Source organism: Thermoplasma sp., assembly GCF_008709555.1.
In the GTDB taxonomy this organism is placed as follows: Archaea; Thermoplasmatota; Thermoplasmata; order Thermoplasmatales; family Thermoplasmataceae; genus Thermoplasma.
The window spans coordinates 1-57671 of the sequence record NZ_VYIJ01000006.1 but is presented as its reverse complement, the minus strand read 5'-3'; the positions used below and the strand labels follow the sequence as shown (position 1 = coordinate 57671).

The following is a 57671-nucleotide window of genomic DNA, read 5'->3' as shown; positions in this document are numbered from 1 at the left end:
CGTCAGCATGTTATTATCTATTGTATCTGATAATATGCCTTTAACATTTATATCACTCTCGCCGTGCCTGATCAATATAGCGATCTTCATGAGGACTCATCGCCATCACATATTAGAAATTTTTATGCCTGATTGAAATATGCAAGCTTAGGCATTTCTGAATTGCATAACGCGCGCTTGCGGGGACTTGAAATTTACATGCGGATTATATTTCAATATATCAGCTGACTATTCTGTTTCCCTGAAGGTGAAGTTCTGGCCCGACATAGCCTCTCTCTATCACAATTATTCCATACTCATCGAATAGGATGCCGTATCCATGCATCAGATCGTATTCGATGAGAGACTGCATGGATATCCCCACTGCGGCCGTCTGGTAATAGAAAGTATTGTATTCATCACCAATCACATATGTGAAATTCTGCCTGAGCAGATCATTGAGATTGCCTATGAGGTTGTAAGAATACAGAAGATAGGCGTTCCTGAACTGGAAAAATGGAGGATAAACATCATTCTGTAGAAGTATGTATGAAGAATGATTCAGGTAGGAACGTACCGCAAAAATTGCCACAGAAGTGCTGTTACGATCGAAACTGGATATGGAGGTTATATTTCCTGCTGAAATATGTATTGGTTCTGGACTAACAGGGCTATAAATGAAGTTTAAGATTATCAAGAGGACTAATATCATCGCGATCCCGTATCTCATAGAATTGAACCTTCTTCCTTTGCTCACGCTCTTCGACAACATATCTGAAAGTGCCAGAGAGGCTCCTGCCAGTATTATGGGTATAAACATTGCGGTGTACTGGTAACCAACCGTGAAATATGCCGTATTGCCTGAAAAGAAAGCGAACACTATATATGGAACCAGAGGGAGCAGAAGAATAGGATAACGGATGGCAAATATAAGACCTCCAATGACAATGAACATTACCATTAACAGCTTCATCTGCAGACTCTGTTCCAGAGATGCGATGGAAAAAACTATGTTGTACCTAAGTTTAATGAAGGCCAGCAATGAATGCAGATTCACAAGATCGATACTTTGGCCCGAGATAATACCCTTTACATGTTCTGCGAGGATCAGATAAATTCCCAGCATTATTAAAAATGCAATCAATGATCTGGCTGACAGGGCACGCGAAAAGATTGTGGAACCATGACGCCTGCTCCAAACGCCCTGGAGATATATTGATATGAAAAGGAATGCAACTATCACTGAGAAGAAGGCATGGAGGGATACGGACAGGACAATAAAAACCGCAGCCTTATAAACGTTCCCTTTCAGCAGGTAGTAGAATGCAGTAAGATAGAAGACGGGAAAGAAAACCATGAGATGAAAATCGAAACTTATTGGGCCGATCAGTATTGGAGAAACCTCCAATAGTATCAGGAATAGTATAGCAATGGCCTTTTGTTCCTGGCTTTTTGCATTTGATTCGAATACGAGATATGCTGGCACCCCCGTCATACCGAGAGCAAAACCCTGAAGTACGAGGATCGTTGCATTATGAGGGTAAAGATAAAAAAATGGGACAAGAATGAACATGAATGGGGAGAAGTGGTTGCCTAGGAAACTTCCCCCGAGAAGATTCGTGTAGAAAAGGCCGCCATGTATCGCATTGTACAGCGCTGACGCATATATTCCCAGATCAAATCCGGTTGCGTCTCCGGAAAGATATCTCAGAATTGAATAATAGGAGAATATCGCTGAGAACGCAATTGAAAGCGATACTGCAAGTATGCGGTAGCCATCATGCGTACTGTTGTGATATTGTTGATCCTGCATTTTTGCAAATTATATCCCTGAAACATATCAATTTTTCCACGTAAACATTACATTGCCCGCATCAATGCTGATTCAGCATATCAAAACTCGGTATTATGGTGCGAACGGCTCAGGCAAACGCATAACTCATAGGACCCTTCCGATGAATATCCTGGTGGTGTACTTCAGTGTTATCTTACCGTTTTTCTGGTTTATGCTGAACAGATCCTGAAGCCTTGCCATCGCTTCCTTGTATTTTGGATCGTCTTCTTTCAGGCTGTATGAGTTGGACAGATACCTTCCTATCAGACCCTCAAGATCGAGTGCCTGGAAATTATCCATCTGATAGTAGTCGTAATCGTAGTTGAAGAAGCTGTATATACGCTCAACAGAGATTGCGGTGCTGCCTGTACCACGATATCCTCTGTTGAACTCGCGTATGACCTCTTCGTACTGCTCGGTGACCGGATCCCTCGTGTCCCTGTCGTTCCAGATGAGGACAACAAGGTTCGGGGCCTTAAGTATCCTTCTGAATTCCCTCTTGGCCTTATCCTCATCAAACCAGTGAAACGCCTGACCCGCTGTTACTACGTTGACAGAATGGTCGTTCAGATGTGTGGCCTCTGCCTTGCCGTTCACGAACGTCGCATTCCTGAACTGTGAAAGGTTCTTTTTGGCCACGGACAGCATGTCCTCATTAGGATCCACGCATACAACAGGATTCCCATTCTCGAGAAACATCGCCGCTAGAATTCCTGTTCCACAACCTATATCAGCAACAACCATTTCTCTTGTGAAACCATATTTATCGTTAAGAAGCCTGATTATCTCTGGCGGATACGAAGGTCTGTATTTCGAATAGGCCTCTGCCCTGCCTGTGAAATCTCCCTCTGCTGACGCCATAGGAATCTAACCCCACCAGACATATTTTTAAATCATCGTGTGGCTGACCTTAATACGGCAATCGGCGATAAAAAGGTTTCTGACTGCTGGAAATTCCTGAAAATAGAGGAATTGAAAAATTCACATACCATAACCGAACATCCGGATATGAAACATTCAATGGAGAAGCCACTGGAGGGCATCGATCCCCCGACCTGCTGATTACAAGTCAGCTGCTCTACCAACTGAGCTACAGTGGCTTACCTGTCAGGAAATTCAATTTTGTATATTATTTTTTATCTTTTCGAGTCTTCAGAAGAGTTTTGATGCGTCGCCGAACGCCAGTGGTATGGTCATCTCCTTCTCGGAAAGACCGCCGTGCATTCCTTTCATATGCGAATCCCGCATTCCAGGCAACCTGTACCAAACCATCTCATTGCCAGGCGGCACGATCAGCATGTTTCCGGCCCTCCGCAGAGCAAGATCTGCTGGTTTTCTCGGCCCAAAGAACTGCTGAAAAACGATATTCTCAACACGGTCTATGAATGCACCGCTGAACTCCTTCTGCGCGTATCTGATCACATCATCAAGGTATTCCTTCTTGATGAAGAGAAAGACGTCCCTGGGGCTGCCGACCGGCGGTATCTTGTACCTGCCGTCACTCTTCAGCGATCTGAATATCTTCTTCTTATCGTTGAGATATATCATCCTTGAGGAATCGACCTGGATGTGGCCATGGTCCGATGTCACCACGACAAGAGTGTTTTTCAGATTTTCCTTGGGTATCTGCCTGAACATGTCCACTATCATATTCGATATCATGGATGATTCTACCCTGTACATATCGCTCTCCGGCCCATAGACATGACCGATGTGGTCTATGTTATCCACATAGAAATAATAATAATCGTATGCACCACGCATTATCTCGTTCCTCAGCAGCAGAAGACCGTCAGTTATGTAAGAATAGCCTATGATGTCTGAACCGTCCTGGACAAGTTTTGTATACTCTCCATTCACAATGTTAGACTTCAGGAATGAAACGCTGCGTATTCCCTCCGATCTGAGTTTGTGGAATACGGTCTCTCCCCTGAACAGGTTTGCCGGCCTCATGTTTTCAAAGCGCTTCCTGTACCTTTTAACTATGGGCCTGTATGGCAGCGTCAGGGCAACTGTCCTCGCTTCGTCAAAGTAAAGTATCCACTCAAGCAGGCCATGGTCCGATGGGGGGAGCCCCGTATTTATCGTTGTGTTTGCCGCGGCTGTGGTCGAAGGAAAGACCGTTGTTATCGGGCACAGGTATCCGTTCTGCACAAAGGCCTCGTTAAGCCGAGAACCAAAGGCCGGATCCGTGAACTTATCGTAGCCGAAGCCATCAAGATAGAAGAATACGACCTTCTCGTACTGTCCACGAAAATATGTGAATATGCTGTCTGCAAGCCTTTCCTGGCCATCTATTCCGAAGACATCAAGTATGGAGTTTGGCACATTATACAGGTTGTAGCCATCGTAGTTCGGTTTTATCCTATCTTCATCGATCCTGTTTTTAGTGGCTTCCCCGTAGGTATCTATGATCATAACGGCCGATCGCCTGATCGGTTATAAATCTGAGGTGCGGCATGCAATTAATAGAAAATATATAGCAATCCAGGATAGTATGCATATTGCCCAACTTTATATATTTCTAAGGGATTTCTCACTTTCCCCGGTGAAACAATGAGCAGGATCGTTATAGCATTGGGAGGGAATGCCCTCCTTCAGAATGGTGAAAAGAGGGATTATGAGACGCAGTACGCCCACGCCTACCAGACATTTGAGAACCTGAGGTTTGTGACCGAGAACAACGAAACCGTCATAACGCACGGAAACGGGCCCCAGGTTGGCGACATACAGCAGAGTCATGATATCTCTGGCATAGCCGCACACCTGCACCAGAGTGTCGCGATGTCACAGGGATACATCGGAGAAATACTTGCAAATGCATACGGCAATATAAGGACGAAATACGGCTTGCGCAAGAATATATTCACCATAATAACGAGAGTTCTTGTGGACGAAAACGATGCTGCATTCAGCAACCCTGAAAAACCCATTGGCCGGTACTACAGTGATGAAGGACTTGAGGAAGCGAAAAGGAACGGATGGATCATGAAGAAGTTCAAAGATGGCTGGCGCAGAGTGGTACCGTCTCCTGAGCCCAGGGAGATCCTGGAAGAGCCCGTCATAGAATACCTTCTTCACAATGGAAATCTCCCAATTGCTGTCGGCGGTGGTGGGGTGCCTGTTGTCAGAAGGGGCGGATCAATCTATGGTATAGATGCAGTCATCGACAAGGATCTGGCCTCATCTGTCCTAGCAACCGCAATAAATGCCGATTTCCTGATGATACTCACCGATGTGGATCATGTATTCATCAACTACGGAAAACCGGATCAGAAAGCGCTTCATGAAGTACATGTCGATGAGATCGAAAAATACCTCAGGGAAGGACAGTTTGGGGAGGGAAGCATGAAGCCAAAAGTGATGGCCGCCATCAGGTTTGTAAAGAACGGCGGCAGGAAGGCGTTCATAACCTCCATAGAAAACAGCATGAACGCATTGTCTGGGAGATCAGGAACGATCATTGTACAATGACGAAGTCCCTTCCCTCCTTTTTCATTCTCCCGAATACAACGAAATCATTGAGTATCTCCTCCATGTTCAGAGAAGATACATCAAGATCGTAATCCTCCTTCAGAGCATCTACAACATCATCTACATTTATCTTATCGGTGAATGATTTCCTTATGAGATTGTTCAGATCCTCGTAGACGTTCCACGGAAAAATGAACCATGCCCAGTTCTTCTCGGTGATCAATTCAGAGTAATAGTCAGGTACGAACTTTGATCTGCTTATGTGCAGCATTGTGGCACTCCTTATCTGTCCCGGTTTCAGTGATTTCACATAATCGTAGGCGAGCCCCATGCTCTCTCCAGTATCAGTTATGTCATCAACGACGAGCACGTTCTTTCCAGAGAGATCCATGTTGAGCTTCGTTTTGAGTACAGCCTCACCATCCTTGGTTGCAGTGATCCCCCAGTGCTCCGTCTTTACACTCAGTAGATCCTTGACCCAGAGCCTGTCTGAAAGTATTCTGGCTGGAACCAGGCCTCCCCTTGCTATCCCTATGATCGTGTCGACATGGAAAGATGCCTGCACCTTTCTGCTGATGTTTCCGCACCACCTGTCTATGTCAGCCCAGCTGACGAGGGTGGCCTTGAACTTGTTGGCCATGCTATCGTGATTATGTGAATGTGTTTAATTCTTTTTGTCCGAAGGCTGCGATAGCGATGCACATGCGGAAGAGGCCACTATGTAAGATATCCTAATTGCATCCGCGTTCGTGTACCATCTGACCTTTCTAACAGCCTCATCCATGTTTACCCATTCATACCTGTCATGCTCATGATCCACATTTCTAGTGATGTCTATGGAGCATGAGTCTCTGATGCGCACAGCGTAAACATGTTCGGTGAAGTTCATGTCATGCGCCCTGAACCTGAATGCCGTCACGTCATCAGTCACATGATCTATGCAATCCTCCCCTATGCCAGCCTCCTCACGGATCTCACGCATCAGTGCCACCTTCAGATCTTCTCCCGGTTCAACATTTCCCGTCACATTCTGCCAGAAATCTCCGTGTTCGGTATTCCTGTGGAGTATCAGAAACTCAGGGCCATCGTTACACCTGTAAATAACCGCCTGAATTTTGAGGCCTGTCCTTGTGCTCACCATGGTTGCCTTAGCTGATACGCGTTAAAAAGCTTTGGTGATTTTCAGATGGAGAAAAGTTCGAAAGCAATAAATCATGTCTAACATTAACATGAGCGTGTCGATCGAAACTGTTGATATGGTTATACCTCAGGACGCAAACATAATAGTTGGGTACTCTCATTTCATAAAGACTGTCGAAGACCTCAATGAGATCATCAGAACACACGTGCCTGGATCGAGGTACGGGATAGGTTTCTCAGAGGCAAGTGGAGACCGGTTGATCCGCTACGATGGAAACGATGAGGAACTTGTGAGCGCATCGATAGAGAACATAAAAAGAATATCCGCAGGGCACACGTTCGTGATACTGATAAGAAATGCATATCCGATAAACATACTGAATGCAGTGAAGATGTGCCAGGAGGTCGGATCCATATTCGCCGCAACTGCCAACCCCCTGCAGATCATAATATATAAGGGTGAACGCGGTAACGGTGTGCTTGGGGTAATTGATGGGTATTCCCCTGTGGGCGTCGAATCAGCGTCCGACAAGGAGAAGAGGCGCGAGTTTCTCAGGCGCATAGGCTATAAGGAGTAGGGCCCGTAGTGTAAACGGATATCACAGGGGCCTCCGGAGCCCCTAATCCGGGTTCGATTCCCGGCGGGCCCGTTCCATTGTGGATCATGTTAGGAGCAGGAGTGTACATGGAGAAATACAGTGGAAGAATATTTGACAATCACTTCCATCTCAATCCCGGATCGGACTTCGTGAATGCTGTGAGGATCTTCAGGAGGTCTGGCGGTACATCGCTTAATATAACCAATCTCCCCATGCACGATACGATCGATGAATATTATCAGAGGCTGTACGATGAAACCGTAAGGATGGCCAAGATCGTGGAATCTGAGACCGGAGTGGAGACCCTAGTTACGATAGGGCCTTACCCCTTTGACTACTTCTTCTTCGAAAGTGCAGGTACAGATCCGGTGAGCATTATGCAGAAGGGCTTTGATCTAGCCGCAAGATACGTTGAGGACGGAAAAGCAGATGCGATCGGGGAGATAGGCTTCCCGCATGTGCCGCAGCAGGAGGCTGTCATGCAGAGATTCTGGGAGATGCTTGACTATGCGATGAATGTAGCGCATGATGCTGGATCGCCCATAGTGATTCACACGTTCGATCTGTCATGTAAAGACTATGAACGGATAGAAAAACTTGCAGATTCTCATGGATCAATAGCAGTGGTGAAGCATCATGCCAGGCCAGCGGATCTTTCCTGCATGACACGGATCGTTAGATCCGTACCCGCAAGCCGAAGCGCTGTGAGGGAATCGCTTGCCATATCCAGAGATTTCCTGCTGGAGACGGATTTCATAAATGACCCTGTGGATATGAACAAGTTTCTACCTCCAGACAGTGTTCCTAAAAGGGCACAGATGATAATTCAAGAAAATGAAGATGGACCAGAGATACTGAACAGGATATTCAACACCTTGCCGGAGTCGGTCTATGCCAGACTCAGGGAGAGGCGATTATGAATCACCAGTAGTCCTCATTAACATATTCATCGTAAAGATCCGCTAATTCGTTCTTGTTGATCTCCTCGTATTTCATTATGGATTTCAGCACCGGTTCGATCTTTGTACCACTGTATTCGGCGGTCATTATCTGCAGGGCCCTGTGCAGATCGTCCTCCTCTCTTATGGATTTCAGAAGCGCACTCCTTATGTCGGATATCTCTTCTATATCGGCATTTCTCACAATGTGCTCTATCATCTGATAGCTCTTCGATTCCGGCTTAACAGCGTCCAGATCACCGATTCTCAGCGCTTCTTCTATCTTCTTCCTGCTCTGCATCTCCAGATCCGCCACCTTCAGCAGCATGCTTCTCACATGATCGGGTAGACCTGAATTTGCAATCTTCCTGTACGATTTCTCCCTCTGCATCTTCAACTCGGCAATGCGCCTTAGCAGTATCTGAATGACCTCATCGTAACTATTTCCAGATATAGTTTTGTATTTATGTGTCATGACAACGAATATCATGAATTCATGGTTAATAAGCTTTGCTGTATGTTATCCTGCTTCTATCTGGAAAAGAAAATCATAGATCCTGAACGTGAAAAATGTTGCAAATTTTTTATTTGCTTTCGGAAAAACGGGAAATTCCTCATCATCGATCGGGCATAGAACTCTTCAGAGATACGAAGATTATGATGTTATGGAGGTGTTGCCCCGGCAGGATAAAGTTAATTCTAAATATTCGGTTTCAATAGCGTTAGGTCGATTTAATGGGCGCATGGCCTAGCCTGGATAGGGCAACAGCCTCCTAAGCTGTAGATCAGGGGTCCAAATCCCCTTGCGCCCGTTGGGCCTATACATATTCGGCGATAAAAATCAGAATATGGATGCTATGTAGTCTGCTATGCTTCCGAAGATTCTCTCACTGACCATCGATGGCTTTCTCCATGAGAATATAGACGGTTCAAGGTAGCATGAGAGAGAACACTTGTTGCAGGACTCGTATGGCTTCCAGTCATAGGTGTTCCAAAGTTCCCTGATATTAGTTTCCCACACCTTCTTCTCTCCGGCGTATTCATTCAGTACATAGCAGGGCATGACGATCCTGCCCTGCGGATCTATATTCACCGTAGACCAAGGCTTGCATGCCCATGGTATTCCATAATACCATGAGTTGACGAGAGTATCGAAATATTCCCTTGAATTTACTATTGGAGCTCCGTCTTCTTTCATCTTCTTGAGATCGAGCAGCAGATTGTACAGCTTCTGCCTGTCCGGAGATAACTTATCAGCCGTGCTGTAGTCGTAAGACACCTGTATATTCACCCCAATTCCGAGTTCCTCGGCTAGGTTGACAACGTATTTTATGTCGTCCATGTTGTTCGTGGTTATGGTTGTACTCATAGCCACCGGCACGTACTTCTTCGCCTCCTTTATGCCCTCTATTGCATGATCGAAGGAACCCGCTATGCCACGCTGCGCATCATGTGTTTCCCTGCGGCCATCTATAGAGACGAAGAGATAATCGAGATATTTTGATATGGATGATGCACGTCCTTTCAGAAGCCAGCCGTTTGTAACAAGCGAGGTGTGAAAACGCCTGTGCGACTCCCTAAGTATATCCTCGAGGTCGTTCCTGAGCAGCGGTTCACCCCCCTCAAAACCCATGAATGACACGCCGGCAGAGGCAAGAGAATCCATCATCTTTATTTCCTCATCCAGGGAGAGGAGCTTCTCGTCCTTTCTCCTCCAGAACGGGCACATATCGCACCTAAGATTGCATGTGTAGAGCAGCTTGTGCCCGGCTATGAACGGGAGCTTCTTTCCGGACATCGCTGACATCTTTCTCTTTATTGTTCTACCGATGACAGGTTCGATTATGGCCATTATATTATCAATCAAAATAGATATTTAAACTTACTTAATATTTGAAGAAACAAATTGCATGCACAATAAAATACAGATAAAACCAGATAAATTTATTTTTTTATTTGTTATTGTATAATATTTAACATATGCCTGGTTTCACCATCTCACCTTCAGATCCCTTGCAGCCTTAACCTCGTCTATCCTGGATACCGCGGTGTTCTTAGGTCTGGACTTCAGGTCATCCTCAGGCACCTTGAGTGCGGAAATAAGCACGTCTGCGTACCTGTCTAGATCATCCTTGCTCACTGTTTCGGTGGGCTCAATCATCATAGCCTCCTTCACTATGAGCGGGAAGTAGACCGTTGGCGAATGGATTCCAAAGTCCAGAAGGTATTTTCCGATGTCGAGTGCGCGCCTTCCAGTGTTCTCTGTCGATAGCACGAATTCATGCTTCTTGAGCGGATAGTAAGGTACCTCGTAGTGATCTTCGACCCTCTTCTTCAGGTAGTTCGAGTTTAGGACTGCCCTTATTGTGGCGTTTTTCAGGCCCTCGTCTCCGTTCCTGATGACATAGGACCAGGCGCGCAGGAGTATTGAGAAGGAGCCGTAGAACGATGAGACCTTGCCTATGCTCTTCTTCTTTCCATAATCCAAGAAGTACCTCTTTCCGTCGTAGCCAACGATCGGAATAGGAAGGAAATCTGAAAGAAAAGCCTTGACGGCAACCGGACCTGCACCCGGCCCACCCCCTCCATGCGGCGTTGCAAAGCTCTTGTGCAGATTGAAATGCACTATATCGAAGCCCATGAGGCCAGGGGATGTTATGCCAAATATTGCGTTAAGGTTCGCACCGTCGTAGTACAGAAGCGATCCGGCATCGTGCATGATCTTTGCTATCTCCGTTATATTCTGTTCGAATATGCCCAGCGTATTCGGGTTCGTTATCATCAGCCCAGCGGTCTTCTTTGAGACCGCAGCCTTCAAAGCTGCAAGATCAACCATGCCATCACTGTTTGATGGTATCTCGACGACATCGAAACCGCCCATGGTCGCGGATGCCGGATTCGTACCGTGAGCTGAGTCTGGAACGATTATCTCTGTCCTGTCCTCATGCCTGTCCTCGAAGTACTTCTTTATTATCAGTATGCCCGTGAACTCACCGTCTGCACCGGCCATTGGCTGAAGTGTGACTGCATCCATATCCGAGATCTTCTTCAGGAACTCCTGGAGCTCATACATGACCTGAAGTGTTCCCTGAACGGTAGACTCAGGCTGGAACGGATGGACATTTCTGAACTCCTCATAAGAAGCGATTCTGTCGGCGTACTTCGGGTTGTATTTCATGGTGCATGATCCCAGCGGATAGATGCCAACGTCCACTGTATAGTTCATCTGTGATAGCCTGGTGTAGTGTCTGACAACATCAACCTCTGAAACCTCGGGTAGCTTCAGGTTCGTTCTCTTCAGGTTCTGCGGCAGTATGTTTTCATCAACATCCTCGGATAACTTGAAACTGTTATCGGATCTTATATCCTTTATCAGCGGTTCATCATAGTAAGCCTGCCTGAATTCCATCAGATCACCTCCAGCGCACCCGCAAGCTTCTCTATAGCAGCCGCATCAGTTTTCTCTGTCACAGTGAAGAATGTTGCATCCTTCATTGGTGTATCTGCTATGAGCTGCCTCAATTTGATCCCGCCGAGTATTCCCTTAGAAGCCAGCCCATCCATGACGTCTCTGTCAAGCCTGAACATAACGTCTGAGAATGATTCAGTTGTGAAATACGGTTTTATTCCTATGGCGGAAAGCCTTTCCTTTATCATCCTAGCATGCTTTATTGTAAGGAGGGCAACCTTCTTGAGGCCAGAAGAACCCATTATCGAAAGGTATGCAGATGCAGCAAGCGTAAGGAGCGCCTGGTTGGAACATATGTTGCTTGTTGCCTTCGCGCGTCTGATGTGCTGCTCCCTTGTCTGCAGCGTCATAACGTATGCCCTTCTGCCATTGGAATCTACTGATTCTCCTATTATTCTTCCTGGTGAACGCCTTATGTGGTCCATCTTGAACGACATGAGGCCCAGGAGTGGCCCGCCAAAGTTCATTGGCATGCCTAGCTGCTGGCCCTCTGCAACTGCTATATCTGATCCGTACTCTCCCGGAGGCTTTACAGCTCCAAGCGATATCGGGTCCACATACGATATGAGGACGGCATCCTTCTTTATATCCTTGACTGCAAAGACGTTGCTGTCCAGGATCCCGTATCCATTCGGGTTCTCCACAACCACAGCTGAGGTGTCGCCGTCTATCTTCGATGATAGATCGTCCAGGTCGATCATGCCATCGTCGCCGATCCTGTATTTCACGATCTTCATGTCGAGCCCCCAGACGTAGTTCCGGAGAACGGAGATCTTGGAATCGTAGCTTGATTCTGGTACAAGAATCTTGCTGCGGCCATTTATCCTGTAAGCCATTCTGGCGGCCTCTCCGAGAGCAGAATATCCATCATACATGGAGGCATTTGTCACATCCATGGCCATGAGATCTGATATCAGGCTCTGATACTCGAAGAGGGACTGAAGCATTCCCTGAGATATTTCAGGCTGATACGGCGTGTATGAATCAAGGAACTCCGGTTTTGAGAGTATATAATTTACAGCTTCTGGTATCATCCTGTCGTAGATACCGTTTCCGAGGAAGTTGATCATCCCTGTTTTGTTCCTCCTGCCTATCTCGAGCGCGCGTTCGGTGACACGGTACTCGTCCAAGCCCCTTCCTATCCCTATACTCTCCTTCCTCACAGATTTCGGTATATCCGAGAAGAGTTCCTCCGTATCCTTCATGCCCAGAAAATTGAGCATAGATAGAAGTTCATCCATGATCCAATAAGCGCTTATGATGATTTATTTGTTTGCAAAAACAGGCATTTCCTGATATGGCATATCATTTCACACTCCTGGCACATCTCCGTATATGATCTTGTGGATCTGTGGCAGTACCCTGATGTTGTATCCAGTACCGACCACACGATCGGCTATTCTACGTATATCTGATCCCCATGCCGGCTGAAAAACGAAGCTTATCCCATCGCCATGTCTATCCACGAAATCCATGGCAAACTCAAGATCGGCATCGTCCTTAATCACGATCTTAAGATAGTCCTGTCTGCGGAGGTATCTCAGGTTGTCCATAAGGAAACCTTTTGTGACCTTCGCAGAGGGCGGCTTTACGTCCATATCTATGAATATGCGATCGGAGAACACAAAGTTCCTTATGCTTATGGTTCCGTTTGTTTCTATGAGAATATTTTTGCCCATGTCTACGACGCCTCTCACGAATTCCTGCGCCTCCCTCTGTACAAGAGGTTCTCCACCAGTGAAACAGACCCAATTTTCCTTTGCTTCCTTCACTATATTCAATATATCGGAAAGCGCCATATCCTTTCCGCCATAAAACGAATACTTTGTATCGCACCATTCGCATCTTATATTGCATACATTAGTTCTGACAAATATCATGGGCAGACCAGCATATGGCCCCTCACCCTGTATGCTGTGGAATATCTCTGTTATGAGCACGGTTGTCTATCGATAACGGACTAATATCATTATCGTCATCACTGCACCGTGGATGCAGGTATCACAGATGATATCGATACGCTGAAAAACACAAAATTTATTAACATTTTACAGTATTACAGTTTAGTGGTGAAAATTGTCAATAGCCTTCGTTCTGATTAGCACCGTTCCCGGAAAGGAACATGAAGTGTATAACAAGGTGCTCAAGATTAACGGTGTGGTTGAAGCCCACCCCCTGTTCGGGGAATACGATATAATAGTTAAGCTGGACATGAAGGATTTCACCGAGATAGGTGAGGTGGTCATCGAGAAGATCAGGACGATCGACGGGGTTATTGACACAAAGACACTGACAGGAATAAAACTGTGAGGTGGTATAGTGATTCCTTGGTCTCCATGGAACTGGGAGGTTTTCCTACTTGTGATTCTGGCCCTTCTGGCTCTGTCGCTGATAGTGCTCGGTATACTCACCGCGTACTTTGGAAGCGGAAAGAGCAGGATAGCCGGAGCAGCACTTCTGGTCATTGGTCTTGTGGTAGCGGTTATTGACATCGTCGGACCGAAATACATGTTCCACTTCGGTCTCGGTCAGTGGGCTGCATATGTTGCGCTCGGGACGATCTTCTATGTAATAGCTGCCATAATAGGCGTTGTGATCGGTCTCCTGGTCTTCCTCGGCTTCATAATGAAAACCTGAGGATCAGGATTAAACAAAATATTTATCCATATTTTTAATCGGCCATAATGAACAGCTCTTCTTACATTGATCAGGTTAAAAGTGAAATTTCTGAAAAGGTCAAGGGCCGTGCGATAATGGCTGTTTCTGGGGGACAGGACAGCTCGCTTCTTTCGGTTTTAGCCTCCCAGGTCCTTGGAGACAGGCTTCTTTGCGTCTTCGTTGATACGGGCCTTATCAGGATAGGAGAGGCAGATCGTGTAAGGAAATTCTTCGAAGATCATGGCATGAACTACAGGATCGTGGATGCTTCGGATCGCTTCATTGGTGCCCTGAAGGGGGTCACCGATCCCGAAGAGAAGCGCAAGATCATAGGTAAGACATTCATAGACGTCCTGAATGAAGAGGCAGAAAATTTTCAAGCTGAGTACCTGCTTCAGGGCACAATAGCTCCGGATTGGATAGAGAGCGGTGGCCAGAAGAGGGATACAATAAAGAGCCATCACAACGTGGGCGGGCTTCCCAAGGAGATGAAACTGAAGCTCGTCGAGCCGCTGCGTGATTTCTACAAGGATGAGATCAGATCCATGTCCAGAGAGCTTGGCCTGAGGACGGATCTCCAGCCTTTTCCTGGCCCTGGCCTTGCGGTGCGGATCATGGGCGAAGTCACACCGGAAAAGATCGATCTCCTGAGGAAGGCCACAAAGATCGTTGAGGATAAGATCGAGAACGCGCTCAAACCTGATCAGAGGCCATGGCAGTACTTCGCAGTTCTTCTTCCAGTGAGAACGACGGGTGTCCATGGAGACAGGAGGGCTTACGGATATACTGTGGCCGTAAGGATGATCGACAGCATAGATGCGATGACCGGTACCTTCACGAAACCATCATGGGATCTCCTTGAGGATATAGCGAATACCATAACGGATGAACTGCCGGAAATAAATCGTGTTGTATACGATATAACCAACAAGCCACCAGCAACAATAGAATGGGAATGAACGCAAGCGTAAGTTCCAAAAAGCCATATCCGAACGATTTCGTATGGATACGGATAGATTAAATTTAAATGAAGGCTTTCTATAAAATGTTAAAGGGGTCAGTGAACGATCGGCTTCGTGCTCACTGATTCCTGCTTCTCCTTTGCCTTACACTCAGGGCACACTCCCCTGACGAAGAGTGTTATGTTCTCGAAATCGGCATCTGAGTTTTCCCTGAGCAGGTCCAGCAGTTTTCCCTTGTCTATCTTGACATCAACTATGTTCCCACAGACCTTGCACATAAGATTCGCGTGGAGTTCTACCTCATTCTCAAACCAGGTCGTCCCATCCACATCGAATGAGTTTATGCATCTGACATCTGCAAAGGCCTTCAGTATGTTGTATACTGTGGCGAGGGTGATCGTTGGGATGCTCTTCTTGATCTCCTTATAAACATCGTTTGCAGTGAAGTGCCCTGGCCCCTTCTTCAGATACTCTATAACCGCCAGCCTCTGCGGGGTTATCTTGTACCCGGCCTCCTTGAGCATAGCGACATAGTCTTTAACCATATCTATCAGATATGATATTTCAAATGCATATTTAAATTATACTAATTAATATGTAAACATAATAAATCGAATATTAAAATTATTATCAAACTGAACTGACAATTCCGTGCATGGAGTCAAAATATGGCCTATATCTATTTAATAATTAAAATTAAACTTGGTCTTTATATTCCGTATGGAAATGCTTAAATATAGAATATCATAATAAGTGCTGTGGAAGATAAGAAGGATGCTCTGATATCAAAGACCATATCTATGCTTCTGGACAATGGCTTTGCGGTGGCCGATGTGGGCGGGCAGTTCTCAGCATCCTTTGATATAATCGCCAGGAGAGATATAGAGAGATACGTGCTCAAGGTTCTTTACAATATAGATACACTGAAACCGACCACGGCGTATCAACTAGCAAAGGTCGCAAAGTTCCTCAGATCGACGGCAGCCATCGTGGGAGAGAAGACGGGCGGTGGGCGCCTCGAAGACGGCGTGATATACTACAGGCACGGAATTCCAATATCATCCCTCGACACCTTAAGGGACTATATCAACGGGGAGAAACCATATATATACTCTGGCCCGGGCGGCTTCTATGTGAAGATAAATGGCGAGGCCCTCAGGGAGATGAGGGTCAAGATGAGTCTGTCCATAGGATACCTATCGCATTACCTGGGCGTATCCAGGAGATCCGTCTCGCTGTACGAAAACGGATCATCCGCGACCATAGACATATTCCTCAAGCTGCAGGAGATCATGAAGTCGGATCTGGTCGATCACACGGATCTTTTCAAGATCCTTCCAGAGAATTTCCAGCAGGAGGAAAAGGTTGATGACATATACATACAGATGCTCCTCGATATCTTCGAGAGAATAGGCCTAGACACAAAGCCAGCTTACAGGATGCCATTTGACATACTGGCCAGGGATGAGGAGGTTGTATCGATCATAGCCTCTCTTCTATCAGATGATGCAGACAGCACTAGAATAAAGATCATGAAGAGAATAAGCGATGTTCTGGAAGATGATGCTTTTCTCATAAGCAAGAACAACACAACAAAAGAGAACATAAGCGGATGCCCAGTGATCAGCATGGTGGATCTGGAGAGGATGACTGGCAAGGACGAACTCCTCAGGATGCTGGAGAAAAGGGCAAGATGATCGCCAGATTCCAGAATGGCGGGCATGACATAACACTGTTCGGTGGCATAAAGGGCCTTGTCAGGGACGGAGACGATCTCAGGAATGAGCTGAACCAGGATCATCCGGACGCCATCTATATCGTTCTGAGCAGGGAGCAGATCGATGGGCTGTCCGCTTTTCTTAAAGATCCATTTGAACTATCGATGTCGGATTACGAGATATCGTATGGTCTGCATTTATCGGTCTATGGCGAGGTCATGACTCCGCCTCCGATATACATCGAGGCGGTGAAGTATGCCGAGGAAAACGGCAAGGAACTGAAACCACTGGATGTTCCTGAGAAGGAATATTCTGACTTCTATGTGAAGAACGTGAAGATATTCGATCTTCTGCGGAATTCTCTCAGGAAAAGGCGCGTCACAAGGATGGAATTCGGAGATACAAGCCCAGAGGATTTCGTCAGGAGATGGGAGGAGACCATGAACAGGGTGAAGGGCCTCAAGAGGGTTGAGGATTACAGGCTTTCCTACATAGAGGGAAAGATCAGAGAATACCTATCCTCTGAAAGGGGAAGCACCGTATTCATAATAACAGAACTTGAATTCTATGATCAGCTTAAGAAATTCCTGTCGGATGGCATTTAAGCAAGATCCGATCCTGGGTCATGCATATTTTTATCAGTTGCCTCAGTTGCTAATCCGTAAAAGATTATGTATATCTCGCTGGATTCCTTTCTGGATGCAGGAGGTTTTGTTATCCTGTGATCCCTGAAATACTTTCCCCATCTCCTTATGAAATCTGCGGTCATGTCGCCCTGAAACTGCTTCACCACGGCATTACCTCCCTTCCGCAGCGTTTCAGTGGCGATCCTCATGACCGATTCTCCTATCATCACAGAGGCCGCATGGTCGGAGCTTCTTATCCCGCTGGTCTTCGCCATGGCGTCAGAAAGGACAGCATCGAATTTCTGTATCCCAGATCTGACCATCCCATCCTTTATCCGATCTAGCGCGTTCTCCCTGAGTATGTTGAGTTTGAGGAACGTCACGTCCGGGATCTCGTCCATGGGTTGCATATCCACTGCAAGCACCCGGCATGATCGATCGACAAGGACCTGAGTCCATCCACCTGGAGAAGAGCCTATCTCAAGTATAGTCTGCCCATCCTTCACTATGCCGTATCGATCGATCAGGAACTCCAGCTTGTATGCTGCCCTGCTCCTGAACTGGTCCTTCTTGGCCCGCCAGTAGTACTGGTCCCTGTGATCCTCGCTCATTGTATTAACTTCCTGTATTCAGAAGCAGATAGGTGTTCTCCCTCGCTTTCTATAGTCATCTTCACGAGCCAGCTGCCATAAGGATCCTTGTTTATGGATTCCGGATGCTTTACAACCTCATCGTTCACGGCCGTTACCGTGCCGGTTATGGGAGAATAGACGTCCTCCGCAGATTTAACGGACTCTATCGTTAGAAGGACATCGCCTGCCTTCTTTTTGTCGCCCACCTTCGGCAGATCCACATAGACTATGTCCGTCATCTGGGACTGCGCGTAATCCGTTATGCCGATGGTTGCGGTTTTTCCATCCTTCTTGTACCATTCATGCGTCTTCGTGTAGTTCAAACCCTCTGGTACCTCTGTCATGATCAATCTAAAGCGCTAAAGCCTATATTTTTTTGTCGTTTTAGGATCATCCATTCATTTTCACTTCTTCTCCCTGCTAAAGCAGGCATACAGCGCAAAGAAACCTTTTATCTTACCAGAATATAGTGTTAAGGTCTCTATGGTTGTACCTAATGGAGAGGGCGATAGGACTGCAGCGGTTGTTGGCCTGCAGTTTGGTGATGAGGGAAAGGGCAAGATAACCGATTATCTGAGCGGATCATACGATGTTGTTGTGAGATTCAACGGTGGAACGAACGCTGGACATACCGTGGTGACCGATGAAGGCACATTCAAGTTCCATCTTCTTCCATCAGGATCACTGCGAACCTCCTACGTTGTCCTGGGCAGCGGTATGGTGATCGATCCGGTTTCACTGATTCCTGAGATAGAGATAGTGAAGAAAATAAACCCGGCACTGAAGATAATGATAAGCAGGAATGCACACGTTGTGACGAAGATGCACAGGCAGATAGACGTCGAGGAGGAGAAGATCAGATCCAGCCTGATGATAGGAACGACGGCGCAGGGCATAGGCCCCACCTATGAGGACAAGTATGCACGCACAGGGATAAGGATGGCGGATATCTCCGACCTCAACGTGCTGAGGGAGAAGATCGAAACCATGTACAGGATGCACTCGAACCTCCTGTCCGGTACAGAATTTTCCGATCCATCGAAGAGAGAGGATATGGCCAAGGAGATCAATGGGGCCGCGCAGAAGCTGAATGGATACCTAGATTATACAGAACTAGCGATAGAAGGCCTGTATTCTCAGGGCAAGAGAATACTCTTTGAAGGAGCACAGGGTGTATTTCTAGACCCTGATTTCGGTTTCTATCCCTTCGTTACATCCTCAAACACAATAAGCGCATCGATTTATACCGGAACAGGCTTTTCTCTGAGAAAGGTTAACAGGATAATAGGAGTGGCAAAGGCCTACGTATCTAAGGTAGGGGAGGGACCTTTCCCAACGGAGGTCACCGGAGATCTGGCCAAGCAGCTCAGGGATCTCGGAGGTGAATACGGGACAACCACGGGAAGGCCAAGGCGCGTTGGATGGCTCGATCTGCCGATGCTGAAGTATGCTGTCAGGATAGATGATGTGGATGAGATAGCGATAACAAAAGTTGACACCCTTGGCATGCTGGACAAGGTTAAGGTGTGCAGGCAGTACGTCCTTGATGGAAAGCCCATAGATTACATTCCAAGGGATATGGATACCATAAAGAGAGTTCAGCCCGTGTATGATGAGTTCGATGGCTGGGGCCAGATATCGGACTCGATCAGTGGAAGGAAGATCTCCATAGAGCAACTGCCGCCAAGACTTGTCAGATACATAAAGTACGTTGAGGAACAGGTAGGAAAGCCGATAGGCATAATATCAATGGGCAAGGAGAGAAACAGAACTGTGAGGATAATAAAATAATTCCAGCTACAAAAGCTTAAATTAATTTACGTCGATGTCCATACATCCTCAGGCGATCCAGGAAATGTGCAGCATATGCATGAATATCCTGGCATAGCCCGAGATGGCCCATTACAGGTTTTTGGGCAAAACAGAGGTATGGTTATGGTAGTAAAAGTAGGTGACAAGGCTCCGGACTTCGAGGCTCCGGACACAAATCTGAAGATGAGAAAGCTCTCCGATTTCAAGGGTCAGAAGGTTGTTCTGGCCTTCTTCCCTGGTGCGTTCACCAGCGTGTGTACAAAGGAGATGTGCACGTTCAGGGATTCTATGGCGAACTTCAATAAGGTGAATGCCAAGGTCATAGGCATAAGCGTCGATTCTCCATTTTCTCTGGCTGAATTCGCAAAGAAGAACAATCTGACATTTGACCTCATCAGCGATTCGAACAGGGAGATATCGAAGAAGTATGGCGTATTACACGAAAACTTCGTGAACGTACCTGGCCTTACCGCATCAAAGAGGTCGGTCTTCGTCATAGACAGGGACGGTATAGTAAGGTATGCCTGGATAAGCGATGATCCTGGAAAGGAACCGAACTACAAGGAGATACAGGATTTCGTTGCCAAGCTGAACTGATTCAGAAAAATACTACAGATATCCAATAGATCTTTTAATGGCAGCACGCCATGAAAAATATATCTTTCTTTTTTTGTACTACAGGTTAGGTTTCAAACTCAAATGTTATAAAGATATAGTCATTGCTTGTCTTCAGAATACCACTGGCTCCTCTTTTTTGAATTCTTCTTCATCACTTACCGATGACAGCTTCGTTACACCCAAGACAAACATGACAACAGATATCGCAATGGCGATGATCCAGAACATCACACTTGCTTCAACATACATCGATCTGTCTACGATCACATAGAGATCTGTGTACACGACACCACCATCCAAGACTGTGTGCATCGATGAAGATATAATATAAGTGAATCTGCCTAAACCTCGCAGCTGCCCCCATTTCATGAACGTAGCCGTACCTGGATGAAACAGGATCGATGACACTACGTTGAGAGACACAAGAATCCACTCAAATCCAGATATGCTCATGGATCCGTGGATATCTATCAGAGGCTCGAAATACATTTCAAGTGAGAGTATCGCTATATCCACTGCGGAGAAACCGAGCCCGATGAAGAAGGCCATATATCTTGTTCTTGTGTCAACAGCAATGAATGTGAATCCCTCCTGTATGAAGCCGGCCGTGATCCCTATATAGAGAGAATACAAGATCGAATTTTTTAGTTCAAACGATGATAGCCGATCAACAAGGCCTGACACGGTGAAGTGATCCCTGGTCAGGAACAAGAGGGCAGGTATCTCCTGTACGATATCCTGCACAACCAGCGCGATTATCATGAAAAGTACACCAACACCGACCGCTGCCAATGCCTCCCTGCGATCGATGCTGTTGAACATTCTCGTCCAATCACCGTTTCAAGATAGACCTACACGCTGTACGTTATCCGTCACGTCTTCAACGACAACTGCCGTCCCGTAAGCTACTATCTCGGTCATGACCTGGCCTATGTCTGAGGAATCAAACCTGACGTTTATCACTGCGTTGGCACCAATCTGCTCTGCCGCGCTCTGAAGTCTTTCCATCGCCGTGTTCCTTGCATCGGAAAGCATCTTTGTGTATTCCTTTATCTCGCCACCGGCCAGCGATCGAATACCGGCCACTAGATTGCCGCCAAGCCCCCTACTCCTGACGGTTATGCCCCATATTGTTCCGAAGACCTTAACTATGCGCTTTCCCGGTATGTATTCCGTGTTTACCATAATGACATCAGACATAATCCTGCCTCTCCCTATTTTTTCTAATAAATATAGAACATATATATTTAAAAGTTTCCTGATAAAAAATGAAAAGCGATCTCTTGTTTTTAGTCTAAAAGAACACCAATATGCTTTTATCTCTGAAGCTTGGAATTTCTTGCATCGCCAGCATCCATCGGAGTTGCCCCTCTGGGGATGCCAGCGCTCCCTGCCTACAGCCCCATTTTCATACAATTGTCCACGCAAAAGCAATACAGAAACAGATCAATGACGGTGTATATTATGTTCGAAAATATTTCAATTAAAAAAACATAAGTAGTAAATATTATCAATAGAAATCTTCATGACTGATATGACCGATAGCGGAGTCCACCTCCCATCCTTATTTTTTCGTTTTCTGGCTTCAAGAACCCTATCAAGCATCCTTGTTATGGCATTCATAACATTCTACATGTGGGCGGTGGTGAACAGGTAACATTCGGTCTTTCTCTCTGGAATTCTGATAACAATCTATCTTGCTGTTGAGATCGCTCTTTCTTTCCCAATAGGGCATCTGATCGACCGGATGAACAATACGATCCTTAATGCCATTCCAAGCGTCTTGATGATCATTGGATTGATGTTCATCCTTGGCCATTATAACCTGTTGATGCTTTATTCTTCCACATTGTTGATAGTTTCTGGACTCACAGTAAAGGTCGATTCGTTTTCTGCCATTATGAAGAAACATCTTCATGAAAACTCGTTCAAAAAGGCCGTATCCGTAAACTATGCTACGGTCAGCGGATCATCCATCATGGGAACTCTGCTTGGCGGTATGTCAATCGTATATCTTACTGATTTCTTTAATTATATTCTTATAATTATAGCATCATTGTCCCTCATCTTGTCTATACCAGTGCATGAAACATTCAATAAAAATGAATCCAGCAAATCAAGCACCAGAAATGAAATCAGGTCGATCGGATCATTCCTCCTGAAGATCACCGGGTTTCTGATCTTGGCATTCTTCATAAATGGCCTCTTAATATCTATGGATACCTATTCTGCTGGTCTTTTCAATCTGGTTCTAAGAGCTTCACCCATATATCATACCCTATTTAATATGAGCTTTCCAATTGGCCAGATCGCAGGTACGCCAATGGCTTCTACTGGTTATTTCAAGGATGACAAACCAATTGTGATTGCTATGTTGATGTTTGTGTTCTGTCCGATGGTGGCAATTATTGCCATCGGCAGATCACCTTTGATGGATATTATCGACGCTTTCATAATGGGCTTCGTGCTGCCTATTATCAACATCCCGATAAATACAAAACTCATGCAGGCTATTCCACAGGCAATCTACGGCAGAGTGATGGCATTTATCAAAATATTCGCAAGTGGATCAACGCCAGCTCTAGGAGTCTTGTTTTCCGCTGTTTCTATATTCTTTAGCATACCAACAGTTCTGATCTGGGTTTCAATATTGACAGTACCCCTGGCCATATATGCGACCATAGCGATACCAAAATTTTTCAATATCGCTTCCAGAGACGTGCATGAGAAAGAAAGCGTATAACGGATATTGATAAGCAGATCCGATAGGTTTATTATCATATTTAATCAACAATAACACCATGCTGTTCTCAGTAACCTCATGTCATCATTTTGACATAAAAATGAGACCATATTTCGAATTATCTTATTCCAAAGAATAGATTTCAGCTATCCTATTTGAGGCGGCCTTACAAGCATATAGGCATGAAACTGACCCGGTAAAAACAACAGAAATCTCGTACGAAGATCCAAAGGATATGCCAGACTGGAGATGACTTAATATGGATTTAGGGGCTCTTATTTAACCCTATTAGATGGGTTTTAACTGCCAATTGAAATATTTACATATAGCCATGTATCATTGCCCGATATCCAGAGAAAGACAGACAAAGATGCACGTGATTGCAAAGCAGGTATTCCTGAAGGATTAAAGTCCTTGTCCGGAACAACCTTAAAATACGGTGACTTGCTCTCGCGGAATCACCAGAATGAGGAATGACTTTGAAACCGGCGCAAAAAGTGACGGCCCTCATTTATTTATAACTCAAAGTATATCAGAAGAGTTCCATTTTTTCCTCTTATCGATCAATCCGACTGCTGTTATATTGGAATGGTAACTAGTTGATTTAATCCTAGGCATCATTTCTATTCGGCTAGGTTGTGGTTTCCGCTAATCCTGTTAACAACCACCTTCTGGAGCTATCATCTTACTGACGCTTAAGCTCCACGGATGCAAACCAGAATCTTATATCCCGTCTGCAAGCACTTCGCAGTATCATTATATGCTGGCAGTCTGCCATGAATGAAAAACGCTATCTTAGAATGGAAGAGATCTGAGATAATTGTTTCTCTAATAAACTGCAAATCCTAGGTATTACATCGTTATCAAGGATGAATATCTTTTTCAATCCTCAGTAGTTTCATGACATGTCTCTATTGAACTGTTGTTTCTTCGGGAATACAGTTTCATTGATGACAAATAACTTGAACGTTAAGTGTTTCCTTTTTATGCCCGTAATGGATCAAATAACCTATCTGCCCTTATAGTTGATTGCGTAATAATACTGGTTATATAAATTATTATTTGAATTTAATTAAATATACTATATCCTCAACTAGCGCCATCATTTCCGTTAATATATCCTAAATCCAGACATAACTGAATCCGGACCAAGGAGTACCATAAACGCTGTTAAGTCTCTTTTGCCTAGCATTCTTCCAGTAACGGTATATGCGGGTCCGAGGGGATTTGGACCCCTGACCTATGGATTAAGAGTCCATCGCTCTACCTAGCTAAGCTACGGACCCACAGAGCAAAAGCGGATTAAATCGAGCGATAAAAACTTTCCCATATTTTCAGACCATTCATCTGGATCTGTCTGTGCTTCATACCCTGTTGCTGATGGAAAACTTCTCCGTGAGAAGTTTCCTGCACCTTTCATGGAAAGTTTCCAGCGTGTCATCGTTCACTATCATGTAGTCTGCTAGGGCGATAACGTTGCCTATTCCCCATGAGAGCTCTCTTGTATCGCGTTCTATGAGTTCCTCCATCGTCCTGATATCGTCTGGCCTGTCCCTCTTCACTATCCTGCTGAACCTGTCTTTCCTGCTGGCAAATATGGCAACAACATACGGATTCTCAGAAAACCTTGAGAAATACTGGAGTTCCTCATAGTTTCTCAGGCCATCTATCACGGTGCGCCCATCGTCGGTTATCTTCTCAGCGGTTCTGACCGCCCATATATCCATACCGTATTTCTTCCTCTCCGACGTGGCAAATGATCCTATCTCATGGTCTATCTCGGGAATACCCGCCCTCTTTGCAAATTCACGTACGGTGTTGCCCATATGCAGATCCATGAAGCCCAGGCTTCTCGCCACTTTGACGAATTCATCCTTCCCCGCGCCTGGCATACCGGTGACTACTATCATTTCTCTGCCGTATTATCAAGCATCATATGAAATTTCGTCTAGATGTTCTGATCAGCTGATAAGGCCCATACTTCGCATTTTTATTGAAAAATTGACCTCTAACCCAATGCCATTCACTGCACGATCATGGCCGCCCATACCTCGCTTGGCGTTCTGTTCTTTGCCTTAAGGTACCTCTGCCAGTAATTGTCTATGAACTGTACCGGTACCCTTATCTCGAGGTTCCTGCCTATCAAACCACGTTCAAACCTGTATTCAACATCATGAAGTATGATCTCTGTTATGGAATGCGTTGTGAACGGATAGTACGCGTGGTTATCCTTATCCACCAGTATCCAGATGGAGTTCCTCCTCTTCATCTCGAAGCTTATCATGTTGAGTATTTCGTTTCTTATCCTGGGCCCAAAGGTTTCACTTGACATGATCATGCCATAGAGCGTTTCTGATCCTATCTTCCTGTCTCCTATTGGTAGATCCATTATGTGAAACTCTCCATTCTGGGAACCTATGACCTTGATGTATCTATAGTCGTTTTTCCTGTTCTTTATCTTCAGATCTATGTCCTCGTTTTCGTAAGCCTTAACGAATACTATCCTGTCACCGAACTGATAAAGTATATGTGCGGCAACTGATATCCTCCCATCATTTCCATCGATCTCGCCACTTTCTTTGAGAAGCCTTCGTACATCGCCCTTCTTAACAATTATCGGTTTCATCTTCAACACTTTCTGGGGGAGAACACTTACGTTTGCTAATTAAAACTGGCTTTAAAAAATTTACCCGGGTCTATTTCGGAAAGGTAATAATAAAAAGACATAAAATTATATCAAAGTTAGACAAATTGCATCTCTATATCTATTACGAATAGGTATTCCTATATATGACATCCCTGTGTACTGAACAAATCTTTTATATTAAGTGAAAATGACCCATGGATATCAATGAAAACTTACATAAAGGTCTCATTTTCGAGCGAGGGTGCGAGACCTAGTGAGGTCATAAACAGACTGAGATCGCTTGGTTTCAAGCCAGTAATAGGGGAACAGGACATGGTATACGAATGGGGAAATGGCGCCACACCAGAGGATGCCATCTGGTTCGCAGACAAGATCCACGCTACACTTGCTGGCTTCAATGTCCTGTTTGAGATAGAAACCGTCAGCGACTGATCTGGAATCTCCTTATATTTCCACAGATAGGACACCTTACAGTGACAAGATTTTTCTTTATTCTGACTACCTGGTTTCTGTAGGGATTCTTGCACTTCTTGCAGTATCCTCTCTTTATCCCTGCTGGAAGCGTTATGTCCATGCGAAGGGCAATCCGTTCCATCTGTATTATGTAGCGCTTATCTCCCGTTCTGAGGGCGAAATCGTAAAGCTTTTCTATGCGTCTCTTCGCTATTGCGTCCACATCTTTCTTTGTTATCAACATCCAATAATAGTTATTAGTTTCATAATAATTTCCCCGCATGATAAGGTTGGCAGCAATAGATGTCGATGGTACACTAACCGATAAGGATCGACTAATATCGACGGCCGCAATCGAGAGCATAAGGGCGGCTGAGAGGAACGGCCTCATAGTTTCTCTGCTGAGCGGCAACGTCATTCCCGTGGTCTACGCACTGAAGATCTTTCTCGGCATAAACGGACCGGTGTTCGGCGAGAACGGCGGCATAATGTTCGATAACGACGGCTCCATACAGAAGTTCTTCAGCAACGATGAGACTAACAGATTCCTAGAGGAGATGTCAAAGAAAACCTCAATGAGGAGCATACTGACCAACCGTTGGAGGGAGGCATCGACAGGCTTCGATATAGACCCGAAGGATGTGGATTACGTCAGAAAGGAGGCTGAATCCAGGGGGCTTGTTATATTCTACAGCGGCTACTCATGGCATCTGATGAACCGCGGCGAGGATAAAGCCTTCGCTGTAAACAAGCTCAGAGAGAAATACTCACTCGGTTATGATGAGATACTGGTGATCGGCGATTCCAATAACGACATGCCCATGTTCCAGCTACCCGTAAGGAAGGCCTGCCCGGCAAATGCCACGGAGAACATAAAGGCCATGAGCGATTTCATATCAGACTATTCCTACGGAGAGGAAATAGGCCAGATATTCGATCACTTTGGGCTCATATGAAAATGTTAAAAATTTATTGCCGTTATGGGATCAGACTATCTCCGGCTGGAATGGCTTTATAAGTCCCTTTTCAGCTGCCCGCCTGTAATAAAGTTCGAGGGCCTTTTTACCGGTTTCACCAAAGTTTATGGAGAGTTCGTTCACGTACATCCTGACGAACCTCTTCTCCATCTCCAGATCAGTGTACCTGGCGTACTGCATTGCATATTTCACCGCCTCGTCTTCATGTGCCATTGCGTACCTGATCGATCTCTCAAAGTCGTCCAAAAATCCTGATATGACGTCCTTCGGCAGATCCTTGCGTATTGCATTGAAACCAAGCGGTACCGGGAGGTTTCCGGCATAGCTCCTCCATGCCTCATATATATCGAAGACCTTCTTCAGGCCATGTTTCTCGTATGTCAGCTGTTCATCATGTATAAGTATGCCTGCGTCGACCTCTCCGTTCAGTATGGCCTCCGGGATCCTGTCGAACCTGATCTCAACGTATTCTCTGGCCTCCGGCCCGAACATCCGGTATAGCAGGTATGATGAGGTCATGAACCCTGGCACACCCATCCGTGATCTGGACAGATCAACGTCGTGTGCCGCGACCACCATCGGTCCGTAGCTTATGCCAAAACTCGCTCCGGATCTGGTGAGCATGTACCTGTCGCTCACCTGCACGTATCCATTCGCTGATAATGCAGTAACATCATAAATTGCATTCTTCGATTCCCTGTTCAGCGTCTCTATATCCTTTATGACCTGATCATACTCAAGCTTCGTCCTTATTTTCCCCTGAAACATGGCATAGAACATGAATGCATCGTCTGGATCAGGGGTGTGTGCAACTGTTATCCTCATAACACGTTATAGCGTCATGACATAATATTTTTTTACCGGTGCATGATGATAGCTTCATCGGAGATACTTGGGATGATTAACCAGAAGCCAGCTTTAGGGAGATTCAAGATTGCAATTCCAAGGGAACACGGGCTCATCGTTGTCTGGGCCAATACGATGATTATCTCCATCATCTCAAGCTACAGACCATCCGCATATGGAATCATAACGTTCTTAATCATGCTAACGACGTTCTTCATCTACGATCCAGTACTGTCAGCGCTCAGGATATGGAAGGCCGGGAGGAATCCATTGAAATTTCTTGCGGAAAACCACCTGCATGTTGTCTTTCTGGGATTCCTGCTGCTTGCCTGGATTGCGTATATCGCCGTGATAGGCGTACTGCCGTATACATCGATGCTCGCCTTCGCCATCTTTCTTATCGTCTATGCAGTACTTTTCAGGTACGGCGAGAGAAAGCTCTACACACGTATATTATCAATACTCACGCTGACATCCATGTTCCTCATCGTATCGTCCGCATTCCAGCATTCCATAACCATGCGGATCTTGATAATATTCCTGATACTGAGCACCGGAGAGATGCTAATGGGATCTGGGCCGGTTGAGATAGCCAACTCAAGGATAATGAAGATCAGGTTTGAGAGACTCTTCGCTGAACGCATCGTGCCTGTTTACGTATCATCAATGATCCTGATCCTGCCTGTTCTTATCCTGACCGGCAGGTATGCCTTCTACGTCTTCGCCTCGATATTCACTGTAGCGGCCGCATCAGATGTCGCCATGAAGAACATGCCCATGAAGCGCGTGGGTTTCATAGCAACAGGATTCAACATCGCCATACTCATATCTATTCTTGTGATCTATAGATGAAATCGTGCATCACTGTACATATGACCCCTTTGCCATCCTGCCCAGAAGGTATATGAAGACCGGCACACCTATCATTCCGGTCACTATGCCTATGGGTATAACCTCACCGTGGATTATGATCTTTGAGATGTCATTTGCGGCCATCAGAAATATTGAACCGAAGACCGCGGATGTTGGTATGACGTATCTGTTCGACCCGCCGTATATGAGCCTTGATACATGCGGCATGATCAGTCCGACGAACCCAATGAGCCCGGATACGGATACCACTGCTGATGTACTCAGCGTGACGAGCGCTATGAGGATGGCCTTTGTCCTCTCCACATTTACTCCTATGGAATGCGCGTGCTCGTCCCCCATCTGCAGTGCATCGATCTCGCTCCTGAGGAGGTATATGCCTATAGATGAGAAGAGAACGATTGGTATGAGTGCAACGATCTCGGACCAGCTTATGGTCTCTATGGATCCAAGGAGCCAGAAATACTCACTGCCTGCCAGATTCACATCTGAGAATATTATGAATGATACTATAGATGAAGAGAAGAAGGAAAGTGAGATGCCGATCAGAAGAAGGAACGTTGGCGGAGCCCTGCCATGCCTGAATGATATGAGATATACTATGGCAACCGTGACCGTGCTGAACAGGAAAGCGTTTATTTCGAGCGTGTAGTATCCAAGAAAGGAAAGTGAAAGAGCTATGCTGAGCACAGCACCGAGCGCGGCACCGCTGGATATGCCGATGATGTACGGTTCAGTTATCGGGTTTCTGAATATGCTCTGGACCACGGAACCGCCAATGGCCAGCGTAGACCCAACTATTATGGCGCCGATCACCTGCGGCTCCCTCAGCTCCGTTATTATGAGATAATCGTTCCTTGGAACTGCGAAGTGATGCAATGAGGAGAGAATGGGTATCTGATCCCATATTATCTCAACTGTCCTCCTGACAGATATGGATATGCTGCCTATACCCAGCGAGATCACCGATACCAGTACCAGTATAAGGATACTCGAAACTGCAACCGGTACCTTCAGAACCTTTCCGTGGTATCGTATGTCAGAGAACACCAATCAATCCCCCTTTATGTTACTTAAATCAGTTTCACCATAATAAAGATCGCTATCTTAATATATTGAAGTGAGTTTACTGAAACTGAAATTAATTTGGTGAAATTCATGAACAGAAATTCCGTAGTGGCCATCGCAATCATAATTGTTGTTGTCGTGGCTGGTGTTTCATACTTTTACTACAGGGAGAACATAGGCACAACCGACGTGGCGCAGGTCTATGCACCTAACGCGAAGCTGCCATTCACGCACCCGCTGACAAGAATCGTATCACTGCTGCCCAGCATAACGGTCAATCTCTACGCGCTGGGAGCTGAGAAGGATCTGGTCGGCATAAGCACGTACACTACCTATCCGAAGAATCTTAGCATACCCATTGTGGGTGAGTTGGACACAGTCAATTATGAGGAACTTCTGAACGTGTCCCCACAGGCGGTGATAACCATACCTTCATACTACCCGCAGGACGTTATAACGAAGATCCTTGACATGGGCATACCGGTGATCGAGGTCGGCCAGAACAACTTCACACAGATAGAGCAGCAGATCCTGGAACTCGGAAACATAACGGGGACACAGAAGAACGCGACAGAAATAGTGCAGTGGATGCAGACCTCGCTGATGTACCTGCACCAGAATGCCACCGAACTGTCCCATGGGAAGAGGATGAGCATATTCTACCTTCTGAGCACAGAGGGCGGTTACTGGACAGCCGGCAACCAGACCTTCATAAACGACTTCTTCAACATAGCCGATCTGCAAAACATCGCCAACGAATCAGGCTATTACACCGTTCCTGGCTCCATGATACTCAATGATTCTCCAGACATAATACTCCTGGATCAGTACGTAAATTCATCTGTCATGAAGACGGCCCCGTTCGACCAGACAAACGCGTATAAGAACAATATGTACTTCACAATATTCGACGACAACTACTTCAACCAGCCGGCGTTCAGATCCGTGTACGCTGTCCAGTGGCTCATAGACGAGGTCTACAACACCACGGTGAACGTACCAGCTTTCCCCATTCAACTGGCAGATAACCCTGCTCCCTCATCATTCTGAAAAACGGTTCATTATCTGAATACCATCATTTTTTCAAACACAATTTTTACATAAAAGGTTTCATGTAGAGGACGGATGCATTCACAGACCAATCGATACAACGGCGTAGAGCGAAATCAGCGTCAGAACAAGAACTGGAAGCGCGGCTATGAAGCCTATCTTCATGTAATATGCTGGGGTTATCTCTATGCCATGCTTTCTCTTCAGGGTGTACATCCAGAGCAGGGTTGCCAGCGACCCTATTGGCGTGAACTTAGGGCCGATATCGTTTCCTATCACGTTTGCGTACATCAGAAATCTGTTTCCATTTAGATTTGAAACCGTGAGTACGCCCATCATGGTGGATGGCAGGTTATTCATCGCACCTGCGAGGAAACCGAAGAAGAGACCACCGATCACTGTATACGCCGGGTTCCCCAGATACATTGCCGATCGCATGAGATCGGTTAGAAGGCTGGTGAGGCCGGCGTTTCCGAAGCCATAGACAACGACATACATGCCAAGGGAGAACAGGACTATCTGCCATGGTGCTTCCTTTAGCACAAGGTTGGTGTTTATCTTACCATTAACGCGTGCCATATAGAGCAATATCAGAGCAGCGGGGAGAGCTATGAAGCTCACGGGAACGCTGTCAAAGCTTGATACGAAATAGGCAATAACGACCAGTATTATGAACGGGAATGCGAGCCTGAATATCTGCCTGTCCGTTATTACCTTATCTTCGTCCCCCACATCAGCAGGGCTGTACCTGACAGACGCCTCTTTCCTGTATATTATCAGGAGCATTGCCAGGCTTGCTAGGACACTCACGGCATCAGGTATTATCATGGTTTCAGCGTACTGAGCGAATGATACCCCAAAGTATCCTGCCCCTATTATGTTAACGAGGTTGCTTATTATGAAAGGAAGACTTGAAGAATCTGCTATGAAACCAGTTGCCATTATGAATGCCGTTGCCCTCTTCCTGTCCATTCCTGTCCTCGCGGTTATTGCGGATACTATGGGCGTGAGGACAAGCGCTGTGCCGTCGTTGGCAAAGAATGCGGAAATGGCTGCACCAAGAAGCACTATGAATACGAAGAGCTTGAGCCCGTTCCCGCCTGCAAGCTTGGATATTTTTATGGCATAGTATTCGAAGAAACCCGAGTAGTCGAATACCAGTGACATTATTATTATGGCAACGAAGGTGAATGTTGGATTCCAGATGATATCCCAGACCTTCAGTATGTCCTCTGGTGTGGAAATGCCGACAAGGATCGATACAAGTGCACCTATCAGAGCTGAATAGCCTATATCGAGCTTCCATGGCTTGATTATCACAAGGATGAGTGTGAAAGCAAAAACTGCGGCTGCAAGGATGAGACGGAACAATACCACCGCACAGTATCCTCACTGCTTATAAAAATTTGATATATTAACTGAAATGTAAATTATTTTATGGAAATAAAAAGGTGTTGTTTTGAAAACTTATTTTCTCTGAGCTATTGGAACGAACTTCCTCTCAGCCGGACCAACGTATACGGCCCTCGGCCTTATGAGTCTCTGTTGTTCCTCTACGTACTCGATGAAGTGGGCCTGCCATCCGGTGACCCTGGACAGAGCGAATAGAGCAGTGTAAATATTGTTCCTCAGCGGGAATCCTATCGACATGTACACTATTCCAGAGAAGTAGTCTGTGTTTGGATATATACCCTTGGAACCGAATGTCTTGACTCCGAGATCCTCAAGCTTCGTCGCTATCTCGTATATCTTGTGTACCTCCGGTTTTTTGCTGGACAGTTTCTCTGCAATACCCTTGAATATCTTCGCCCTCGGATCGTATGTCTTGTAAACTCTGTGACCAAAGCCCATCAACCTCTTCTTTCCGTTTATTATGTTATCGTTGAACCACTTCTCAACAGCAGATGGATCCTTGATCTCGTCGAACTGGGCGATCGCCGCCTCTGCCGCGCCGCCGTGCAGCGGGCCCTTCAGAGCCGCGAGCGCAGCCGTTATGCCAGAGTACATGTCCGATAAAGTAGATACAGCAACGAGACCGGCCGTAGTGGAAGCAGGCACCTCGTGGTCCGTGTAGAGTATCAGTGCCGTGTTCATGGCGTCTATCTCTTCCTTCGTGGCCTTCCGGCCGAAGGCAGCATTCAGGAAGCTCTCGGCGTAGCTGTCCGATGGCTTTGGAAGCTCCGCTGGCATGTTCATTATATGCCTGTAGACGTTCACGGTGATCGCGGACATCCTGCCTATCATCTCTGCGGCAACATCCCTGTCAGTATCCTTGTTCCACTTGAATTTTGTTTCCGATGCGGCCATGGCTGCCACCGCTGCCATCTGCATCGCCACAGAGTCCGACTCCCTTGGAAGCTGCCTTATTGCATTTATCACGAAGTCCGGTATCTTGTAGCCCTTCTGCACGGTCTCCTTATATTTCCTCAGCTCCTGCTCCGTAGGCAGATTCCCATACAGAAAGAGATACTGTATCTCCTCATCCTGAGCTCCAGAGGCGATTATATCCTCGACGGAATAACCGCCATATCTCAGAATACCCTTGTTCCCATCGATGGTCGTGAGCCTCGTCCATTTTATATTGACATCCTCAAGCCCCTTGCTAATCTCTTCAGTTTCTGGCATTAAAGCACCTCTACATATATGATATCTTTTAACGCTATTTGAAATTTCGTCGTATAATTCCATTATCGGTATACATAATTTAATTTTCAAATAAATAGATTAAAAATATACTATTTAGTCACCATGCATATGAATTTGATACAGCGAAGAACAATCCATGCGTGAAATAAGATTAATACGCCGAAGCGGTAGATCAAACAAGTGGAACGAAGTGATCAGAGACAAGTACGGAAATCTGGTTATGATGAAATATAAAAACGATTCGGATCTTGAGCGTTCCGCAACCGATCTGATCAGGGACATTTACGGGAAGAAGATAATAATTTACACTCCTGGACACGCGAGGATGGCGAACAGGATCGCGGTGGAAGTTCCTGACACCGATCTCTTCGAGATCGCCGATTTCTCAAAGATGATAGTGGACAGCGTCAGGAGATCCAGGAATCTTGGGCACCAGCTGGCGTCTGAGATATTCGGCGAGGAGGCCTCTTTCCGCGGTATAAACATATTTCTGGTAGGTTACGACAGGCTGATGATCTTTGATTTCAACGGCCCAAATCCTGAGTTCACAACGGAGTTCATGAGATCGTTCCTGTCGATGGTGGATCCCCGTACCAACGATAACCACCTTTACTTCCTTTCGTCCAGATCGAACAGTGTGATTGAGGATGTCCTGTCCTTATCCATGCTGATCGCATGAACCATTATCTCCTGCGGCGATCTATGAAGAACACGAAGGCCGTTATCATTGCACCTATGATTATTCCCGCACCAAGGTAATAGTCATAGTTTCCGCTGTAGGTATACGTTTCTATATATTGAACAGGCTGATCGTTGACCACGATGCTTGCACTCTGTGCTGATGCCCTGTAGCCTGGTATCCTAGCAAACTGGGCCGGATACTGGCCGTTGGGAAGCAGTATCGATATTGTTGTGCTGTTGGAATAGTACGCCCTGCCGTCTATGACCACATACCATGAGGAACCTGCAGGCAGGCCTGTTTCCCTTATCACGACGGTGTATAGCTCCTCCGGGAAAGTCACATTCACGATAATAGATCTTCCATTGACGGAAACGTAGCCTGATACCGCTGTGTAGTTGTTTGGCGGCGCAAACACAGAGTATGAATACGTCCCGTTTGGAAGGTTCACTATGAGATCCTGCGAGGTTGATGAGTAGAGGTTCCCAGCTATATCCAGGTACCATGTCTCATTCCTTACGTAGTTCATCGCGCGGAACACGATCCCATAGGTCATGACCTGCTTCACGTATACGTTCACCACACTCATATTTTTATAGGATAGCGCGTATCCAGAATAGCTGCTGATGTATCCTGGAGGCAGGAACACTGCGTAGGTTGTGTTTCCGAAGTTGAACTCCGTGACATTTATGTACCTTCCGGAGCTGACGTAGTATATGCCGTCCGCAACGATCTCCCAGCTGGCTCCAGTCGGAAGCCCATGGATCACGAATGACAGCTCATAGATGAAATACACGAGCGGATGGTAATCGTATCCACTCTGTATGTATCCGCTCTCGTTCCATGGTGGCGTTATCAGAGGGGATCCCCAGTAGTTTCCGCCCTCATATCCTCCATCCACGATGCTTCCGTTTAGGTCGAAGCCATCAACACTGATCGTGTAATTTACGGGCTCAACAGAAGAGATGTTCCAGTTATCATGATACGTGGCATTGGAATCAGTATAGATGTTGAAGTCCGGTGAATACGCTATGTCGTACTGCGTGAAGGCGTTGTTGTATATCAGGTTGCCGGAGGAATCTATGAAGATCCCGACTGTTCCGTTTCCGTTTTCAGACACGTACTGATCGGGAAAATAGTTACCCCATACCGTGTTGTTCTCGTTTGTTGAGTTCCTTCCGTATATGAGAAGTGATGAGTAGTATGGGGGCTGGAGCTCTCCTGATATGGCATGGACCGAATAGAAGATGTTGTCTGCGATCAGATCGTTTGAAGAGTTCCAGACCATGAGGTTCGCCACTATGAAACCTTTCATCGTCTCAGGGAACCAGCCCGTTATATTCAGACCTCCAACTATGGATACGTTTGAAGTCCCGTAAAGGACTATGCCCATCCAGTTTGTATCGCTGAGACCATGGCCATTAAGCATGCCTTCGTACTGGGTTCCATAGGTTATCCGGAACGAGCTGGCGTTTTCGATATCCATGTGGTAATCCACGTTTATTATGGAGATGCCAGGGAACACCGGAAACAGGTAATCGTTCAGAACACCGAAGAGGGAAGATACAGATACCGACTGGCCAAAGGACATGATGAACGGGTTCTCCGATGTCCCATTGCCAGAGAATGCATAAAAGATGGCTTCGCTGTAGTTCTCAATCAGCACAGGCGTGTATATCTCCCCGGTTCTGGGGCTTTTAAGAAGCACCGCTGAATCACTCACATTGTTCACGTATTCCGGCTGATAGAAATTCCTCAGCACGGCAATTGAATAATCCCCATCCGGAAGGACGAAGCTGAAATGCGTGCCATTATAAGGTGCCCATGAGGCTGAGATATTGCTGAATTGCGTACCTGGGCTCACGAATATGTAACCGTAAGGTTCAGCACTGCCGGATATTCTTCTCTCACCACCAGACACATTCCAGAGCCCATAAACCAGAGATGGACCGGGCTGCAGCGTTGCGGTATGACCGTACCAGCCCACATCGATGCCGTAAGATGTTTCACCGGTATCCACGCCTGCATCATAGGCTGATGCAGCTGGAACGAATGATGCAGAAGTTGTGTTGTACAGGTAAAGGGCCATCGTGCCGTTGATCTCATAGACGTCCACGTTGCTGCCTCCACCCGGCCCGGTTATGGCCATTTCAGCATCGTAAAGCAGTCCAGATGGCGATGGAGAATACCCCGAGATCATGAACTCCGCCGGCGAAGAAGCTTCTTCAGATGAATTGAACGTGACCTTATCGTACACTCCAGGTCTGATCACCTTGCCGTTATGCAGACTATAATTGAAGTAGACCACATCGTTTCCATTCTGAAGGGTTGAATTAAGGTACAGCTCCAGAATAAAGGGGAAAGACACGTTCATGGTCGGCCCGATATCATAGTAGTAAACTCCCGGCACAAGCTTACCGTCGCCATGGAGTGCGTTCGGAGTCATGTTGAATGCCTGGCTTGAGAAATTCCATATGTTGTCTATGAAGGTGAGCTGATGCGTCCTAGTCGAATATATCACGACGTTTTGCGTCCAAAAAGAGTATGAGGAATTTCCGAAGAGATCGACGCCATGGAGTACAGCATTGAGCTGTACTGCGAAGCTGTAGGGTTGATCATCGTATGGATAGAATACCTGCGTGCTGTTAAGATCGGCGACCCCCATCACCCCTGTAGTATTGATGGAATATGGTACGATGCCACTGCTTGAATTCTTGAGGCCAACATCCGAAACACCCATTGGAGCGGGACTAATGGGATAGGTGATCGTGATGTGACCGGCCGATGAATAATCATTCATCGCGTTGAAATTTGGCAGGAAAGCGTACCTGCTGCTCAGATTCAGACTGCCTATCCTGGACAGGATCTGACCCTCCTGGGATTCATTAGGAACATTCGTTTCATAATGATGCACACCGGCAGGCGATGCGTGAAGCGGAAAAGCTGCCATCGAAGATCCGGCGAGAGCAATGATGACCAGAAATATGACGAGTATCTTCTGCGACGTGATCGTCTAAAAGAAAAATGGATATAAAAAGATGTGGAGCCTTCGCTTCACTCCTCCCTGTCATCCCGTATGTGCAGGTCTATGGTAAGATAAGGCTCCAGACCCTTCAGTATCCTGTTAACAGCCTTCTCAAGGTGTTCCTGCAACGTAGAATATGATATGCCGAATTCCCTGGCCATCTCGCCTATCTGAACTCTCTTCGGTGTGTCGAAGTATCCCATGTGGTATGCATTGACCAGATACTTCAGCTGCTTTGTAGTCAGACCAGAGAGCAGATCCGACATTGAGACGGCGTAGGTATCCCTCACAAGTTCAGGCTTTATCTCTGACTTCTTGACGACATTGGCGTCACCTATTTTCCCGAACTCATCGAATATCGACAGGAAGCTCTCCGACACAGGGGATATGAGTGAAAGTTTCTCATGGCCGCTCTGATAGTAAACCGGAGCCTTCCACATGAGGTTCTTTGATTCTGCCTTCCTTATCGTGGAATTTAAAGCGTTGCACCTGCATAGAAGCATTACGGACAAACTCCCCTTTCCCTCAGTTTTGTATATCACATGCGTGTTCAGTTCTCTCTCGATCTCCGGGAGGAAGCTATCCACCTTCTTCAGATCCTCATCTTTTCCGTAAAATTCAAGGTAGTCGACGGCAGAGTTGCACCACCTGTAAAAACTGACATCCGGGAAGAGTTTACTGAGTCTGCAGAATGGCAGATCATTCACAAGATCGAACTCGATCTCCTCCATACCGTCACATACCGGCATCACTTATATATCTTTCATCGTATTCATAAACATGGTGATAAAAAATGGTTTCACTGATAGTGGAGCACAGATGGAAGGAAAAGAACCAGGATGAGGCCTTCAAGGTAGTTGGAAGCATCATTGATATGCAGAAGAACGGCAAGCTGCCGGCTGGGTTCACGCTCAAGTCCGTGAACGTCATAGGCAATGAGAGGATGGCCATATGTGAGTGGGAGGCGCCAAGCCTGGAAGACTTCAGGAGCCTGATGGAGAAGGTGAATCCCCCCACGAAGCATGAGATCTTCGCCACACAGAAGCTTCTGTGATACTATGTTTATTTGAATATATTTCAAATATTTTAAAAAATTTAATATTGTGCTTTTCCATTTTTTAAATACATGAAAGAACTTCAGTGCCCCCAGTGCGGCAGTCTTGTTCCAGAAGGTACCGAACAGTGCCCGGTGTGCGGATACAGGTTTCCTGCCGTAGAGGACAACAGCTGGAAGGCCGCATTTGTGCGTATATTCTCAAGGCAGCGGGTACTCACAATGGTCCTTGTGTTCGTTGCGGAGCTTGCGCTTATGTTCGCACTCACGGCTCTGCCCATGTCAGGATCGACGGCGAGCCAGATCGTGAATCAGAACGAGCCGAGCCTGCAGTCCGTGAGGTCCCTCCCCTTGATAGTGAGATCCTTCTCCATATTCTCCCACAACTACGAGATCGCAACGATAGAGATCATACCGGTCATAGGGCAGATATTCTTCATAATATCAACCTATTCCACCGCCATAGTGCTTAATGCACTTGCCATATCTGAAGGAGTGACCGGGCCGCTTGCACTCCTATCGCTTCTTCTCCTACCATACTCATGGCTTGAGCTTCCTTCGTATGCCATAGCTTCCACGGAAGGGGCTTTCCTGATCGCCTCTATCTTCAGGCGGTCCTTCAGGAAGGAGGTCAAGACCGCCATAATAGTTTGGCTGATGGTGGGACTGGAGCTCCTCACCGCCGGCATATTCGAGTCCTGGACAATAGCATTGGAGAGATCCAACAATTTTGCGGTACTTTTTTTGACATGGATACCGTACGTTGTGGTAGTCGCCGTGTTCGTGATGCTGGTCCGATATGGCGTTAAACGCTTCAGATCCGACCTGAAAAGAAATGCATGATGAAATCAAGCCATATCCCTGTCAACTTTTTTAAATGGAAAGGATATATAGCACCGTGCTTGTCATAATTGGAGATTTCATCGCATTCGTAATAGCCATAGTGCTGACACTGATAATAGCATCTGTTCCTGTGTGGATCGCCGGTAAACTGGTATCGAGGCGATCGACATTCGGTCAAGCCATGGCTGCCACGCTACTGTCCATCATAATATTTTATGTCTTCTTCTTTATCTTCTCCCTGTTCACGCCCTTCATAGGGATAATATTTGGATTCATTGGATCGCTCTGGGTATTCAAGGAGGTCTACGGCATCGGCTGGATTGATTCACTGGCGCTCGCAATAATAGCCATATTCATAGCGGTTGTAATATCACTGCTGCTAGGCGTATTCCTCTTCCCGATCATACACATAGGAATGATACACGGGCACTTTGTTGGATCCCCATACATTAGGACGCAGATGGGCATAATATGAATTCTGGCGCTCGAAAAAGCAAAATATAAATGATTGGTCTTCAACTTCTCAGGGGTGATGCTCTGATCGGACGATCAGAGGAATTCGTTTTCGGACGCGGCCAAATATCTCCTCACCGCTTCTATTCCAGACAGCATGGCCCGGTAGATGTCGTACTGATTTTTCTCATGTATGCTTATATCGTAGTGATCCGAGGAATCAACTATGGTTACACCGTATTTCTTCGCGATCTCAATGTACGCCTTCTTCCTAGCCCTGTCAAGACTGCTCAGGCTGTAGGAAGATAGGTATACCCTGTGTTCGCTCGCATATTTCAATGCAAGGTCGTGATACATGTAAACGTTTGAGTCTATCCAGATCTCATTCCTGTCCGGAAGATCGGGATAGACCATGTCCGGAAGGCAGTATATTCCATCCCCACTGTACCTCTCTCCGACTCTAATATCTACTCCGTATTTCGCAAGTGCCTTCCCGTAATAGTCAATCAACCTTCTAAACTCCTGAGCCTTGGACGCATCGAATATATCGTTGAGCTGGCCGCCTATCCTGTCCTCCTTTTCATAGAGTATCACTTTCAGTCCAGACTTTGAAGCGTACAGCGATGCCTCTAGACCCTTTATGCCGGCACCAGCTATGACAATTTCTCCGCTGTACATCTTCCTTGGTTCAGGAACTACGAAGTACGGATTCACAGTGCAGCGTACCTCTCCATACGCCAGGTTCCTGCATCCCTGGTTGCATCTTATGCATGGCCTTATTCCATCATTTCTGGTCAGGATCTTGATGGAGAAGTATGGATCTGCAAGCATGCCCCTGCCGATGGCCGCGAAATCAGCCACGGATAGCACGCGGTCAACATCCTCGCCGGAAGTTATGGAACCTGCAATGATCAGCGTTTTGCCAGCTTTGCCCCTGATCTTCTGGAATATGTGCGCATGCGGAGAATAGAATGAAGCTGATGAACCTGGAGGTTCGTTGTTCCCTGCTGACACATGAACATAGTCGATGTTCTTGAGCGATTCAACAACCTTCATACCATAATCAGGGCCGTATCCGTCGTTCTCGTCCTCGTACAGGCTTATCCTTATGCCAACCGGCAAATCTACCTCAGACCTTACTGCTTCTATTACCTCCTGCGGAAACCTCATCCTGTTCTCGAAGGAACCGCCATACCTGTCGGTGCGCCTGTTCCACCATGGCGATATGAATTCATCCACGAGGTATCCATGGGCACCGTGTATCTCTATACCATCGAAGCCGGATCTTTCGGCTATCTTTGCGGCTCTCCTGTAGGCGTATATTACGTCCTCTATGTCAGAAAGATCCATCTCACGGGCTGCTGGATCGAACGATGTCTTCGACGGCGCTATCTTGTATTCGTTGATGGAACCAATGGCCTTTGCTCCAGCATGCACCAGCTGCACAAACACCCTGGAACCATGCGCATGTATCCTCTCCGTCAGCCTGGAGAACTTTGGAATCTGCCTCTCATCGTACATGCCCATCTGGTTCCTTGATCCGATGCCGGATCTCCTGTCAACATAGGTGTATTCTGTGATGATCAGGCCGGCCCCGCCTTTTGCCCTCTCCTCGAGGTATGATATGTGGTTCTCGTTGGTGTTGCCATCAGGATCGGCCATGTTCGATATCATCGGGGACATGACAAGCCTGTTGGGTATTCTGACGCTTCCTATGTAACCTGGTTCCGCTGCTGAGACCAACCTGCAATCACCTCAGTGATCTGTATATTGCTGCTATGTCCTCTTCACCGTATCCCAAATCCATGAGGTATCTGAATATCTGGAGCGCCAGAGAAGCCATGGGAAGCACCACATGTCTTTCAGCCGCAAGCTTGTCAACTATCTCCATGTCCTTGAGCATGTTCCTGATGGAAAACTGAACGCTGTAGTCTCCGGAGATCATCTTCGGAACCTTCAGCTCCGATGTTGGCGACCTTGCGCTTGAGTACTTCGTGAGGACGTCTGTTATCACATCATCCGGAATGCCGTTCTTTCTACCGAATTTCACCGCCTCTGCAAGTGATGCCATGTATGATCCAAGAAATAGGTTGTTCACCAGCTTGGCGTAAAGGCCAGAACCGTTGCCGCCGATGTATACGACCTGGTTTGCCGTTGCGGATAGTAGATCCCGTACATCATCGAAGCCAGATCTATCGCCACCAACAAGTACCACAAGCGCCTTCCTCTCCACAGCGATGGATGTGCCTATCACCGGTGCATCGTACATCTTTCCGCCTTTTTCCTTTATGGTATTTGCCACCTCTACTGATGTCTCTGGCGATATCGTGGACATGTCTATGAATAGCTTTCCGCGGGCATCAGCAGCCATCTTTGAATATACTTCCTGCACCGATCCGTCATCGTATAGCATCGTCACTATGACATCGCTATTTCTCACCGCTTCGCTTAGATCAGTGTAATATTTGACCTTCAGGGCTGATGCGGTGTTTCTCGCCTTATCGGCATTCCGGTCATAAACACCTGCCAGCTTTCCCGCCGAGGCAAAGTTGGATGCAATCCTTGAACCCATGACACCCAGACCTGCAAGAAGAACTCTGTTCTGCATGGCGTCTCAATTAATTCATACTATACTAAAATTACCGTTCTGCGATTTGGCAATAACGTCATTAGACATGCGCCTTATGCATCAGACCGGTCGGTGACTGTGATCCTGCACTGCCTCCAACTTAAAGTTAAATAGATATTATGTTTACTTGTAATGCATGAGCTTTGATTCTGATGCATTCACGCAGTACAGGGAGTACCTGAGGCAGAATGCAAACAGCATAAGGGATGCCATGATAATGCCCAGGGATTCTCCCCTGAGAAGCGTGTACAGAGATCCCTTCACTAGGCATTACACCGATCTACCGGAACAGGATGCTGATGTGAAGGATCTGTCCATATCAGCAACCGACAGCAGCGAGTTTTCAAGGGAGCTGTACAGCGGGCCTTTCTTCATACTTGTGCGTTCATATTCGAAGATCCACGGGAAGATCTATGTTGACTTCAGGTCTTCCATAAAATCGGTTACACCGGAGGAGGTCAAGAAGGAAACCATAATGATGATGGAATCATCAGAACACAGGAGTCTGCTGAAGCTCATAAATTCAGAATCACCCGATATATCGCTTGTTGATGGTTCGCTCATGGGCAGGATAGGCCGGTGTCAGAACTATCAGATGTCAGTTGATGCTGATGAGGATTACTGCATGGGCCTCAGGAGCTTGCTTGAGGCTGCAGCAGGAAAGACAACGCTCGTGTTCGTTTCAAAATCCACCAGGTCAAGGGTTCTGAGGGATACGCTCCTTGATGAGGCGGAACATAACCAGCTTGTGGATGCTGAGCGGAACAGCTGGCATTTCGATCATTACATAATAAAGTCTCTTGCGGAGAGACCTGGGTATATCAAGCCATTGCCAGTTAGGATGGGCATAGGAAACCTATCCCTGGAAGTTATGGTATCAGATATTCTCCCCCGGCTGGAGGATGTGCCGATAAGGTTCGAGGTGTTCGGAAGCCATGTGCCGTTCGAGAAGGTGCTTCAGGTTATGATGTATGGTTATACGGGCTACAAGGTCTACAATCTCTGGCTTTCCGATATAGATAACATGGTCAAGTTTCGGAAAAATGAGGTTGAGAACGTTTACCTGAAGGAATTTGAACGCACAACCGGCATCCCTTTTTATGAGACCAGAGGTGAGAGGCGTGCAAGGATCAGGATCTGAAATAGGATATACGGTTGGAGACAACAGATCGGAATCTTATATGTTTGTTGTGAATCCAGAGATACAGATCAAGAAGTGGGAATATGTGTACATAAAGGCTTACGAGGATCTCATACTCGGGAGGGTTGAAGATCTTCTTTCGAGGAGCGATCTTCTGAACGATCGCATAGACTTCAACAGCGTCAGAAAGTATTCAGAGAACAGGATGAACGAAAACGTGGATCTGTGCATTGTGCGTATAATAGGGAGCGTGAAGGATGGCAAAATATCGCGGTCAAGATATCTCATAAGGCCGGGACAGCCCGTATACAGGGCGGAAAAGGAAATACTTGAAAGCATACTCAGATTCGATGATGACAGATCGCTGTTCCTCGGACATCTTGCGGATCAGCCTGACGTCAAGGTCTTTGCCAACATAAACGGCCTCAGGCGGCATCTCGCCATAATAGCGCAGACCGGTGCGGGAAAGAGCCATACCGCGGGTGTAATAATGGAGGAGCTTCTGAAAAAGGGTGCCTCCATAATAGTTCTGGATCCGCATGCGGACTACGTGCTAATGAAGAACAGCCAGAACCCGCTGTACAGGGACAGCGTGAGGGTGTTCCGCACTCCGATGAGCACTGGGCGCTATACCGAGAGGCTGGGAAAGGTTGATGACTTCACCATAAGGTTCCAGGACCTCAACTACGAAGAGGTCTGCGATATAATGGGCATCCACGAGAATTATGTGAACCAGGCAAATGTTGTGAAGAAGATCATGGAGGAACTGCGCGGAAGGAAGGATGTCGATGAATTCATAGAGAAGAGCGACAGCATTGATGTTGAGCATCGCATAACAGCCAGGATAAAATACCTGCGCAGGATCAAAAACATCTTCGGAACCAGGACCACCGATATCGGAGAATATCTTGCGCCGTCAAGGATGAGCGTGATCGATCTCTCCGGCCTCGATCAGAGCTTAGCCAACTACTTTGCCTACAGGGTAATTAGCCAGGTGTACGATGCAAAGACCACGGGATCGTTCGAGTATCCTGTATTCCTGTTCATCGAAGAGGCGCACAACTTTGCGCCGCCTGAGAAGAACAGAGGTGCTGGGTCTTCCAGGCTCCTCTACGATCTGGTCAAGAAGATAGCAGCAGAAGGCAGAAAATTCGGCATATTCCTTGCGATAATAACACAGAGGCCTGGAAAGATCGATCAGGACGTGCTGAGCCAGTGCAACTCCCAGATAATTCTCCGTATCACCAATCCCGTTGACCAGAAGGCCATACTTGAGAGCAGCGAAAATATGAGCGCATCGCTCATGGAGGATCTTCCTTCGCTCGACATAGGCGAGGCCATCATAATAGGTGAAATCGTAAAGATGCCAACGATAGCTAAGATCAGGCAGAGAGAGACCGAGGAAGGCGGGGTTGACGTTGACATAACCGAGATGCTGAAGAAGGCCAGAGAGGAAGCCTCTAAGACACGAGATCCGTCAGAGATACTTGAGAGGACAAGAAAACTCATCGAGTGATGCACATGCCAAGGTTCATGCACTTTTCCGATACGCATATAGGATACAGATCATTGGTCCTTGATGAGAGGGAACAGGACTTCTACGATGCTTTTCATGAGGCCATAGATGTCGCGCTGGACAGCAGCGTTGACTTCGTCATACACACGGGCGATCTCTTCGATACATGGGTGCCAGGTAACAGGGCCATTAAGGAGTTCAGGAATGCCGTCATGAAACTGAATGCTAAGAACATACCGATGTTTGTCATATTCGGTGATCACGACAGGCCAAGGAGGAACGGTGAACCGGCAGCCGGGATCTTCGACTTTCTCGGTGTCCAGGTGCTTGGACGCGATCAATATGAGTACGTGGTGAGAAGGTTCGACGGTGAAGACGTCCTTATTGGAGGCATCTCAAATATGAAAGGGTACATGAAGCCGAAACTTAAAGAGGAATATGGGAGGTCTGAAAAGATAGAGGATGGTTATAGAAACCGCATACTGATGTCCCATCAGGCCATCGATCCATTCTTCGTGCCGGATCAGTGCGAGGCAAAGCTGAACGATCTCCCTATGAATTTTTCATACATCGCTATGGGCCACCTGCACGATTTCATGGAACGCAGAATTGGCCCTCTGATATCATATCCAGGGTCAACGGAGATAAAGAGCGAGAACGAGATAAACGGGTACCTGAAGCAGGGCAAGGGCGTCAACATAGTGGATATCAGAAACGGTGAGGTCGATCTACAGCGTGTTCGGTTGAAGAGCGTCAGGCCACAGATCAAGGTGGAGAGCGATGCGGAAAACTATATACGCGACATCACCAGCAGACTCTCATCCCTGAAGATCGGTGATGATGGAAAGAAACCGCTTGTCAGCCTGGAGATCCATGGAGACATCTCCATGGAGACAGTGATTCAGGAGATATCGAAATTCGATGATGCCATATTCTCAAGGCCAAAGATCAGGAAGGAATCCACAATACCGTCCATACATACAGAAACTGCAGATCTCAGGGATTATTTCACCGCATACCTGAAGGACGAGAGACTGGCTGACCTTGCCATGAAGATCATGGCGCATTCAAGAAGCGAGGATATCGAAGGGATCATGAAGGAGATAGAGGTGCTTTACGGTGATAATAGACAGGATACGCCTGATTAATTTCCTCTCGCATGAGGACAGCGAGATCTACTTCGATACCGGCGTGAACGTCATAGTTGGCCATAATGGGGCTGGAAAATCAAGCATAATAGATGCAATACGTTTCGCGCTCTTCGGCGACAGGAGGACGAAGAAGATCGAGGACATGATAAGAAAGGGGGCGAAGAGCATGGAAGTGGAGATGGAGTTCAGGAATGCAGGGCACAAGTACATTATCAGGAGGTCCGTGACGAGGAGATCCAAAAATCCAGAGAGCAACGCCATGATAATGGTTGATGGGAATGCGCTTTCCCAATCGGTGAAGGACGCGAACGATTACATAGAGAAGAACATAATAACCAAGGGCAAGGACGTGTTTCTGAATTCCATATTCTCCAAGCAGGGAGAGATGGATGACCTGATCTCCGGGGATCCTGCCAGAAGAAAACAGCTTCTCGATGAGATACTTGAGATCGACAGGCTCGAGGAAACATACGTCATGCTCAAGGATGTCATCGACAGTATGCAGAGATCGATATCAAACCTGGATTATCTCGTATCGGACAATGACAGGGACAAGCAGGATCTTGAACGTTACAGAAATGATATATCGGAGATATCGAAGCTGATAGAGAGGGATCAGAACGCTGAAGCTGAACTAAGTAAGAAAGAGATGGAAGCCAGAACACGGTATGAGGAACTCAAAAGTCAGATAACCACCTTCAATACGAAGCTGGACACAATGAGATCTTATCTGGACGAGGCTGCCAGAAATGAGAATGAAATAAAGAGCATAGAGAAAAAGCTGCAGGAGATATCAAGATCGATGCAGAGGTACGGTGAGATAACATCCTCTGAAGTTTATCTGAACAGAGATAGGATCAGGGCCTACTGGATCGACAAGGGACAGCTTCAAGAATACATGAAATCGCTTTCACGGCTCGATGATCAGATAAAAACCTATGAGGACAGCATGAAGCTGGCCAGTGAACTGGAAGCCCAGCACGAGGAGTACGAAAGGAAAAGGGTGAGGCTTGACGAGATAAAACATGAACTTGATGATCTTAGGCAGTACGAGAGCAAATACGGATCGTTTTCCCTTGGGCTACAGCAAAAGGTGGAGACTCTTAATGACTACAGCCGGAAGAAGGAGTCCCTGGGGGCGGAGATATCGAGGATCGTGGGCAAGCCTTTCAGCAGCACAGGAGAACTCCAGGCGATATACGATGACGTAAGAAAGCGTCTTGATAACGTCACAGAAGTACAGGGCGACCTCAAGGTCAGAATGGGAACCATGAAACAGCAGGAGAATGAGATCAGGAGGAACATGGGACTTCTTGGGGGACACAACACCTGCCCGGTATGCGGGACTGATCTCGGTGAGAAAGGATCCAGAGATCTCCTCGATCACTACTCGGAGGAGATCAAAAGGCTCGATAACGAAATGAAGAAGATCGAAGAGGAGATCTCAAAATATGAGGACGAGAAGAAGACGTTGAGATCCCTTGAGACATACCTTGCGAGTGGTAAGATCAGGGAATACTCTTCACTTGAGAATCAGATCATGGATCTTGAGAAGAAGATAGGCGAAGACAGAGATTCGCTTTCCAGCCTTGAGGAAAAGCATCAGAGGTACGTTCAGCTGGATCAGGAGTACAGATCCATCGATCTGGATGATCTCAGGAAAAAGGATGAAAAATGGAGGAATGCAAAGGCCACAGTCGAAGCCATCGGTGACATAGATGCCCTGAAAAGGGACAGGGATGATCTCCTCCAGAAGATCAGGGAAACGCAGGGCAGAACGGAGGAGATGGAATCGAAATTCGGGGATATAAATTCGTATACACCATCTTACATAAGCGGATTGGAGGATGAGGCTAGGTCACTCGAAGCGGAGGTCAGAAAAGCCGATGAGCTTGGAAGGCAGAAGGACACACTGCTTAATAAAATACAGGAACTCAGGGCGAGATCCGCCGGCATGGATGCGATAGAGAGGCAAAGGAAAGAGGCAGAGGAGAATCTTAATGTCGCTGGACAACAGTTAAATGGCATCACCGCTCAGATAAAGAAAACGATAGAATCCATCTCAGGGAATAGATCGAAGGCTGATACCATAAGATCCCGTATGAACGAACTTGAAGAGAAGATAAGAGAGAGGGACCAGGAAATAGAGAGGATGAGGAGGATCGAAAAAGCGATAGACAGCATGAGGAAGATAAGGGAGGCGTTCAGCAAGAACGGGGTTCCCGCGCTGATAAGGCAGAGCGTGTCAGAGTACCTGACATCGAAGACGCGCGATTACCTCTCCAGCTTCGAGCTTGATTTCGATGACGTGTCGATCGATCAGGACTTCAATGTGACCATATACAGAGGCGGTATTCCTGAGGGTATCGATTCCCTCAGCGGAGGAGAGAGGACAGCCGTTGCATTTGCAATAAGGGTTGCCGTGGCTCAGTTCCTGAACACGGATCTGAGTCTGCTCATACTTGACGAACCTACCGCTTTCCTGGACGAGGAGAGGAGGAACAGCCTTTCGAACATCATCGAGTATACGCTCAAGGACAGCTCAATCATACCCCAGGTGATAATAATTTCTCATCATAGAGAACTGCTTTCGAGCGCAAACGTGGCCATAGAGGTGAAGAAGGTAGGCGGTAAATCCGTCGTGATCAATGCGGATTAGCGTATGCAGAAATCTTCGATTTTTTTTTCTTTTCTGATGATTTCACGCAACAGGCAAATAATGGCTATGCGAACGGCATTTGCATACGGATAAGCGTTATATAGTGCCCAGATATTCCTCAATTCCGTGATGCATTGCCCGATAACAGGTGGTTCGTTAGCTATCTGATGTCCAGCATGGCCTCTGGCATCACAAACCCAATGATACCACTGTTTGTGGTCGTGTATCTTCATTCAAACGTCTTCTTTGTGGGGCTTGCATCAGCCATATCATCCGCGGCATCCGTCCCAGCTCTGATCTTCTGGGGAGATCTTTCGGACGCAATATCGAGGAGAAAGATCTTCGTCCTCATAGGATTCTTTGGCGCCTTTGCATCATTTCTGCCCATATTATTAGTGCATGACATCTATCAGTATCTGGTGATATTGATAGCATTTCAGGTTCTGGCGATGGCTAGTGTGCCGGTATCAACCATCATGCTGCTGGAGCAGAATGACAGGTCCGTCTGGCCACAGATAATATCGAAGTTCAGCATGATATCAGGCATCGGATCCGTCCTCGGTCTCGGACTAGGAACCACATTGATAACCTTCTACTACAGCCCATCTGACCTGCCATATGTGTACATTGTATCCTCAGCCGTGTACCTCATCGCGGGGATCATGGCCATAAGGTTCATACGCGAGCCGGAGAGGGCGCTGAACAGGAATTCGATACAGGCAAGCACGTTCAGGGTTATAGAGAGGACACGCTTTTTCCCTGCCGCAGTCATACACTACCTGCGCCTGAATGGAAGGAAAAACGGACACCGTCTTGATGGGAATCTCGTATTTTTCATATCGATGACCGCTTTCCTGATGTTCGGCTTCCAGCTCTTCTTTGTTCCATATCCGGTCATGGTGATAGATTTCGGAGCCAACAATACACTGATATTCCTCATGTATATGCTCAACTCTGCTTTCTCCACGGTTTCCTTCATCTTCTCCGGACGCATCGTTGACAGGATAGGCGGCAAAACAGCACTTTTCCTCGCTGTGACCACTCGTATAATCGTCTTCGGCATCTCATCGCTGATACCGGGTATATCATCCAAGGATCTGGCGATAATTTCTGCAGTGAGTATATATTCGTTTCTGGGAGGTGTCTGGAGCATCATAAGCGTGAGCCAGACTAACTATGTCTCGAAGAACGCAACACAGCAGACCAGAGGAAAGGCCATCGGGCTCTACAACTCACTGCTCGGTGTTGGGCAGATATTCGGAGGCCTGGTTTCCGGTGAGGTCACCACCCTTTTTGGGTACTCCATCGATTACCTGATGGCGGCAGCGGTGATAACCTTAGGTATTGCCATAATAATGAGAATATATAGGGGAGAAAAACTCTTTAAAGCCAGAACAAGGCCCATAGTGTAGAAATGGCAATAAAGACAATTCTGGCATGATCAAATGTCCTTGGGTATTATAACGTCAGATCAGGCTCATGCTGCCCCTGTACTTTTCCCGGTCTATCTTTATTCCGTTGGGCGTTATCATTATCATGTTTTTCGATACCTTGGCAACGTCGCCATTAATCTCCTTCCCCATGCTTGCACATTTCTCCATGATGCGCCTCGACGATACCTCATCAGTTACGCCAGATATATCAACCATGAGTATGTTTCCGTTATAGATGAAGCGGCTTGCGTCCAGCAGATCCTCGTAAGTGTATATCTCAGCTACCTTGACGATCCTCTGATCCTCAGGCGAGTTCTCAGGGGGGTATCTCGCAAGGTCTATGTATCTGACCTTTCCATCATTCTTTTTCTGGTCAGTTTTCTTCCTGAAGAGCATGATCAAAGATCTGCATTGCGTATTTAAACTTAGCACTGGGAGGAAGAAAACCTCCGCAAACGAAAAACGCAGTATTCTGCCTAAATTTATATATAGTGTGCCTATGCCCATCATTTAGACATAGCTTGAACTTCCACAGTCCTCGTAGCAGAAACGGCGCTGGCACTGCGATACCAACATCGGATCTAATGATATACTATGCATCATACAATATATTTGCGTTCGCAAACGGCATGTTCGGTATATTCATCAACATACTGTTCTTCACAAGATTCAGCATACTGAGCGTGATGGAGTATCAGGCAGCGATACAGACCACGCAGACCATCATGTTCATCGTTTCTGGCTATATTCTCAGGTTCACCAACGCAAGGGCGCTTTTCTCAATTGGGACAATAGCAAGATCCGTCATAATTTTCGGCATGATCTTCATCAGAGGCCCATTCTACGTTCCTTACACCTTCGGTCTTCTTTACGGGATACCATCTGGGGTTTTCTGGGCAGGTAACAACACACTCAGCCAGGCCATAACCAGGAAGGTCAACAGGTTCAACTTCCTGTCAACGAACTCAGCCTTATCGAGTGCGGCCGGTCTGCTGGCACCGCTCATAGCCGGTTTCATAGTATCCGAGTCTCATGGGACAGGCATCGCCAGGTACAGGCTTGACTTCCTCATTTCTGCGCTCCTGCTCATAGCTGCAGGTATAATAGCAATGACCATAAGGGAGACCGGTGAGAGGAGGAAGAGCTTTAGCGTCAGGGACACGATCATCAACAATCCCGAGTACCTGCGTTTCAAGATATTCTTCTTTCTCTCGAACATGATGACCATAGTGATATCGACCTTTGTGCCCGTCTATGTATTCTACCTGACCCACAGCTACATAATAGCAGGTTTCTTCGGCACATTTTCCGCCATCATAGTGATATCATCCAACGTGTCCTCAATGTACCTTCAGAGGAGGATAGGGTCATCTTACCGCACCATAATTGCGATCGTGATCGCTTCATCTTTCCTCTACGCTGTCCGCGGTCAATATGCCATTATAGCCGTTTTCGTGGCATCCGGCATAATAACATTCCTGATGACGCCGCTTGGAAACGCGGCCATGTCAAGCTTCATGAACTTTCTTGACGGGATCGAATACACCTCCGGGTACTGGATAAACAGGGAATACTATCTGGTATCAGGAAGGATCATAGCTTTCCTGATTTTATCCGTTATTTCCATAGCCGGCGTATCGATATACGATTATGCGCTGGCCATACCGGCATTATCGTTCACCGTCATAGGCTATATAAAGGCCCTGAAGTGATCACTCAGAAACGCGCTTTACGAAGAGCGCAAAGAGATTGTGGAAACCATCATGCCAGGTCTTGAGCTTTGGTTTCGTTATCCTTACGCCATACCTTATGGGTATCTCCATGAAGACCCCGTGCCTTACGGCCTCTATCTTTATGTTCTGCGAGAATGACATGCCGTTTCCCAGGTTCTTCATCTTCCTGTATATCTCTGAACGGAAGATCCACATGCCGCTCTGCGAATCAACCATCCTTACCTTGAAGAGTATCCTTATAGTGAGGTTGAGTACCATGTTGCCAACGTAGTGAAGGGTTGTGTAGTTAGTGCTTGTCCTGAACGTTATCCTGTCGCACGAGATGAAATCCACACGGTCCACAAGGAGAAGCTCGATCAGTGGCTTCACAACGTCTGTGGGATAAGTACCATCTCCATCCATGCACACGATTATATCGCCAGATGCCGCCGGTATTCCGGTCTGGTATGCCCGTCCATAACCACGCCTGGGTTCCTCTATGACCCTGGCGCCCTTTGATCTGGCTATCTCCCTCGTCCTGTCCGTGGAATTTGTATCAACAACTATTATCTCTGAATTCCTGAAATCAGAACGTATCCCGTCAATGACTGATCCTATAGTACCTTCTTCGTTTATCGTTGGAATCACAAAGCTGACCCTGCTGTCATCGATCATCATCGGCACACACTCTTTACACGGCGGCCCCTGTATCCGAAAACCGGCATCCCAATATGAGACCGGATCGGATATACTGCTGTTCGAAGGCGCTTTAAGATCAAACGATGCATAGATTTAAATTTATCCTCATTTGGTAAAACCTATTTCCGCACCATCTGGCTTCCACGAGAAATCTGCATAAATAAATTTATAAAAATAGCTTAATTTATAGGAATTATTTTTAAAAACAATCAGATGATAATCATTATAAACAAATTAGTGATATACCATTATGTCTCTTGTAAACAAAGCGGCACCTGACTTCGAGGCTAATGCCTTCGTAAACGGCCAGGTAAAGAAAGTTAGACTGAGCAGCTATAGAGGAAAGTGGGTAGTTCTGTTCTTTTACCCAGCGGATTTCACCTTCGTGTGCCCAACTGAGGTTGAGGGATTCGCCGAAGACTATGAGAAGTTCAAGAAGAAGAACACGGAAGTGATATCGGTCAGCGCTGATACCGTATACGTGCACCAGGCATGGGTTCAGCACGACGAGAGAGTCGCAAAGGCAAAGTTCCCGATGGTCGAGGACAGAAAGGGCAACATAGCAAAGGCTTACGATGTGTACAACGAGGAAACTGGAAACGCACAGAGAGGCCTATTCATAATAAATCCGGATGGCATCGTCAAATACGTGGTAATAACCGACGACAACGTTGGCAGGAGCACGGACGAGACGCTCAGGGTTCTCGAGGCCCTGCAGTCTGGCGGTCTATGCCCGGTCAACTGGCACGAGGGCCAGCCGACAATAAAGGTCTGAACAGACCTCATTTCTTTATTTTTTTATACGAATAATATGATATGTAGGGCAGTACGAATACAGCGAACAGTGTTATGAAAAGGTAATCGTAGGCGTACTGCGGTACTTCGTTGTAATATGGCCATTGACCGTACAGACGCATTATGTTGAGCTTTATCAGGCCAAGCCACGGTATCTGGCCATAGGCCACTGCGACCACCTTATCTGGTTTGACAGGCGGGTATCCGAATATGTTCTGATCCGCGGCAATGTATGCATCGTATTTCGATACGAATATCGGAGATGTTGCTAGGTTGTGGTCGCCGACGGTTATGAAACCGTCTTGCCCCTGAAGTCCCTGCAGATTCACGTATAGATTCCTACCGTTGTAGCTGCAGTTGTATATTATCACGTAGTCCTTTGTAACGATCATCCAGCTCTGGTTGTGATAGCCATAAACCACGGGCGTTCCGTTATTCCAGGACAGGTAGAACATTGCCCGGTGGATTATCACATCGCCGTTCGGTGCATTGTAAAGTATTACGTTACCATACTCTCCGTAGGTTCTGTAGTTAATCTCCCTGCCAACAACGTACGTTATCACGTCCTTCACAGGATCGTTCACCTTCTTGAGCAAAACGATGTCTCCAGTATTTATGACGCCGAACTCCCAGGCGCTGGAATGCTGCATGCTCTCCGATTCCACAACTGACGCTGGGGGCCATATCCCGCCGTATATGGTGAGCGATGCCATGATCAGCACGATCGCTATGACCAGGATGATCGTTCCATGCTTCAATAAATATCGAATTGCAGACAACGCGTTCCGTATCAAACCATCATATTTTATACCTTTCTGGCCGGAGAAATTTAGACTCGCTCTTTAGACTCATATGCGTGTTTCTCATTAAAATTACGCCAGTGTCGCCTCACATAGACGCATGTCCTGCCCGAAGACCAATACCGAGAATACTAAGCCTGCGCTTTATTGATCTGTCGTATGCAAATTGCAGATAACATCTTTATAATAAGTTCAACTATACAACTATGTTTTTTGTAGCGACCATAGGCAAGGCTCACGAAAAGATAGAGGGGTACAGCTATAACGCAATGCTGAGGTACATACTATCACTGAACCCCAGCAAAATATACGTGACCTATCTGACTCACTACGATTACGATCATGGTCTCTACGGAGAGGAGATAAGAAAGCTGATGAGCGAGGACATGCTTGCGGACAGGGTATCGTTTCGTGGCGCTGACGAGAAGAAGTACAGCACGCTATATCAGAAGTACATCGAGGAAAATCGATCATCGCCTGAATTCGTGATCAAGTTCAACGTTCTCGACATAATGAATACTACGCTGAATTCCTATCTCGAAGGCTACTGGAAGGATCCACAGACGGTAAATTCAGAGGTCACAGATTCTCTGTACAGGGCAAAGCACAGGCTTACATCGGCGATGTTCCCTGAGCTTGAGGTCCTTACCTGGGAGAACAAGCACAGGGAGATCATGGAGAACATAGAGATGACCGGAGTTACGCCAAATACGATGATACTGTGCCCTGCAGAGAGCAGGTACTGGTTCATCGATCATTTCGGGCCTCACCGATGAATACGGCCGTTGCCTTGAATACTTCTTTTTGACCGGCCTGATCGATAATCCTGCACAGGAACCATTATCCATTCCAAGGCTATCACCCAGCAAGGTATACGCTTGTCTGAACCGACATTCACCTACAGATCCATCCTTATGAGAAAACAGATGCAGGCTGTATCTGGAGCGCAGTTCATAAGGGTGCTCGCAAGATCCCAGATATGGATATTCATACCGGTATACCTGACAAGGGTGAGAGGCCTGCCCGTGTACTTCAGCGGCATACTATTCCTGCTCACTGCAATAATCGCCCTTCCGTTTTCCGTCTACGGGGGGAACCTTGTCGATACCATAGGCAGGAGAAAGGTCTCGCTCGCCATACCGCTTTTCCTCTTCGTACTCATGATCATAACGGCATTTTCAGTGCTCTACAGGGCAGGTATCATATCCATCGTCATAGAATTCCTGTCAATAGAACCAATATCTGTGATACAGTGGATTGCGGATAATGCAATAGTGTCAGACGTGACCGGTATAGGTGAACGTACAGGCTCATTCGGAATCCTGCGAATTGCAGGCAATCTTGGTTTTAGTGCTGGGCCTGCAATTGGTGGTTTTCTGGCCGATTACTCATACTCCTATATATTCTTTTTCGGTGCTGCAGGAGCCATAGTTGAACTCCTTCTCTACTACTTCCTTGTGAACGAAACCGGTAAACTCAGGAAGGGGTCCGGAAGGTTCAGCATGCCATTAGCGGACAGATACTTCGTCATAGTCGCAATAATGATAGGAGTGACGTACTTTGTCTCTGGACAGTGGGGTACAACGCTCACACTGTTCCTTTCTGTCGTCTACAGGGTCTCCAATAACATGATAGGTATCCTTTACTCAATCAATGGCATAACGGTGATACTGCTGCAAATGCCTATAATCAGGGTTATTGAGAAGATCAACGGCTTCTGGCAGCTTGCTCTCGGTACGATCGTCTATGGCTTAGGATTCTTCGTACTGGCACTGACACACAACTTCGTACTCCTTGGGATCGACATAGTATTCATAACAATCGGAGAGAACATACTTGCGCCGGTCACCAATTCAATAATATCGAAGATTGCACCTGAAGACCGGAGGGGCGAATACTTCGGGTCGGCGCAACTGATAAGCGGTTTCATAGCTCCACTGGCACCTGTCCTGGGCACATTTCTGATATATAAAAACCCTTCAGATCCGCTGATGATATGGACGCCTGTGCTTATAATAGCCATATTTGCGTCGGTATCGATAACCATCGCAGGAAGCATGCTGATGAGATCTATAGGCAAGCGGACCGGGTGATCAAATTAGAACATAGGTACCGGATAATTGCAGAATAACGGCGTTCTGCGAATCTGATTCCGATAACACCCATTCCACTATTATATTTGAATTACGTAATGCCAGATATCATAGCGGCAATCAGGAGCCAAATATTTCCAAAGTATGCTGGGAAGCAAAAAGAATAAATGTCTAAATGAAATTTCCCCCAGAGCTCCGGTGGTGTAGTCCGGCCAAGCATTAGGGACTCTCAATCCCCCGACTCGGGTCCAAATCCCGACCGGAGCATGAAATTCTAAGTGTTTTATATAATTCTTATCCACGTTTATTGAACGTATGGCGGTCTTCTGTTGAAATTGGTTCTAGTAGCGTCACCATATCATTTCTTAGATTTATACCATGGAGAACCTCATACGGCCCATTCAGAAAGGGAAAAATGAATAAAAACGGTGAACCATGGTTCATCAACGCCGTTAGATCATGGTTTGAGCACCGCCCTTCCCTCAATCTTTCCGGCCTTCAGGTCTTTCAGAACATCTGCAACCTCAGAGAGTGGGCGCTCCATCACCTGAGACTTCAGCACTCCCTCTGCGGCGAGCTTCAGCACCTCTCTGGCCTCCTTTCTGAAGCCTGATGCAACGCTTGTTATATCCTTTTCCTATGTGAACGCATCGAACGGTATATCTATTCTGTCCATTATTGCTGGTACCACCACGGTTCCTCCTGGCTTGACGGAACGTGCCGCATTTGCAACAATGCTGCTGTTCGGGGCGAAAACTATGGCTGCGTCATAATTTCCTTCGGGTTTTTCCAGCACCTGATACGCTCCTGAAGATTCGGCCAGTTTTGCATGCCTGGAGGTTATGGCTATGGCCTTCGCTCCGGATGCAGCTATGAGCTGTATTGCGTAATGGCCAAGCCCGCCCACGCCGAATACGGCAATCTTCTTTCCAGCCTCTGGATGCGTTCTTTTTACAGCAGTATAGGCCGTTATACCTGCGCAGAAGAGAGGAGCCGCCTGTGCGCTGGACACACCATCAGGTATGCTAGTGACATAGTTTCCATCCAGGGCGACTATGGGACATAAGTAGCCTATCCATTCACAAGCATCAGGTTGTGCAGCAGTCCCTTGCAGAATCCGGAGGTTTCAATCCGGTCTCTTCTCCTCTGGAATATCATATGTCTAGTTGATCTCTTGTCTGCAGAGAATCCTGCTTCAGAATTGCTTCTTCTGAAGTATTCCCTCAGATA

General features: G+C 46.7%; 59 protein-coding genes, 5 tRNA genes and 2 pseudogenes (1 of these 66 running past the window's edge). 31 read left to right on the top strand and 35 right to left on the bottom strand.

Annotation, left to right across the window (positions count from 1 at the left end; translation table 11 throughout):
- From F6Q11_RS03740 to F6Q11_RS03720, 5 genes are all read right to left on the bottom strand, one after another.
- On the bottom strand, positions 1 to 90 hold the 5' portion of the coding sequence (locus tag F6Q11_RS03740) for a 2,3-diphosphoglycerate-dependent phosphoglycerate mutase (RefSeq protein WP_297026362.1). Its footprint begins 525 nt before the window's first position; only the first 90 of its 615 coding nucleotides appear in the window; its start codon is at positions 88 to 90; the stop codon falls past the left edge of the window.
- Positions 91 to 220: 130 nt separating this feature from the next.
- Positions 221 to 1792, bottom strand: a complete 1572-nt coding sequence (locus F6Q11_RS03735) for a DUF2079 domain-containing protein (protein WP_297026361.1) — start codon at positions 1790 to 1792, stop codon at positions 221 to 223.
- A 126-nt stretch (positions 1793 to 1918) separates the two neighbouring features.
- Positions 1919 to 2674, bottom strand: a complete 756-nt coding sequence (locus F6Q11_RS03730; RefSeq protein ID WP_297026360.1) for a class I SAM-dependent methyltransferase — start codon at positions 2672 to 2674, stop codon at positions 1919 to 1921.
- A 166-nt stretch (positions 2675 to 2840) separates the two neighbouring features.
- Positions 2841 to 2913: transfer RNA gene (locus tag F6Q11_RS03725), tRNA-Thr, on the bottom strand.
- A 52-nt stretch (positions 2914 to 2965) separates the two neighbouring features.
- On the bottom strand, positions 2966 to 4231 hold the full coding sequence (locus tag F6Q11_RS03720) for an alkaline phosphatase family protein (RefSeq protein WP_297026359.1): 1266 nt from the start codon (positions 4229 to 4231) through the stop codon (positions 2966 to 2968).
- A gap of 138 nt (positions 4232 to 4369) precedes the next feature.
- Between F6Q11_RS03720 and arcC the strand changes: the two genes are divergently transcribed.
- Positions 4370 to 5287, top strand: a complete 918-nt coding sequence (arcC, locus tag F6Q11_RS03715; RefSeq protein ID WP_297026358.1) for a carbamate kinase — start codon at positions 4370 to 4372, stop codon at positions 5285 to 5287.
- On the opposite strand, the gene F6Q11_RS03710 is transcribed toward arcC, so the two are convergent.
- Positions 5274 to 5927: a phosphoribosyltransferase gene (locus tag F6Q11_RS03710; RefSeq protein ID WP_297026357.1), complete on the bottom strand. Its 654-nt coding sequence runs from the start codon at positions 5925 to 5927 to the stop codon at positions 5274 to 5276. The two genes, arcC and F6Q11_RS03710, sit on opposite strands and share 14 nt — an antisense overlap.
- A 24-nt stretch (positions 5928 to 5951) precedes the next feature.
- Positions 5952 to 6428 carry an NUDIX pyrophosphatase gene (locus tag F6Q11_RS03705; RefSeq protein ID WP_297026356.1) on the bottom strand — a complete coding sequence of 159 codons (477 nt, stop codon included), beginning with the start codon at positions 6426 to 6428 and terminating at the stop codon, positions 5952 to 5954.
- A gap of 88 nt (positions 6429 to 6516) precedes the next feature.
- On the opposite strand from F6Q11_RS03705, the gene F6Q11_RS03700 reads away from it, so the two are divergent.
- From F6Q11_RS03700 to F6Q11_RS03690, 3 genes are all read left to right on the top strand, one after another.
- Positions 6517 to 7005 (top strand): adenosine-specific kinase, encoded by a 489-nt coding sequence (locus F6Q11_RS03700; RefSeq protein ID WP_367119326.1) that lies wholly within the window; start codon positions 6517 to 6519, stop codon positions 7003 to 7005.
- Positions 7005 to 7077 (top strand) — tRNA-Arg (locus F6Q11_RS03695). The genes F6Q11_RS03700 and F6Q11_RS03695 overlap by 1 nt, the downstream gene beginning before the upstream one ends.
- Before the next feature lie 35 nt (positions 7078 to 7112).
- A complete protein-coding gene (locus F6Q11_RS03690; RefSeq protein WP_297026354.1) occupies positions 7113 to 7946 on the top strand; it encodes a TatD family hydrolase in 834 nt (277 codons plus the stop codon).
- Between the two features lies 1 nt (position 7947).
- Here the strand turns inward: F6Q11_RS03690 and F6Q11_RS03685 are convergent, their stop codons facing one another.
- Positions 7948 to 8454: a hypothetical protein gene (locus F6Q11_RS03685; protein ID WP_297026353.1), complete on the bottom strand. Its 507-nt coding sequence runs from the start codon at positions 8452 to 8454 to the stop codon at positions 7948 to 7950.
- A 247-nt stretch (positions 8455 to 8701) separates the two neighbouring features.
- Between F6Q11_RS03685 and F6Q11_RS03680 the strand changes: the two genes are divergently transcribed.
- Positions 8702 to 8776, top strand: a tRNA-Arg gene (locus F6Q11_RS03680).
- A 29-nt stretch (positions 8777 to 8805) separates the two neighbouring features.
- Here the strand turns inward: F6Q11_RS03680 and F6Q11_RS03675 are convergent.
- The 4 genes from F6Q11_RS03675 to F6Q11_RS03660 all read right to left on the bottom strand — a co-directional run bounded on the left by F6Q11_RS03675 (position 8806) and on the right by F6Q11_RS03660 (position 13373).
- Positions 8806 to 9816: a PTO1314 family radical SAM protein gene (locus F6Q11_RS03675; RefSeq protein WP_297026352.1), complete on the bottom strand. Its 1011-nt coding sequence runs from the start codon at positions 9814 to 9816 to the stop codon at positions 8806 to 8808.
- Positions 9817 to 9954: 138 nt separating this feature from the next.
- Positions 9955 to 11373: an aminomethyl-transferring glycine dehydrogenase subunit GcvPB gene (gene gcvPB, locus F6Q11_RS03670; RefSeq protein ID WP_297026351.1), complete on the bottom strand. Its 1419-nt coding sequence runs from the start codon at positions 11371 to 11373 to the stop codon at positions 9955 to 9957.
- Positions 11373 to 12674, bottom strand: coding sequence for an aminomethyl-transferring glycine dehydrogenase subunit GcvPA (gcvPA, locus tag F6Q11_RS03665; RefSeq protein ID WP_297026350.1), 1302 nt, complete (start codon positions 12672 to 12674; stop codon positions 11373 to 11375). Before gcvPA ends, gcvPB begins: the two co-directional genes overlap by 1 nt.
- Before the next feature lie 69 nt (positions 12675 to 12743).
- A complete protein-coding gene (locus F6Q11_RS03660) occupies positions 12744 to 13373 on the bottom strand; it encodes a 7-carboxy-7-deazaguanine synthase QueE (protein WP_297026349.1) in 630 nt (209 codons plus the stop codon).
- Between the two features lie 136 nt (positions 13374 to 13509).
- Between F6Q11_RS03660 and F6Q11_RS03655 the strand changes: the two genes are divergently transcribed.
- Genes F6Q11_RS03655 through guaA form a run of 3 tightly spaced genes read left to right on the top strand, consistent with a single transcriptional unit; the run spans position 13510 to position 15050 of the window.
- A complete protein-coding gene (locus F6Q11_RS03655; protein ID WP_010916553.1) occupies positions 13510 to 13743 on the top strand; it encodes an Lrp/AsnC ligand binding domain-containing protein in 234 nt (77 codons plus the stop codon).
- A 9-nt stretch (positions 13744 to 13752) separates the two neighbouring features.
- Positions 13753 to 14070 (top strand): hypothetical protein, encoded by a 318-nt coding sequence (locus F6Q11_RS03650; RefSeq protein WP_297026348.1) that lies wholly within the window; start codon positions 13753 to 13755, stop codon positions 14068 to 14070.
- Between the two features lie 47 nt (positions 14071 to 14117).
- A complete protein-coding gene (gene guaA, locus F6Q11_RS03645) occupies positions 14118 to 15050 on the top strand; it encodes a glutamine-hydrolyzing GMP synthase (RefSeq protein ID WP_297026347.1) in 933 nt (310 codons plus the stop codon).
- 98 nt (positions 15051 to 15148) lie between these two features.
- Here the strand turns inward: guaA and F6Q11_RS03640 are convergent, their stop codons facing one another.
- Complete coding sequence (locus F6Q11_RS03640) at positions 15149 to 15598, bottom strand: Fur family transcriptional regulator (protein WP_297026346.1); 450 nt, start codon at positions 15596 to 15598, stop codon at positions 15149 to 15151.
- A 213-nt stretch (positions 15599 to 15811) separates the two neighbouring features.
- Between F6Q11_RS03640 and F6Q11_RS03635 the strand changes: the two genes are divergently transcribed.
- Complete coding sequence (locus F6Q11_RS03635; RefSeq protein WP_297026345.1) at positions 15812 to 16750, top strand: transcriptional regulator; 939 nt, start codon at positions 15812 to 15814, stop codon at positions 16748 to 16750.
- Positions 16666 to 17376 carry a hypothetical protein gene (locus tag F6Q11_RS03630; protein ID WP_297026344.1) on the top strand — a complete coding sequence of 237 codons (711 nt, stop codon included), beginning with the start codon at positions 16666 to 16668 and terminating at the stop codon, positions 17374 to 17376. The genes F6Q11_RS03635 and F6Q11_RS03630 overlap by 85 nt, the downstream gene beginning before the upstream one ends.
- Here F6Q11_RS03630 and F6Q11_RS03625 read toward each other — a convergent pair.
- Positions 17373 to 18008, bottom strand: a complete 636-nt coding sequence (locus F6Q11_RS03625; RefSeq protein WP_297026343.1) for an RlmE family RNA methyltransferase — start codon at positions 18006 to 18008, stop codon at positions 17373 to 17375. The genes F6Q11_RS03630 and F6Q11_RS03625 overlap by 4 nt on opposite strands.
- A complete protein-coding gene (gene gcvH / locus F6Q11_RS03620) occupies positions 18005 to 18373 on the bottom strand; it encodes a glycine cleavage system protein GcvH (protein ID WP_297026342.1) in 369 nt (122 codons plus the stop codon). The genes F6Q11_RS03625 and gcvH overlap by 4 nt, the downstream gene beginning before the upstream one ends.
- A 139-nt stretch (positions 18374 to 18512) precedes the next feature.
- Between gcvH and F6Q11_RS03615 the strand changes: the two genes are divergently transcribed.
- Positions 18513 to 19820, top strand: coding sequence for an adenylosuccinate synthase (locus F6Q11_RS03615; RefSeq protein ID WP_297026341.1), 1308 nt, complete (start codon positions 18513 to 18515; stop codon positions 19818 to 19820).
- Between the two features lie 144 nt (positions 19821 to 19964).
- Positions 19965 to 20438 carry a peroxiredoxin gene (locus tag F6Q11_RS03610; protein WP_297026340.1) on the top strand — a complete coding sequence of 158 codons (474 nt, stop codon included), beginning with the start codon at positions 19965 to 19967 and terminating at the stop codon, positions 20436 to 20438.
- A gap of 132 nt (positions 20439 to 20570) precedes the next feature.
- Here the strand turns inward: F6Q11_RS03610 and F6Q11_RS03605 are convergent, their stop codons facing one another.
- The gene (locus F6Q11_RS03605; RefSeq protein ID WP_297026339.1) at positions 20571 to 21281 is read right to left on the bottom strand and encodes a hypothetical protein; all 711 of its coding nucleotides are present in this window, start codon (positions 21279 to 21281) and stop codon (positions 20571 to 20573) included.
- An 18-nt stretch (positions 21282 to 21299) separates the two neighbouring features.
- Positions 21300 to 21659 (bottom strand): heavy metal-binding domain-containing protein, encoded by a 360-nt coding sequence (locus F6Q11_RS03600; RefSeq protein ID WP_297026338.1) that lies wholly within the window; start codon positions 21657 to 21659, stop codon positions 21300 to 21302.
- A 472-nt stretch (positions 21660 to 22131) separates the two neighbouring features.
- Here F6Q11_RS03600 and F6Q11_RS03595 point away from each other — a divergent pair.
- A pseudogene (locus F6Q11_RS03595) lies at positions 22132 to 23202 on the top strand (MFS transporter); the annotation flags it as partial.
- A 1212-nt stretch (positions 23203 to 24414) separates the two neighbouring features.
- Here the strand turns inward: F6Q11_RS03595 and F6Q11_RS03590 are convergent.
- From F6Q11_RS03590 to F6Q11_RS03580, 3 genes are all read right to left on the bottom strand, one after another.
- Positions 24415 to 24488, bottom strand: a tRNA-Lys gene (locus tag F6Q11_RS03590).
- A gap of 78 nt (positions 24489 to 24566) precedes the next feature.
- A complete protein-coding gene (locus F6Q11_RS03585; RefSeq protein ID WP_297026337.1) occupies positions 24567 to 25112 on the bottom strand; it encodes a dephospho-CoA kinase in 546 nt (181 codons plus the stop codon).
- Positions 25113 to 25225: 113 nt separating this feature from the next.
- Positions 25226 to 25828 (bottom strand): hypothetical protein, encoded by a 603-nt coding sequence (locus F6Q11_RS03580; protein WP_297026336.1) that lies wholly within the window; start codon positions 25826 to 25828, stop codon positions 25226 to 25228.
- 225 nt (positions 25829 to 26053) lie between these two features.
- On the opposite strand from F6Q11_RS03580, the gene F6Q11_RS03575 reads away from it, so the two are divergent.
- A complete protein-coding gene (locus tag F6Q11_RS03575) occupies positions 26054 to 26281 on the top strand; it encodes a hypothetical protein (RefSeq protein WP_110642509.1) in 228 nt (75 codons plus the stop codon).
- Here F6Q11_RS03575 and F6Q11_RS03570 read toward each other — a convergent pair.
- Positions 26271 to 26546, bottom strand: coding sequence for a ribonuclease P (locus tag F6Q11_RS03570; protein ID WP_297026335.1), 276 nt, complete (start codon positions 26544 to 26546; stop codon positions 26271 to 26273). The two genes, F6Q11_RS03575 and F6Q11_RS03570, sit on opposite strands and share 11 nt — an antisense overlap.
- Positions 26547 to 26583: 37 nt before the next feature.
- Between F6Q11_RS03570 and F6Q11_RS03565 the strand changes: the two genes are divergently transcribed.
- A complete protein-coding gene (locus F6Q11_RS03565) occupies positions 26584 to 27258 on the top strand; it encodes a phosphoglycolate phosphatase (RefSeq protein WP_297026334.1) in 675 nt (224 codons plus the stop codon).
- 30 nt (positions 27259 to 27288) lie between these two features.
- Here F6Q11_RS03565 and F6Q11_RS03560 read toward each other — a convergent pair whose 3' ends face one another.
- The gene (locus tag F6Q11_RS03560) at positions 27289 to 28104 is read right to left on the bottom strand and encodes a menaquinone biosynthesis family protein (RefSeq protein ID WP_297026333.1); all 816 of its coding nucleotides are present in this window, start codon (positions 28102 to 28104) and stop codon (positions 27289 to 27291) included.
- Between the two features lie 42 nt (positions 28105 to 28146).
- On the opposite strand from F6Q11_RS03560, the gene F6Q11_RS03555 reads away from it, so the two are divergent.
- The gene (locus F6Q11_RS03555; protein WP_297026332.1) at positions 28147 to 28977 is read left to right on the top strand and encodes a hypothetical protein; all 831 of its coding nucleotides are present in this window, start codon (positions 28147 to 28149) and stop codon (positions 28975 to 28977) included.
- 9 nt (positions 28978 to 28986) lie between these two features.
- On the opposite strand, the gene F6Q11_RS03550 is transcribed toward F6Q11_RS03555, so the two are convergent.
- Complete coding sequence (locus F6Q11_RS03550; RefSeq protein WP_297026380.1) at positions 28987 to 30045, bottom strand: iron ABC transporter permease; 1059 nt, start codon at positions 30043 to 30045, stop codon at positions 28987 to 28989.
- A gap of 108 nt (positions 30046 to 30153) precedes the next feature.
- Between F6Q11_RS03550 and F6Q11_RS03545 the strand changes: the two genes are divergently transcribed.
- Positions 30154 to 31113, top strand: a complete 960-nt coding sequence (locus F6Q11_RS03545; RefSeq protein WP_297026331.1) for an ABC transporter substrate-binding protein — start codon at positions 30154 to 30156, stop codon at positions 31111 to 31113.
- 81 nt (positions 31114 to 31194) lie between these two features.
- Here F6Q11_RS03545 and F6Q11_RS03540 read toward each other — a convergent pair whose 3' ends face one another.
- Both F6Q11_RS03540 and gltA read right to left on the bottom strand, forming a co-directional pair.
- Positions 31195 to 32490: an arsenic transporter gene (locus F6Q11_RS03540; protein WP_297026330.1), complete on the bottom strand. Its 1296-nt coding sequence runs from the start codon at positions 32488 to 32490 to the stop codon at positions 31195 to 31197.
- A 90-nt stretch (positions 32491 to 32580) separates the two neighbouring features.
- Positions 32581 to 33738, bottom strand: a complete 1158-nt coding sequence (gene gltA, locus F6Q11_RS03535) for a citrate synthase (RefSeq protein ID WP_297026329.1) — start codon at positions 33736 to 33738, stop codon at positions 32581 to 32583.
- A gap of 211 nt (positions 33739 to 33949) precedes the next feature.
- Here gltA and F6Q11_RS03530 point away from each other — a divergent pair, with 211 nt between their 5' ends.
- On the top strand, positions 33950 to 34438 hold the full coding sequence (locus F6Q11_RS03530) for a hypothetical protein (protein WP_297026328.1): 489 nt from the start codon (positions 33950 to 33952) through the stop codon (positions 34436 to 34438).
- A gap of 4 nt (positions 34439 to 34442) precedes the next feature.
- On the opposite strand, the gene F6Q11_RS03525 is transcribed toward F6Q11_RS03530, so the two are convergent.
- Complete coding sequence (locus tag F6Q11_RS03525; RefSeq protein ID WP_297026327.1) at positions 34443 to 37388, bottom strand: thermopsin family protease; 2946 nt, start codon at positions 37386 to 37388, stop codon at positions 34443 to 34445.
- A gap of 104 nt (positions 37389 to 37492) precedes the next feature.
- On the bottom strand, positions 37493 to 38194 hold the full coding sequence (locus tag F6Q11_RS03520) for a helix-turn-helix domain-containing protein (protein WP_297026326.1): 702 nt from the start codon (positions 38192 to 38194) through the stop codon (positions 37493 to 37495).
- 62 nt (positions 38195 to 38256) lie between these two features.
- Here F6Q11_RS03520 and F6Q11_RS03515 point away from each other — a divergent pair, with 62 nt between their 5' ends.
- The 3 genes from F6Q11_RS03515 to F6Q11_RS03505 all read left to right on the top strand — a co-directional run bounded on the left by F6Q11_RS03515 (position 38257) and on the right by F6Q11_RS03505 (position 39835).
- On the top strand, positions 38257 to 38517 hold the full coding sequence (locus tag F6Q11_RS03515) for a hypothetical protein (protein WP_297026325.1): 261 nt from the start codon (positions 38257 to 38259) through the stop codon (positions 38515 to 38517).
- A gap of 72 nt (positions 38518 to 38589) precedes the next feature.
- Complete coding sequence (locus F6Q11_RS03510; protein WP_297026324.1) at positions 38590 to 39360, top strand: zinc ribbon domain-containing protein; 771 nt, start codon at positions 38590 to 38592, stop codon at positions 39358 to 39360.
- Positions 39361 to 39394: 34 nt separating this feature from the next.
- Positions 39395 to 39835 carry a hypothetical protein gene (locus F6Q11_RS03505; protein ID WP_297026323.1) on the top strand — a complete coding sequence of 147 codons (441 nt, stop codon included), beginning with the start codon at positions 39395 to 39397 and terminating at the stop codon, positions 39833 to 39835.
- A gap of 74 nt (positions 39836 to 39909) precedes the next feature.
- Here the strand turns inward: F6Q11_RS03505 and F6Q11_RS03500 are convergent, their stop codons facing one another.
- Both F6Q11_RS03500 and F6Q11_RS03495 read right to left on the bottom strand, forming a co-directional pair.
- The gene (locus F6Q11_RS03500) at positions 39910 to 41556 is read right to left on the bottom strand and encodes an NAD(P)-binding protein (protein WP_297026322.1); all 1647 of its coding nucleotides are present in this window, start codon (positions 41554 to 41556) and stop codon (positions 39910 to 39912) included.
- 7 nt (positions 41557 to 41563) lie between these two features.
- Positions 41564 to 42421, bottom strand: coding sequence for an NAD(P)-dependent oxidoreductase (locus F6Q11_RS03495; protein ID WP_297026321.1), 858 nt, complete (start codon positions 42419 to 42421; stop codon positions 41564 to 41566).
- A 157-nt stretch (positions 42422 to 42578) separates the two neighbouring features.
- Here F6Q11_RS03495 and F6Q11_RS03490 point away from each other — a divergent pair, with 157 nt between their 5' ends.
- The 5 genes from F6Q11_RS03490 to F6Q11_RS03470 all read left to right on the top strand — a co-directional run bounded on the left by F6Q11_RS03490 (position 42579) and on the right by F6Q11_RS03470 (position 50321).
- On the top strand, positions 42579 to 43583 hold the full coding sequence (locus F6Q11_RS03490; protein WP_297026320.1) for a DNA double-strand break repair nuclease NurA: 1005 nt from the start codon (positions 42579 to 42581) through the stop codon (positions 43581 to 43583).
- On the top strand, positions 43543 to 45099 hold the full coding sequence (locus F6Q11_RS03485) for an ATP-binding protein (protein ID WP_297026319.1): 1557 nt from the start codon (positions 43543 to 43545) through the stop codon (positions 45097 to 45099). The genes F6Q11_RS03490 and F6Q11_RS03485 overlap by 41 nt, the downstream gene beginning before the upstream one ends.
- 5 nt (positions 45100 to 45104) lie before the next feature.
- Complete coding sequence (locus tag F6Q11_RS03480) at positions 45105 to 46247, top strand: exonuclease SbcCD subunit D (protein ID WP_297026318.1); 1143 nt, start codon at positions 45105 to 45107, stop codon at positions 46245 to 46247.
- Positions 46219 to 48909, top strand: a complete 2691-nt coding sequence (locus F6Q11_RS03475) for a DNA double-strand break repair ATPase Rad50 (protein ID WP_297026317.1) — start codon at positions 46219 to 46221, stop codon at positions 48907 to 48909. Before F6Q11_RS03480 ends, F6Q11_RS03475 begins: the two co-directional genes overlap by 29 nt.
- A gap of 134 nt (positions 48910 to 49043) precedes the next feature.
- On the top strand, positions 49044 to 50321 hold the full coding sequence (locus tag F6Q11_RS03470) for an MFS transporter (RefSeq protein WP_297026316.1): 1278 nt from the start codon (positions 49044 to 49046) through the stop codon (positions 50319 to 50321).
- Positions 50322 to 50375: 54 nt separating this feature from the next.
- Here the strand turns inward: F6Q11_RS03470 and sepF are convergent, their stop codons facing one another.
- Positions 50376 to 50738: a cell division protein SepF gene (gene sepF / locus F6Q11_RS03465; RefSeq protein ID WP_297026315.1), complete on the bottom strand. Its 363-nt coding sequence runs from the start codon at positions 50736 to 50738 to the stop codon at positions 50376 to 50378.
- A gap of 188 nt (positions 50739 to 50926) precedes the next feature.
- On the opposite strand from sepF, the gene F6Q11_RS03460 reads away from it, so the two are divergent.
- Entirely contained in the window at positions 50927 to 52054 is a 1128-nt protein-coding gene (locus tag F6Q11_RS03460; protein ID WP_297026314.1) for an MFS transporter, read from the top strand.
- Here F6Q11_RS03460 and F6Q11_RS03455 read toward each other — a convergent pair whose 3' ends face one another.
- Positions 52055 to 52732 (bottom strand): glycosyltransferase family 2 protein, encoded by a 678-nt coding sequence (locus F6Q11_RS03455; protein WP_297026313.1) that lies wholly within the window; start codon positions 52730 to 52732, stop codon positions 52055 to 52057.
- Positions 52733 to 53003: 271 nt separating this feature from the next.
- Here F6Q11_RS03455 and F6Q11_RS03450 point away from each other — a divergent pair, with 271 nt between their 5' ends.
- A complete protein-coding gene (locus F6Q11_RS03450) occupies positions 53004 to 53528 on the top strand; it encodes a peroxiredoxin (RefSeq protein ID WP_297026312.1) in 525 nt (174 codons plus the stop codon).
- A 7-nt stretch (positions 53529 to 53535) separates the two neighbouring features.
- Here the strand turns inward: F6Q11_RS03450 and F6Q11_RS03445 are convergent, their stop codons facing one another.
- Positions 53536 to 54327: a S26 family signal peptidase gene (locus F6Q11_RS03445; RefSeq protein ID WP_297026311.1), complete on the bottom strand. Its 792-nt coding sequence runs from the start codon at positions 54325 to 54327 to the stop codon at positions 53536 to 53538.
- Positions 54328 to 54554: 227 nt separating this feature from the next.
- On the opposite strand from F6Q11_RS03445, the gene F6Q11_RS03440 reads away from it, so the two are divergent.
- From F6Q11_RS03440 to F6Q11_RS03430, 3 genes are all read left to right on the top strand, one after another.
- The gene (locus F6Q11_RS03440) at positions 54555 to 55124 is read left to right on the top strand and encodes a hypothetical protein (RefSeq protein ID WP_297026310.1); all 570 of its coding nucleotides are present in this window, start codon (positions 54555 to 54557) and stop codon (positions 55122 to 55124) included.
- A gap of 102 nt (positions 55125 to 55226) precedes the next feature.
- The gene (locus F6Q11_RS03435; RefSeq protein ID WP_297026309.1) at positions 55227 to 56441 is read left to right on the top strand and encodes an MFS transporter; all 1215 of its coding nucleotides are present in this window, start codon (positions 55227 to 55229) and stop codon (positions 56439 to 56441) included.
- 192 nt (positions 56442 to 56633) lie between these two features.
- Positions 56634 to 56708, top strand: a tRNA-Glu gene (locus F6Q11_RS03430).
- Positions 56709 to 56898: 190 nt separating this feature from the next.
- Here the strand turns inward: F6Q11_RS03430 and F6Q11_RS03425 are convergent.
- The 3 genes and pseudogenes from F6Q11_RS03425 to F6Q11_RS03415 form a co-directional block, all read right to left on the bottom strand.
- Complete coding sequence (locus tag F6Q11_RS03425; RefSeq protein ID WP_297026308.1) at positions 56899 to 57027, bottom strand: hypothetical protein; 129 nt, start codon at positions 57025 to 57027, stop codon at positions 56899 to 56901.
- Between the two features lie 51 nt (positions 57028 to 57078).
- A complete protein-coding gene (locus F6Q11_RS03420; RefSeq protein ID WP_297026307.1) occupies positions 57079 to 57453 on the bottom strand; it encodes a hypothetical protein in 375 nt (124 codons plus the stop codon).
- A 59-nt stretch (positions 57454 to 57512) separates the two neighbouring features.
- Positions 57513 to 57671: pseudogene (locus tag F6Q11_RS03415) on the bottom strand (ISNCY family transposase); the annotation flags it as partial.

Coding starts and splice junctions, on each gene's coding strand:
- F6Q11_RS03735 (WP_297026361.1), bottom strand. CDS start 1,792: ATGCAGGATCAACAATATCACAACAGTACGCATGATGGCTACCGCATA.
- F6Q11_RS03730 (WP_297026360.1), bottom strand. CDS start 2,674: ATGGCGTCAGCAGAGGGAGATTTCACAGGCAGGGCAGAGGCCTATTCG.
- F6Q11_RS03720 (WP_297026359.1), bottom strand. CDS start 4,231: ATGATCATAGATACCTACGGGGAAGCCACTAAAAACAGGATCGATGAA.
- arcC (WP_297026358.1), top strand. CDS start 4,370: ATGAGCAGGATCGTTATAGCATTGGGAGGGAATGCCCTCCTTCAGAAT.
- F6Q11_RS03710 (WP_297026357.1), bottom strand. CDS start 5,927: ATGGCCAACAAGTTCAAGGCCACCCTCGTCAGCTGGGCTGACATAGAC.
- F6Q11_RS03705 (WP_297026356.1), bottom strand. CDS start 6,428: ATGGTGAGCACAAGGACAGGCCTCAAAATTCAGGCGGTTATTTACAGG.
- F6Q11_RS03700 (WP_367119326.1), top strand. CDS start 6,517: ATGAGCGTGTCGATCGAAACTGTTGATATGGTTATACCTCAGGACGCA.
- F6Q11_RS03690 (WP_297026354.1), top strand. CDS start 7,113: ATGGAGAAATACAGTGGAAGAATATTTGACAATCACTTCCATCTCAAT.
- F6Q11_RS03685 (WP_297026353.1), bottom strand. CDS start 8,454: ATGATATTCGTTGTCATGACACATAAATACAAAACTATATCTGGAAAT.
- F6Q11_RS03675 (WP_297026352.1), bottom strand. CDS start 9,816: ATGGCCATAATCGAACCTGTCATCGGTAGAACAATAAAGAGAAAGATG.
- gcvPB (WP_297026351.1), bottom strand. CDS start 11,373: ATGGAATTCAGGCAGGCTTACTATGATGAACCGCTGATAAAGGATATA.
- gcvPA (WP_297026350.1), bottom strand. CDS start 12,674: ATGGATGAACTTCTATCTATGCTCAATTTTCTGGGCATGAAGGATACG.
- guaA (WP_297026347.1), top strand. CDS start 14,118: ATGAACAGCTCTTCTTACATTGATCAGGTTAAAAGTGAAATTTCTGAA.
- F6Q11_RS03640 (WP_297026346.1), bottom strand. CDS start 15,598: ATGGTTAAAGACTATGTCGCTATGCTCAAGGAGGCCGGGTACAAGATA.
- F6Q11_RS03630 (WP_297026344.1), top strand. CDS start 16,666: ATGCCCAGTGATCAGCATGGTGGATCTGGAGAGGATGACTGGCAAGGA.
- F6Q11_RS03625 (WP_297026343.1), bottom strand. CDS start 18,008: ATGAGCGAGGATCACAGGGACCAGTACTACTGGCGGGCCAAGAAGGAC.
- gcvH (WP_297026342.1), bottom strand. CDS start 18,373: ATGACAGAGGTACCAGAGGGTTTGAACTACACGAAGACGCATGAATGG.
- F6Q11_RS03615 (WP_297026341.1), top strand. CDS start 18,513: ATGGTTGTACCTAATGGAGAGGGCGATAGGACTGCAGCGGTTGTTGGC.
- F6Q11_RS03610 (WP_297026340.1), top strand. CDS start 19,965: ATGGTAGTAAAAGTAGGTGACAAGGCTCCGGACTTCGAGGCTCCGGAC.
- F6Q11_RS03605 (WP_297026339.1), bottom strand. CDS start 21,281: ATGTTCAACAGCATCGATCGCAGGGAGGCATTGGCAGCGGTCGGTGTT.
- F6Q11_RS03600 (WP_297026338.1), bottom strand. CDS start 21,659: ATGTCTGATGTCATTATGGTAAACACGGAATACATACCGGGAAAGCGC.
- F6Q11_RS03585 (WP_297026337.1), bottom strand. CDS start 25,112: ATGATAGTAGTCACCGGTATGCCAGGCGCGGGGAAGGATGAATTCGTC.
- F6Q11_RS03580 (WP_297026336.1), bottom strand. CDS start 25,828: ATGAAACCGATAATTGTTAAGAAGGGCGATGTACGAAGGCTTCTCAAA.
- F6Q11_RS03575 (WP_110642509.1), top strand. CDS start 26,054: ATGAAAACTTACATAAAGGTCTCATTTTCGAGCGAGGGTGCGAGACCT.
- F6Q11_RS03570 (WP_297026335.1), bottom strand. CDS start 26,546: ATGTTGATAACAAAGAAAGATGTGGACGCAATAGCGAAGAGACGCATA.
- F6Q11_RS03565 (WP_297026334.1), top strand. CDS start 26,584: ATGATAAGGTTGGCAGCAATAGATGTCGATGGTACACTAACCGATAAG.
- F6Q11_RS03560 (WP_297026333.1), bottom strand. CDS start 28,104: ATGAGGATAACAGTTGCACACACCCCTGATCCAGACGATGCATTCATG.
- F6Q11_RS03555 (WP_297026332.1), top strand. CDS start 28,147: ATGATGATAGCTTCATCGGAGATACTTGGGATGATTAACCAGAAGCCA.
- F6Q11_RS03545 (WP_297026331.1), top strand. CDS start 30,154: ATGAACAGAAATTCCGTAGTGGCCATCGCAATCATAATTGTTGTTGTC.
- gltA (WP_297026329.1), bottom strand. CDS start 33,738: ATGCCAGAAACTGAAGAGATTAGCAAGGGGCTTGAGGATGTCAATATA.
- F6Q11_RS03525 (WP_297026327.1), bottom strand. CDS start 37,388: ATGGCAGCTTTTCCGCTTCACGCATCGCCTGCCGGTGTGCATCATTAT.
- F6Q11_RS03520 (WP_297026326.1), bottom strand. CDS start 38,194: ATGGAGGAGATCGAGTTCGATCTTGTGAATGATCTGCCATTCTGCAGA.
- F6Q11_RS03515 (WP_297026325.1), top strand. CDS start 38,257: ATGGTTTCACTGATAGTGGAGCACAGATGGAAGGAAAAGAACCAGGAT.
- F6Q11_RS03510 (WP_297026324.1), top strand. CDS start 38,590: ATGAAAGAACTTCAGTGCCCCCAGTGCGGCAGTCTTGTTCCAGAAGGT.
- F6Q11_RS03505 (WP_297026323.1), top strand. CDS start 39,395: ATGGAAAGGATATATAGCACCGTGCTTGTCATAATTGGAGATTTCATC.
- F6Q11_RS03495 (WP_297026321.1), bottom strand. CDS start 42,421: ATGCAGAACAGAGTTCTTCTTGCAGGTCTGGGTGTCATGGGTTCAAGG.
- F6Q11_RS03490 (WP_297026320.1), top strand. CDS start 42,579: ATGAGCTTTGATTCTGATGCATTCACGCAGTACAGGGAGTACCTGAGG.
- F6Q11_RS03485 (WP_297026319.1), top strand. CDS start 43,543: ATGAGACCAGAGGTGAGAGGCGTGCAAGGATCAGGATCTGAAATAGGA.
- F6Q11_RS03480 (WP_297026318.1), top strand. CDS start 45,105: ATGCCAAGGTTCATGCACTTTTCCGATACGCATATAGGATACAGATCA.
- sepF (WP_297026315.1), bottom strand. CDS start 50,738: ATGCTCTTCAGGAAGAAAACTGACCAGAAAAAGAATGATGGAAAGGTC.
- F6Q11_RS03460 (WP_297026314.1), top strand. CDS start 50,927: ATGATATACTATGCATCATACAATATATTTGCGTTCGCAAACGGCATG.
- F6Q11_RS03455 (WP_297026313.1), bottom strand. CDS start 52,732: ATGATGATCGATGACAGCAGGGTCAGCTTTGTGATTCCAACGATAAAC.
- F6Q11_RS03450 (WP_297026312.1), top strand. CDS start 53,004: ATGTCTCTTGTAAACAAAGCGGCACCTGACTTCGAGGCTAATGCCTTC.
- F6Q11_RS03440 (WP_297026310.1), top strand. CDS start 54,555: ATGTTTTTTGTAGCGACCATAGGCAAGGCTCACGAAAAGATAGAGGGG.